Source organism: Terrabacter sp. RAF57, assembly GCF_052113925.1.
Classification (GTDB): Bacteria; Actinomycetota; Actinomycetes; order Actinomycetales; family Dermatophilaceae; genus Terrabacter.
Map to the genome: position 1 here is coordinate 1 of NZ_JBFRDT010000027.1, position 43310 is coordinate 43310.

31 protein-coding genes are annotated in these 43310 nt (G+C 71.1%); 17 read left to right on the top strand and 14 right to left on the bottom strand.

Going from position 1 to position 43310, the window contains the following annotated elements; all coding sequences use genetic code 11:
- Positions 1–375 precede the first annotated feature (375 nt).
- Positions 376–654, top strand: a complete 279-nt coding sequence (locus tag AB4Y83_RS20600; protein WP_442276931.1) for a hypothetical protein — start codon at positions 376–378, stop codon at positions 652–654.
- A 202-nt stretch (positions 655–856) separates the two neighbouring features.
- Here the strand turns inward: AB4Y83_RS20600 and AB4Y83_RS20605 are convergent, their stop codons facing one another.
- Positions 857–2077, bottom strand: coding sequence for an amidohydrolase (locus AB4Y83_RS20605; protein ID WP_442276932.1), 1221 nt, complete (start codon positions 2075–2077; stop codon positions 857–859).
- Between the two features lie 434 nt (positions 2078–2511).
- Between AB4Y83_RS20605 and AB4Y83_RS20610 the strand changes: the two genes are divergently transcribed.
- Positions 2512–3033: a hypothetical protein gene (locus tag AB4Y83_RS20610; protein WP_442276933.1), complete on the top strand. Its 522-nt coding sequence runs from the start codon at positions 2512–2514 to the stop codon at positions 3031–3033.
- A 655-nt stretch (positions 3034–3688) separates the two neighbouring features.
- Here AB4Y83_RS20610 and AB4Y83_RS20615 read toward each other — a convergent pair.
- The 6 genes from AB4Y83_RS20615 to AB4Y83_RS20640 form a co-directional block, all read right to left on the bottom strand.
- The gene (locus AB4Y83_RS20615; protein WP_255358395.1) at positions 3689–3811 is read right to left on the bottom strand and encodes a hypothetical protein; all 123 of its coding nucleotides are present in this window, start codon (positions 3809–3811) and stop codon (positions 3689–3691) included.
- Between the two features lie 52 nt (positions 3812–3863).
- Entirely contained in the window at positions 3864–4946 is a 1083-nt protein-coding gene (locus tag AB4Y83_RS20620) for a cation diffusion facilitator family transporter (RefSeq protein WP_442276934.1), read from the bottom strand.
- A complete protein-coding gene (locus tag AB4Y83_RS20625; RefSeq protein ID WP_442276935.1) occupies positions 4943–5329 on the bottom strand; it encodes an ArsR/SmtB family transcription factor in 387 nt (128 codons plus the stop codon). The genes AB4Y83_RS20620 and AB4Y83_RS20625 overlap by 4 nt, the downstream gene beginning before the upstream one ends.
- 73 nt (positions 5330–5402) lie before the next feature.
- Complete coding sequence (locus AB4Y83_RS20630) at positions 5403–6137, bottom strand: GAF and ANTAR domain-containing protein (protein WP_442276936.1); 735 nt, start codon at positions 6135–6137, stop codon at positions 5403–5405.
- Between the two features lie 64 nt (positions 6138–6201).
- Positions 6202–6966 (bottom strand): GAF and ANTAR domain-containing protein, encoded by a 765-nt coding sequence (locus tag AB4Y83_RS20635; protein WP_442276937.1) that lies wholly within the window; start codon positions 6964–6966, stop codon positions 6202–6204.
- A gap of 320 nt (positions 6967–7286) precedes the next feature.
- Positions 7287–7754 carry a GNAT family N-acetyltransferase gene (locus AB4Y83_RS20640; RefSeq protein ID WP_442276938.1) on the bottom strand — a complete coding sequence of 156 codons (468 nt, stop codon included), beginning with the start codon at positions 7752–7754 and terminating at the stop codon, positions 7287–7289.
- 324 nt (positions 7755–8078) lie between these two features.
- On the opposite strand from AB4Y83_RS20640, the gene serA reads away from it, so the two are divergent.
- From serA to AB4Y83_RS20665, 5 genes are all read left to right on the top strand, one after another.
- Positions 8079–9281, top strand: a complete 1203-nt coding sequence (gene serA / locus AB4Y83_RS20645) for a phosphoglycerate dehydrogenase (protein ID WP_442276939.1) — start codon at positions 8079–8081, stop codon at positions 9279–9281.
- 195 nt (positions 9282–9476) lie between these two features.
- Complete coding sequence (locus AB4Y83_RS20650) at positions 9477–10148, top strand: response regulator (RefSeq protein WP_442298034.1); 672 nt, start codon at positions 9477–9479, stop codon at positions 10146–10148.
- Positions 10149–10177: 29 nt separating this feature from the next.
- Positions 10178–11494, top strand: a complete 1317-nt coding sequence (locus AB4Y83_RS20655; protein ID WP_442276941.1) for a sensor histidine kinase — start codon at positions 10178–10180, stop codon at positions 11492–11494.
- A 532-nt stretch (positions 11495–12026) separates the two neighbouring features.
- Entirely contained in the window at positions 12027–13058 is a 1032-nt protein-coding gene (locus AB4Y83_RS20660; protein ID WP_442276942.1) for an AfsR/SARP family transcriptional regulator, read from the top strand.
- A 274-nt stretch (positions 13059–13332) separates the two neighbouring features.
- Positions 13333–18870 carry a peroxidase family protein gene (locus AB4Y83_RS20665; protein ID WP_442276943.1) on the top strand — a complete coding sequence of 1846 codons (5538 nt, stop codon included), beginning with the start codon at positions 13333–13335 and terminating at the stop codon, positions 18868–18870.
- 227 nt (positions 18871–19097) lie between these two features.
- On the opposite strand, the gene AB4Y83_RS20670 is transcribed toward AB4Y83_RS20665, so the two are convergent.
- On the bottom strand, positions 19098–20849 hold the full coding sequence (locus AB4Y83_RS20670; RefSeq protein ID WP_442276944.1) for a copper resistance CopC/CopD family protein: 1752 nt from the start codon (positions 20847–20849) through the stop codon (positions 19098–19100).
- Positions 20850–20978: 129 nt separating this feature from the next.
- On the opposite strand from AB4Y83_RS20670, the gene AB4Y83_RS20675 reads away from it, so the two are divergent.
- Entirely contained in the window at positions 20979–21548 is a 570-nt protein-coding gene (locus AB4Y83_RS20675) for a hypothetical protein (RefSeq protein WP_056772848.1), read from the top strand.
- Between the two features lie 2 nt (positions 21549–21550).
- The gene (locus AB4Y83_RS20680) at positions 21551–26242 is read left to right on the top strand and encodes a multicopper oxidase domain-containing protein (RefSeq protein ID WP_442276945.1); all 4692 of its coding nucleotides are present in this window, start codon (positions 21551–21553) and stop codon (positions 26240–26242) included.
- A gap of 7 nt (positions 26243–26249) precedes the next feature.
- On the opposite strand, the gene AB4Y83_RS20685 is transcribed toward AB4Y83_RS20680, so the two are convergent.
- Entirely contained in the window at positions 26250–27485 is a 1236-nt protein-coding gene (locus AB4Y83_RS20685; protein WP_442276946.1) for a helix-turn-helix domain-containing protein, read from the bottom strand.
- Positions 27486–27571: 86 nt separating this feature from the next.
- Between AB4Y83_RS20685 and AB4Y83_RS20690 the strand changes: the two genes are divergently transcribed.
- The 4 genes from AB4Y83_RS20690 to AB4Y83_RS20705 all read left to right on the top strand — a co-directional run bounded on the left by AB4Y83_RS20690 (position 27572) and on the right by AB4Y83_RS20705 (position 32988).
- On the top strand, positions 27572–28711 hold the full coding sequence (locus AB4Y83_RS20690; protein ID WP_442276947.1) for a ferredoxin reductase: 1140 nt from the start codon (positions 27572–27574) through the stop codon (positions 28709–28711).
- A 42-nt stretch (positions 28712–28753) separates the two neighbouring features.
- Positions 28754–29917 carry a fatty acid desaturase family protein gene (locus AB4Y83_RS20695; RefSeq protein ID WP_442276948.1) on the top strand — a complete coding sequence of 388 codons (1164 nt, stop codon included), beginning with the start codon at positions 28754–28756 and terminating at the stop codon, positions 29915–29917.
- 234 nt (positions 29918–30151) lie between these two features.
- Entirely contained in the window at positions 30152–31453 is a 1302-nt protein-coding gene (locus AB4Y83_RS20700; RefSeq protein ID WP_442276949.1) for a COG4705 family protein, read from the top strand.
- A gap of 62 nt (positions 31454–31515) precedes the next feature.
- Positions 31516–32988, top strand: a complete 1473-nt coding sequence (locus AB4Y83_RS20705) for a sensor histidine kinase (protein ID WP_442276950.1) — start codon at positions 31516–31518, stop codon at positions 32986–32988.
- On the opposite strand, the gene AB4Y83_RS20710 is transcribed toward AB4Y83_RS20705, so the two are convergent.
- Positions 32931–33638, bottom strand: a complete 708-nt coding sequence (locus AB4Y83_RS20710) for a response regulator transcription factor (protein ID WP_442276951.1) — start codon at positions 33636–33638, stop codon at positions 32931–32933. The two genes, AB4Y83_RS20705 and AB4Y83_RS20710, sit on opposite strands and share 58 nt — an antisense overlap.
- 171 nt (positions 33639–33809) lie before the next feature.
- Between AB4Y83_RS20710 and asnB the strand changes: the two genes are divergently transcribed.
- From asnB to AB4Y83_RS20730, 4 genes are read left to right on the top strand one after another with little or no spacing between them, the layout of a single operon-like run.
- A complete protein-coding gene (asnB, locus tag AB4Y83_RS20715) occupies positions 33810–36773 on the top strand; it encodes an asparagine synthase (glutamine-hydrolyzing) (protein ID WP_442276952.1) in 2964 nt (987 codons plus the stop codon).
- On the top strand, positions 36770–37489 hold the full coding sequence (locus AB4Y83_RS20720; protein ID WP_442276953.1) for a phosphatase PAP2 family protein: 720 nt from the start codon (positions 36770–36772) through the stop codon (positions 37487–37489). Before asnB ends, AB4Y83_RS20720 begins: the two co-directional genes overlap by 4 nt.
- A complete protein-coding gene (locus AB4Y83_RS20725) occupies positions 37486–38373 on the top strand; it encodes a polysaccharide deacetylase family protein (protein WP_442276954.1) in 888 nt (295 codons plus the stop codon). The genes AB4Y83_RS20720 and AB4Y83_RS20725 overlap by 4 nt, the downstream gene beginning before the upstream one ends.
- Positions 38374–38396: 23 nt before the next feature.
- Entirely contained in the window at positions 38397–39710 is a 1314-nt protein-coding gene (locus AB4Y83_RS20730) for a YncE family protein (protein WP_442276955.1), read from the top strand.
- A gap of 268 nt (positions 39711–39978) precedes the next feature.
- Here the strand turns inward: AB4Y83_RS20730 and AB4Y83_RS20735 are convergent, their stop codons facing one another.
- From AB4Y83_RS20735 to AB4Y83_RS20750, 4 genes are all read right to left on the bottom strand, one after another.
- The gene (locus tag AB4Y83_RS20735; protein ID WP_442276956.1) at positions 39979–40593 is read right to left on the bottom strand and encodes a maleylpyruvate isomerase N-terminal domain-containing protein; all 615 of its coding nucleotides are present in this window, start codon (positions 40591–40593) and stop codon (positions 39979–39981) included.
- A gap of 52 nt (positions 40594–40645) precedes the next feature.
- Positions 40646–41143 carry a pyridoxamine 5'-phosphate oxidase family protein gene (locus AB4Y83_RS20740; RefSeq protein ID WP_442276957.1) on the bottom strand — a complete coding sequence of 166 codons (498 nt, stop codon included), beginning with the start codon at positions 41141–41143 and terminating at the stop codon, positions 40646–40648.
- Positions 41144–41248: 105 nt separating this feature from the next.
- On the bottom strand, positions 41249–42328 hold the full coding sequence (locus AB4Y83_RS20745; protein WP_442276958.1) for a fatty acid desaturase family protein: 1080 nt from the start codon (positions 42326–42328) through the stop codon (positions 41249–41251).
- A 261-nt stretch (positions 42329–42589) separates the two neighbouring features.
- The gene (locus tag AB4Y83_RS20750) at positions 42590–43009 is read right to left on the bottom strand and encodes a DUF7144 family membrane protein (RefSeq protein ID WP_442276959.1); all 420 of its coding nucleotides are present in this window, start codon (positions 43007–43009) and stop codon (positions 42590–42592) included.
- Positions 43010–43310 lie beyond the last annotated feature (301 nt).

The following is a 43310-nucleotide window of genomic DNA, read 5'->3' on the forward strand; positions in this document are numbered from 1 at the left end:
GTCACCGTCACCTGGATCGAAAGGACCTACCACCGCCGACGCCGACAACGACCCCTCGGCAAACTAACGCCCATCGAGTTTGAGACCATCTACGCAGCCGCACACGCGGCCTGAAACCCCACACCACGCCTGTCAACCAGAGCGTCAGCAGTCCCGTGCCAGTAGCACGTTTGCTCAGGTCAGAGGTTTGGGGCACCACGGTCAGCACGAAGCGACGGAGCCGGTTCCATCCCTGGCGTATCGGCCGACTCATCCACTTTCAGGCCTCTGACCTGCGATACGTCTCCGCAGATAGCAGAGGACTGCGCCCGTGACTGTCGCCTCCCGACAGGGCAAACGACATCCGTCCCCGGGCTGCGGTCGGTACGTTGGCGTATGGCCACCTTCTACAGGTACAGCGACCGCATCAGCGAGATCACCGGCTACGCCATCTGGGCCCCGGCCTACCGACCCGCATTGGAGGTCGACGCCGGGGCCGCCGCCAACGCGCTGGACCTCGTCATCGGATCAGATCCCAGCGGTCTCTGCGCCATCTCCCCGAGCACGTTCCCGGGCTCGGCGCACGGCGAATGGGGCATCTGGGTGCCCGAGCAACTGCACCCAGCGTTCGAGACCGAGCTGGCGAAACACGGGCACGACGTCGTGGACGGCTGACACTGAGGGAGCGGCTCTGCGGTTGGGCCAGGGGTTTGCAAGCCGCGCCTCGGCCTGGAGGGTGGGCGCGCCGCCGTGGCTCACTCCGAAGTGGCTGTGAAGGCGTGATCTGTCAGGGTGGCCAGCCGGTCACCCAGGGCCGCCAGCGTCTGTCGGCTCGCTCGGTGTGCGGCTGCTCCCTCTGGGTCGTGGAAGCCTTGGTTCAGCCGGGCTCCTTGGCGAGGTAGGTCAGGGTCGCGACGACGAGCGCCGACGTGCCCGTGTCGAGCGTGGGCTGGATCAAGGGTGCGAAGTAGGGGGAGTGGTTCGGTGGTGCTGCGGAGGCGTCGGCGAACCCACCGACGCCCCAGTAGGCATACGGCGTCCCGAAGGCGTCCGGGATCCGGCTGAAGTCCTCACTGGCCGTCACCCGGCCGAGGTCGACCACCCGGTCGGCGAAGTGCTGCTCGAAGGCGCTGCGCACCGTCGCACCGACCTCGCGGTCGTTGGTCGTGAGGGGGTACTGGTCGTAGTAGTCGAACGTCGGTGCCTGCGGTGATCCGGCAGCGTCGCACTCCGCCCGCACGATGCGTTCGATCGCCGCAAGCACCTGGGCGCGGACGTCGTCGTCGTACGTGCGGACGTTGAGCAGCAGCACGGCTCGGTCGGCGATGACGTTGCTCTTCGTGCCGGCGACGCTGCTTCCGACGGTCACGACGGCGAACTCTCCGGGTTTGGTCTCACGGGCCACGATGGTCTGCAGCCTGACCACGATGGATGCTGCGAGCACGACGGGGTCGACGCTCAGGTGTGGCATCGAGCCGTGTGAGCCGATCCCGGAGACGGTGATCCGGATGCTGTCGCCTGCTGACATCACGGGACCGATGGTCGTTGCGACGGTCCCGGCCGGGAGGCCCAGGACGTGCTGGGCGAAAGCGACGTCGGGTCGTGGGATACGTCCGGTCAAGCCGGCATCGAGCATTCCTTGCGCGCCCGAGGCCGTCTCCTCGGCCGGCTGGAACAGGGCGACGAAGGTGCCGTGCCACAGGTCGCGTCGACTCGCGAGCAGCTGGGCGGCACCGAGGAGGCACGTGACGTGGACGTCGTGTCCGCAGGCGTGTGAGACCCCGACCGTCGCTCCGGTCTCGTCCGTGGCTTTGGCCGTGGACGCATACGGAAGGCCGGTCAGCTCGGTGACCGGCAGCGCGTCCATGTCGGCCCGGCACAGCACCGTCTGTCCGGACCCGTTCGGGAGTACGCCGACCACGCCACCACCCAGCTCGTGGATCTCGAACCCCCACCCGGTGAGCCGCTGGGCGACGGCCGCGGCTGTCTCGGACTCGCGTCCGCTCAGCTCCGGATGGGCATGCAGGTCGCGGTAGAAATCCTCTTGCCAGGCACATGTGTGGTGCAGCCCGGCCAGCACCTCGTCGGCGGATGTCATTCGGCGTCACCCCTCGTGGAGTTCGAAGAGCCGGTCTCACGGCGTGGTGACCGTACCCACCCAGGCTGTGAGATGGCTCCGAGGGCCACCTGCCCGCTGAGAGCGGCCGGCTGTCTCCGACGGTTCCACAGACCACCTGGGCGCGGGTACTTCCTCGGTCCGGCCACGACTTTCATCCCTCCGCGGAACGCGACTGACCGTCCTCGGGACCTGACCAGCGGCCATGCGGCGTCGACCTCTAGAACCCTTGGCCCGTAAGGGAATTCACGGGCGCGCGTCCCGTGCGGGCGCCTCTGACCGCCTGGGCGCCTACGTGCCCGGGATGGCCGAAAAACAGAGCTTCCCGAGTCATTGACAGCCGACTGTGCCGTCGAAAGGATGACCTCGTCGCCGCGCCCGGTCAGGGCGTCGGGACAACAAGACGGGGAGAAGCTGTGGACGTTATCAGTGGTTCACGCAAGGGCCTGATGGCCAAGGGGCTCACCCTGCTGCTCGCGGTTCCCGCGGCAGCCGTGGTGACGGCTCCGTCCAGCTACGCCGCCTGCGCGGAGGTGGGCAATGTCTATTACACGACGACTCAGTCGCCGACCTACCGCGGCGACTCGGACACCCGGACGTACGGGCGGAGTGGCGGCACCCTGACCATCGCTCTCGGCGAGTCGGTGACCACCGGGGGATCCATCACCGGAACCACGTCGGCAGAGGCCGGCGTCATCTTCGCGAAGGCAAGCGTGTCGGTTGGCGTCACCATCAAGAAGGACTGGACGAGTTCGGTGACCCGTTCGTACTCCTGGAAGGTCCCCTCGACGCAGTCGACCGGCTGGATCGAGGCGGGGCACCACGCCTACAAGGTCAGCTACACGAAGAAGACCCTCGTCGCTCCGTGCAACCTCCGCACCGACAAGACCGGCACGATCGTGGGCAACACCAGCGCCATCGAGTTCACCCACTCCTGAGTCGTCTCGGTGGTCCAGGCACACATCACCACTGCAGCCCCGGCCGGACCGGCTGGGGCTGCAGTGCCTTCGTCACGACCCCAGCGAGGACGGACACGGCGCGGGGGATGCCTCTCGGTTCTCGTGGCTGTCCTCGTCGCCTCGACCTCGGCCTGCTCGACCGGCCCCACGGCAGCCACAGACCACGGATCGGCTCGGGCTTCCGTCGGGGCAACGAGCGTTGCCCCGGTCTCGAGCGGCGCGTCGACCCCCGGCCCGCCGACCGTCGCCGCGGCGCCTACTGACCCGATGAATGATCTGAGGGCCAAGCACGGTCCCGCGGTGGGCCCCAGCCCCCTGTTGTCCGAGCGCGGGACGACGGCGGCGACGTACTCGTTGACGGCGACCTCGGGCTCCGAGGCCTTCGTCTCAGTGAGCTGCCCGGGTCCGGGTCGCTACACCGTCACTGGTGACGACGAGGTCCTCATCAGCAGCGTGTGCGCAGGAGCAGCCGCGGCAGACATCAGACTGCCGCTCGGGAGCATCGGCACGACGATCTCTGTGCAGGCTCCGGGACCCTATTGGCTGGTCATCGCACCTGTCGCCTGATGCGTCGCGGACGCACTTTCGCTGGTCGGCAAAGACCCCAGCCCTGCGTGAGGTCCGTCGGCCGGCACTACGAACGTGGCTGCACCGACACCGGACCGGCATCGGCGGACATGACACGCTCCTCGAACCATTGCAGGGTCAGCAGAAGACCGAAACCCAGGACGGGCGCAGTCAGGGCCAGGGCAATCACGGCGAGCTCCTCGCATAGGAAGGTCGTGCCGACGCGCCGCCCCGCCGACGCATCACACTGGTCTGCCACCTACCCGGAACACCCCCTTTTGGGACACGCGTTCTCGTGGCGCGCCGTCCTGGTGGGCCGGGTAGGCGTGAACCACAGCTGTCGTGAGCCTGGCCGTGGTGCGCACGAGCTCGGCCTCGGCACGGTGGGCGAGGGTGTGGGCAGCGACCAGGCTCGTCGTCGCGTCGACGTCGAGCTCGGCCTCCGCGTGGATCTCGTGGCCGATCCAGCGCATTCGCACGCTGCGGACTGCGGTCACGCCCGGTACCCGGGAGAGGGTGCGCTCGGCCGACTCGACGAGCGAGGGGTCGATCCCGTCCATGAGCCGACGGAGGACGTCGCGGGCCGCGGTGCGCAGCACCAGGACGATCGCGACGGTGATGGCGAGGCCGATGACGGGGTCGGCCCAGGTCCAGCCGACTGCGACCCCACCTGCTCCCACGAGCACCGCGAGGGAGGTGAAGCCATCGGTCCGCGCGTGGTGGCCGTCGGCCACGAGGGCCGCCGAGCCGATGGCCCGGCCCTCGCGGATGCGGAAGATCGCGACGGTCTCGTTGCCGATGAAGCCGACGAGTCCCGCCACGGCGACCCATCCCACGTTGTCGACCGGCGCCGGGTGCAGGAGGCGGTCGACGGCCTCCCATCCGGCGAGCACGGCCGAGAGGGCGATCATGGCGATGACGAAGAGTCCGGCGAGGTCCTCGGCGCGGCCGTAGCCGTACGTGTAACGGCGGGTGGCGGCGCGCCGGCCGAGCACGAAGGCGATCCAGAGCGGTACCGCGGTGAGCGCGTCGCTGAAGTTGTGGATCGTGTCGGCCAGCAGCGCCACCGAGCCGGACACGTAGACGACGCCCAGCTGCGCGAACGCGGTGACGCCGAGGACGACGAGGCTGATCTTCACCGCACGGATACCGCGGGCGCTCGACTCCAGGGCCGAGTCGACGGAGTCCGCGGCGTCGTGCGAGTGCGGGGTGACCGCGTGGCGGAGCCGAGCCCACCGGCTCGCGTGCCCATGGGAGTGCCCGGGGTGCTGTCGGGCGCCGTGCCGGTCGTGTGGGTGGTCGTGGTCGTGGTCGGCGGTGTTCATCGGGACTGCTCGTTCCTGCCGATCGGGGAGATGCTCGGTCCGGCCGACCGGTGGTGAGCGGGGACGCCGTCCGACGCGTGCTCGGCATGGTGGATCGCGTCACGGACGAGGCTGGCCACGTGGTCGTTCTCGACCCGGTAGAAGACCTGGTTCCCCTCGCGCCGGGTGCGCACCATGCGGGCCATCCTCAGCTTGGCGAGATGCTGGGAGACGGAGGGCGCTGCCTTGCCGAGGGCCTCGGCGAGCTCGTTCACCGGACGCTCGACGTCGCGCAGCGCCCAGAGCAGCCGGATCCGCGTGCCGTCGGCGAGCATCCGGAAGACCTCGACGGCCAGCTCGACCTGGTCGTCGGGTAGCCCATCAGTCTGCCTATCTGCATCCATACGCAGATTGTAACGATGCCTCCATGGACGAGGACGGGGGAGGGCCGACAGGGGCACGGGGTCGACCCACCGTTCACCTCCGGGGTCTGGTGAGCGTGGGGTGCCGGTCGGGCTCGTTGACGACCTCGGTCGCGACGGCGCTCAGACCGAGGCCCGCGCCTCGTGCGTACGAGCGCAGGAGCGTGAAGGCGTCGTCGACGCTGATGCCGTGGATGCGCGAGAGGATGCCCTTGGCCTGCTCGATGCTGATCCGGCTGACCAGCGCGTACTGCAGCTGCTCGGTGAGGACGCCGCTGGCCCGGATGGAGCGCTCCTGCAGGATGCCGATCGTGGCGATGTCGGCGACGGCCTGGACGACGCGTACGTCCGCGTCCTCGAGGGGATGCGCGTGGACGCTGAGCAGCGTGAGTGCACCGATCGCCGTGCCCTGGTGCCGCAGCGGTAGCGCGTGCACCGACTGGTAGCCCATGGAGGTGGCGAGTGCCGCGAACGCCGGCCACCGGCGGTGGGCCTCGCCGTCACGCAGGTCGGTGTTGACCACCGGCCCACCGGTGTGGAAGCAGTCCTGGCACGGACCGCTCTCGCTCTGCACGGCAAGTGCCTCGAGCAGCCGGACCGACTGCTCGGAGGCCGCCACGAACTGGAGTCGCCCGGTCGGATCGCCCAGGACGATCCCGGCCGCGCTGGCCGCGCTGATCGTCGCTGCCTTCTCGGCGACGAGCTCGAGGAACTCGATGATGTCGAAGTCGGCGACGAGGGTGTCGGCGACGGCGACGAAGACGTCGGTGAGCTTGTCGAGGGCGATCACGAGCGGTCAGCTCCTTTCGGCAGGCGCGCGCGTGGGCGCGTGGTCCGCGGACGGTGTCGAGGCGTCATCGGTACTCCCCGGGATCGTGAGGGGGATGGTCCCGCTGCAGATGGAGTATGCCGTCGATGACGTCCCGGGCCACGGCAGCGATGTCCTGGCCGGCTGCGAAGGCGTGTCCGCGCAGGCGTGCCATCGCCTCGGCGGGCTTCACCCCCAGGTCGACCATGACCATCCCCTGCGCCTGGTAGACCTCCATCCGGTGGGCCAGGACGTCGTCGAGCCCCTCCGGAGCCCGGCCCTCGGAGGCCCCAGCCTGCTCCTGGAGCAGCAGCCGGAGGGCGACCTCGGCGAAGCCGTAGCCCGACGCCAGGGCTTCGGCGGAGAGCGGACCGGCCTGACTGCGGTAGATGTCGAGCACCCCCACCCGCGCCGAGCCGATCTGCAGGGGGAAGGCGAACACCGCGCCGACCCCGAGCTCGGCCGCGCGCGGGCCGTAGATCGGCCATCGGTGCGACCCGGCTCCCACGAGGTCGGGCTCGAGCATCGGCCGGCGCGAGGCATGGGCGTCCAGACAGGGACCCTCGCCCAACGTGAACTGCAGCTCCTCGAGACTGCGGCTACGAGGACCCGCCCAGGCGGCGATCCCGGCCGACCCGTGTCCCTCACCGACCAGGCTGATGCCTGATCCCGACGCCGGGAGGTGACGCACCAGGGCGGCGCACAGGCGGGTCAAGGTGCTCACGAGTCCGTCGGCTCCCGCCGGGAGAGGCTCGTCGGCGAGCTGCAGCAGGATCCGAGCCACTGCTGGGTCCGGCCGGGACGTCGTCACGGGCAACCTCGGTTCTGGGGCATGAACCACCAGCCCGCCGCCGAGGTCCGGGGTCGACCGGCCTGAGATGGCTCCACCCTACGCCTCGTCCTCCGGACGACCGTCGTCCTGACGAGGTAGGAAGGCGCAGCCCGCTCGGGTGGGGTGAGCGGGCCGCGCCGGGTGCACCAGCAGCAGGGGGGTTGCTGCTGGGGCGTGGGCGCGCCCGCCGAGACAGGGGAGCATCGACGGGCGCGCGAGAGTGAGAGTGCCACAGCAGGCTGAGCGAATCCTGCACGCCACGCCGACGGGAAAATCGCAGGTGCCGGGCCATCGCGACGTCAGGTGCGCAGCTCCATCCGGCGCTCCGGCGGCTCATCGATCGGCCACCTCTCCGGGACTCCGGTGTCGACGAAGCCGGCCCGTTCGTACGCCGTCCGCGCCCGGACGTTGTCGTGGCGGACCATGAGATAGGTCGACATCCCCTGGGCAGCAGCCCAGTCCGTCACCGCGCGGATGAGGTGACCCGCCAGTCCGGTGCCTCGCGCATCCGGGGCCACCCACATCGAGATCAGCTCGACCCACTCCGCTCCCGCGGGTTGTCCGCTGACGACACCGACGTCCCTCGTCCCGTCGTGCGCCAGGAGGGTCAGCGGAACCTGGGTCAGGCGGGACCGCCAGCGCTCGGCAGGGGCATCGACCCAGTCGGCGTACCGCGAGCCGAAGGCTTCCGGTGACTCGGACAACGACGCGAGCCGCGCCGATCGGAACCGCTCCCAGTCGTCTGCTCCGATGCGCGTGATCTCCACGCCGCGAACCTAGCAAGTGCGCCGGGCGCCCACGCGGTCATGGCGTATGCGTGGCGCTGGCTCCGCGGTGACGGCCCGTCACCGCGTCGCTCCGCCCCAGTCGCAGTAGCCCGTTCCGGACTTGCGCCCGAGTCCTCGGGACTGGCGACTCCTCCTCCACCATGCGCACGGCCTCGAGGTTTCCAACTGGTGGCCACGTGAGCCCGACCGGAGCATGCGTGACACCATCGGGTCGGTCGACCCCGGTGTGGCAGGCGCGCTCGAGCCGCAGCCCACCGACCCGCTAGCACCACAAACCGTCCTGCCCCGGACAAGGAGGCGCCCGTGAAGGTCCTGCTGCTGGAGAACGTTCACCCCGTCGCCGTCGAAGCCTTTCGAAGCAACGGCCACGACGTCGAGGTCCGGTCCGGATCCCTCACCGAGGGCGAGCTCATCGACGCTCTGGTCGGAGTCTCGCTCCTGGGGATCCGGTCCAACACGAAGGTCACCCAGCGGGTGCTCGCAGCGGCCGACGACCTCCGCGCCGTCGGGTGCTTCTGCATCGGGACCAACCAGGTCGACCTCACCGCGGCAGCCGCGCACGGGGTCCCGGTCTTCAACGCACCCTTCTCGAACACGAGGAGCGTCGTCGAGCTGGTCATCGGCGAGATGCTCGCCCTGGCCCGTCGTCTGCCCGAGAAGACCCAGCGCATGCACGACGGGATCTGGGACAAGTCCGCGCGGGGGAGCCACGAGACGCGTGGTCAGACCCTCGGGATCGTCGGCTACGGCAACATCGGCACCCAGCTGTCCAACGTCGCCGAGGCCATCGGCCTCCACGTCGTCTTCTACGACACCGCGGACCGGCTGGCGCACGGGAACGCCCGGCGCCTGGGCTCGCTGGAGCAGCTGCTCGCCGAGTCCGACATCGTCAGCCTGCACGTCGACGGTCGACCCGGCAACGCAGGCCTCTTCGGCGACGAGCAGTTCTCGCTCATGAAGCCCGGCTCGGTGTTCATCAACGCCTCTCGCGGCATGGTGGTCGACGACCAGGCGCTGCGCGCGCACATCCTCTCCGGTCACCTCTCCGGTGCGGCCATCGACGTGTTCCCGTCCGAACCCAAGGCCCAGGGCGACCCGTTCGAGTCGCCGCTGCGAGGCCTCGACAACGTCATCCTCACCCCGCACGTGGGTGGCTCGACCCAGGAGGCGCAGGAGGAGATCGGGTCCTTCGTCGCGGCCAAGCTGCTCGGGTTCGTGCAGTCCGGTGTCACCTCCCTGTCGGTGAACCTGCCCGAGGTGTCGGCGCCGCCGGCCGACGGCGGCGGCTTCCGGGCCGGCTACCTCCACCACAACGTGCGCGGGGTGCTCGCGTCGATCAACCAGACGCTCTCCGAGGCAGGTGCCAACATCACCGGGCAGTCGCTCTCGACCCGCGGTGAGCTCGGCTACGTCATCACCGACACCGACGTGGCCCTGTCGGACGAGACCCTGGAGCAGCTGCGGCAGCTCGAGGAGACCGTCTGGCTCCGGACCTGGGCGACCTGACGGACGGCTCCGCGCCGGGGCCACAGAGCTCGGTGACTCCGGCATCCGCAGAGACAGAACGAACTACCGTCCCAAGTGCCCGAATCGTCCCGGTCTGGGCCTCTGACCTGCGGATTCGTGAGACGCGGGCCCCCGCCGTCCGCATAATTTCTCAGTGAGGGGCTCGGGGGAGCCCGGAACGTGGGGGTGGGGACAATGAGCGTGACACTGGGAGTGGGGCCCGGGGTGGGGGTACTCGAGGACTACGTCCGCGTGCTCGTGGTGGACGACCACCAGGCCGTGGCGTCGGCGATGGCGCTGGCGATCGGCCTGCAGGCCGGGCTGGAGTGCATCGGGTCGGCGAACTGCGCTTCAGAGGCGCGCGCGTCCGTCGCCGCTCTGCGTCCCGACGTCATCGTCATGGACGTCAACCTCGGTGACGGGGACGGCATCGAGCTCGCTGCCGAGCTCATCCGTGAGGACCCGCGACTGCGTGTCGTCGTGCTCACGGCCGACGTCGACCAGACCCTGCTGCGCCGCGCCGCCGATGCGGGCGCGAGTGCCCTGCTGCTCAAGGACGGCACGCTCACCGAGCTCTTCGAGGCGTTGCGCGGCTGCAAGGGAGACGGGTTCGTCGTGCATCCGCGGGTCCTGCGTGACCTCCTGCGCTGCCCCCCTGTCTCGAACCACACGCCGCTGACGGTCCGGGAGACCGAGGTGCTGATGCACCTCTCGGAGGGACACAACGTCGYGACGATCTCCGGACGTCTGGGGATCACGCGCCTCACGTGCCGTGGCTACGTGAAGAACATCATGGTCAAGCTCAACGCGCACTCGCAGCTCGAGGCGGTCGTGACGGCTCGACGGTTCGGACTGATCGGCTCCTGACCGTGCGCCTGCGACCCCGAAGGTGGTCGATGGGGGACTCTCACACCGTCCGCGGCCGAGCCGTTCGACGCTTCCTGCTGTGGAGCCTCATCGCGTTGACGGCGTGCGCCGGCGGCGTGAGCCTGGCCGTCAAGGCGGCAGCCCGTGACATCGCGGTCCGTGACGCCAGCACGCACGGGATCTCCTTCGCGCGCGACGTCGTCGCGCCGCTCATCAGTGCAGCCGTCCGCCGAGGTGACCCCGGCTCCGACCGCATCCTCGACGCCGTCGTGGGCAGCCCGCTGCGTGACGACTCCCTGGTGCGGATCAAGGTCTGGGGCGTGGGCGGCCAGGTCATCTGGTCCGATGTGCACGAGCTGCACGGCGAGACCTTCACCCTCGAGCCCGAGGAGGCCGCCCTCTTCGGGACCACCTCGTCGGTGGCGACCCTCTCGGACCTCTCGAAGGAGGAGAACCAGCACGAGCAGGGGTACGACGAGCTCCTCGAGGTGTATGCCGGGGCCGTCGACTCCGAGGGCAAGCCGATCCTCGTCGAGTCGTACTGGAACAGCGACCGGATCGTCCGCGACGAGATCGTCATCTCGACCCGCATCCTGCCGCTGGCGATCGGCGCCCTCGTCCTGTTCATCCTGACGGTGATCCCGTTGGCCCTCTCGCTCGCCCGGCGCGTCGACCAGGCTCAGGCAGAACGGTCGTCACTCCTGCGCCATGCGCTGGCCGCCTCTGACGTGGAGCGCCGCAAGATCTCGCGCGAGCTGCACGACGGGCTCATCCAGGACCTGACGAGCCTCGGCTACTCGCTTCCCGCTGTCGCGGCGGAGCTCCCGGCCCAGTCGACCTCGGCTCGCGGGGTGCTCGAGTCGGTGGGCCGTCGGCTCCAGGGTGACATCGCCTCGCTGCGAGGGCTGCTCACCGACCTCTACCCGGTCGGTCTCGCCCGCGAGGGGCTCGAGGCCGCCGTCGAGCAGCTCGCGCAACCCGTCCGTGCCGAGGGGGTCGACGTCACGATCGACGTCGACCGACGCCTCAAGGAGATCTCGGCCGAGTCCACCCAGTTCGCCTACCACGTCGTGCGGGAAGGCCTGCGCAACGTCGTGAAGCACGCCCACGCCCGGACCGTGTCCGTCGTCGCGACCGTCGACGGCAGCGACGTCGTGGTGACGGTCGACGACGACGGGGTGGGTGGCCCCTTCCCGGCGCCGGCGAAGGGCCACCTCGGACTGCGCCTGCTGCAGGACGACGTCGCCGACATCGGCGGCGAGGTCAGCCTGGGCGCCCTGCCCGGTGGCGGATCGCGTCTGCGAGCCCGCTTCCCCCAGAGGTTCGCCTGGTCCTGGGCACCCTGAGGGCGTACGCCTCCGGGTCGCGGGCTGCCGGTCAAGGCGCACCCCCCCAAATAGGGGGTTGACGGCACCCCCAAGGAGGGTCGCATGCGGCCCCCTCTTCGGCACTGTTGTGGCACAAGGGTGCTCAGCACCATGGATGCATGGGGAAAGAGCAGTTCGGGTGGGGGCGCCGACAGGGGAGTGGACGACGTCGACGTGTCGCGGACGACACGTCGCCGACCCGGCGGCGCGCGTGCCGGCCCGATCGCGCGACGGAGTGCCCAACCATCACCGGGGAGTCGGTGCCGTCGTCGGCGGCCGCCGTTCTCCTGTTCGTGACCGCGGGCGCGCCCGCGGTCAGAGTCGTGACTCTCACGGCAGACGGCGTTGCGACGACAGGCGGCTCGATCTCCCCCGTCCGTCCCGGGCGTGCCGGTCACGTCACGCACTGCGCCGATGCAACCCCCTCGTGGGAGTCCCGCGGCGGCCGGTCAGGTCGGCGGTGTGGCCGTCGGCCTGACCGTGCCGCTGTCACCGTCGACGAGGCGCGGACATGAGCATCCACGTGGCGCGCACCGTCACGGTGGCGCCGACCGGCCGACGTCCGGGCACGGCCGCGGTGCAGGTGAACCTGCTCGGCGGCCTGCACGTGCGCGTCGGGACCGCTGTCCTCGGACCACGTCAGCTCGGCGGCGTCAAGCCCCGCCACCTGCTCATCGCGCTCGCGGTGGCCCGCGGCGTCCCGGTGTCGAAGGAGGCGCTGGTCTCGATCCTGTGGGGCGACGACCGGCCCGCGGCGGCGACGGCGACCCTCGAGTCCTACGTGTGTGTGCTGCGCAAGCACCTCCAGGTCCCGGGCGCACCCCGGCAGGGGACGATCATGACCCGCGCCGGGTGCTACTCGCTGGACCTGGACCAGGTCGACCTCGACGTCGCGACGCTCGCCCGTGACGTCGGACGGGTCCTGCACCCGAGCGTCCGACCCGAGGTGGCACTGCCCCTGCTGCGCCGGACTCTTGCCGTCGCCAGGACCCCGCTGCTGCCGGACGAGGCGAGCGCCCTCTGGCTGGACGCGGCGCGCGCGGAGCACGAGCGGATGACGAGCGAGTGGCTCGTCGCCGCGGCCGAGAAGGTCGTGGACCTCGCGCCCGGCGATGCGACCCGCTGGGCCCGTCAGGCCATCGAGGCCGACTCGCTCGACGAGGGTGCCTGGTACGCCTACCTGCACAGCAAGGACGTGTCCGGGCACCATGCAGAGGGCCTGAGGGCGTATGCCCGGTGCCGCAGGGTGTTCGCCGACGAGCTCGGGTGTGCGCCCGGGCCGCGGCTGCAGGAGATGTATGGGCGCTTGCTCGGAGGTCCCGACGCGGGCGACTCCGAGCTCGAGGGCCTCATCGATGCCGTCGTCCGCCTTCACCGGGTCTCTCGCGGCGGGTTCGCCGCCGGGGACGTCCCCGACTCCGGCCCCGACTCCGGGACCGGCAGGCGGGGCCCGGCTGCCGACGAGGCCCGACACGCGCTCGCCGCACTCGTGCGGTGCGCGTCCTCGGCGCCATCACGACCGATCCGTTCGGCCAGCGCATGACGCCCGGGAGCCCCGGGCGGCAGCGCTCTCCGGGAGTCACGCCGAGCCGGCAAGCGGTGCCGGCACGGCGCACTTCCAATCCGTTCCACACGCACTCATCGGGTCTGCACAGGACCACGTCGGGGACACCAACAACAACTCACAAGGCAGGTGTGCAATGAAACGCTCAACCGGCAAGTCTCCCGGGCGGACTCACGCCCGGATCCTCGGCGTGGACGCTCGTCGGTCCGCGCACCGGGCGGGGCCGCAGCCACTAGCGGTCCGGTTCCGGTGGGTGGCAGCGAGCGTCGCGTTCGTCGTGCCGTTCGCCATGGTCGTGCCGCTCGCCGTCACGTCCGCGCAGGCCGCTCCCGCACCCGCGGGCAACGGCTTCGTGGTGACGGCATCCGACATCGCCTACATCCTCAAGCAGATCAAGATCGCCGAGCGCCACTCGGCGACGGAGACGGCGTCGAACCGCTGTGGCACGCTGGTGGGCCCCGGCCCCGACCAGGTCCCCGACCGGCTGACGTCCTACGGACTCCGCACCGTCGACGGCTCGTGCAACAACCTCTTCGCCGGCCGTGAGAAGTTCGCGGCCGCCGATGTCCCGTTCCCACGACTGACGACACCGGACTTCCGTGCGGCAGAGACGAACCCGCCACTGTTCGGGCCGCCTGTCGCCACGTCGTACGCCCAGAAGAAGGGCAACGTCTTCGACAGCCAGCCCCGGCTGGTGAGCAACCTCATCGTCGACCAGACCTCGACGAACCCGGCGGCCATCGCCGCGGCTGAGTTCCCGGTCCGGGCCCAGGGCGGCAACAAGGTCATCGCCTGCACGACCGACCCGACCCCGGCGGTCCCGCTCGGTGTGCCGGCGAACTGTGTGCCTTCGCACAAGACGCTCTTCATCGAGAACGTCACGACGGACGTCGGGCTCTCCCCGCCGTTCAACTCGGTCTTCACCTTCTTCGGCCAGTTCTTCGACCACGGCGTCGACCAGACGGTCAAGAGCGGCGGCACGGTCTTCGTCCCGCTGCGCGCCGACGACCCGCTGATCACGGCGGGTCCGGACGGCATACAGGGCAACGGTGACGAGGTGCCGGCCAACCAGGCTTTCATGGTCCTGACCCGCGCCCAGAACCAGCCCGGTCCGGACGGGATCCTCGGTGACAACCCGGCCACGACCGTGGACGAGTCCGCCGACGACATCCAGAACGCGAACAACACGGACAGCCCCTGGGTCGACCAGTCGCAGACGTACACCTCGCACAGCTCGCACCAGGTCTTCCTCCGCGAGTACACGAACGTCGGTGGACGGCCCGTCTCCGACGGTCGCTTCCTCGACGGTGGACCGGTCGGAGAGGCCTACCCGGGCTCGCCCGACGGCAGCGGCGGGCTGGCCACGTGGGCCGGCATCAAGAAGCAGGCGGCAGACCTGCTCGGCCTGCGTCTCGTCGATGCGGACGTCACGAACATCCCGATGATCGCCGCCGACCCCTACGGCAACTTCCTGCCCGGCCCGGCTCGCGGTCTCCCGCAGTACGTGACGACGGCCAACACTCTCGTCGAGGGCTGCCGCACGACCGACGTCGGCTGCGCCGGCCCGGTGCCGGCACCGGCCAACGTCCAGCACTTCGACACGCCGTTCCTCACCGACATCGCGCACAACGCCGACCCGTCCGGTGGGCTCACGCCGGACACGGACACCACGCCGTCGACCGACTTCGCGCACCAGCCGGCCGGCACCTACGACGACGAGCTGCTCAACGCACACTTCATCTGCGGTGACGGACGGTGCAACGAGAACATCGCCCTGTCCTCGATCCACCAGGTGTTCCACTCGGAGCACAACCGCCTGGTCGACGACATCGCCAACACGCTGAACAACAACCCGTCGCTCCTCGCCGACTTCCAGGCCCCGCACCGCCTCACGGCCGCGGGCGCGGACGTCAGCTACGGCTACGGCGGACGCCTCTTCCAGGCAGCCCGCTTCGTGACGGAGATGGAGTACCAGCACCTCGTCTTCGAGGAGTTCGGTCGCAAGGTGCAGCCGGCGATCCGGCCGTTCCACGTCTACTCGCCTGACATCAACCCGGCCGTCCAGGCCGAGTTCGCCCATGCCGTCTACCGGTTCGGGCACTCGATGCTCGACGACGACGTGGCGCGCACGACGACCGAGGCCAACGGTGCCAAGACGGACAACTCGCTCCCGCTGCTCACGGCGTTCCTCAACCCGCCTGAGCTCTTCGCGAGAACCCACGGGGCGAGTCCGACCTCCTACACCGCGCGCGAGGGAGCGGGAGCGATCTTCATGGGCTCCTCCGACCAGGCCGGCAACGAGATCGACGAGTTCGTGACCGAGACCCTCCGCAACAACCTGCTGGGTCTGCCGCTCGACCTCCCGACGCTCAACATGGCCCGTGCCAGGGACGCGGGCATCCCGCGGCTCAACGACCTGCGCCGGCAGATCTTCGCGCAGACCAACGACGGCCAGCTCGCGCCGTACACCGACTGGACCGACTTCGGGCAGCACCTCAAGCACCCCGAGTCGCTGGTCAACTTCGTCGCGGCCTACGGACAGCACCCGTCGATCGTCGGTGCCACGACGGCAGCCGCCAAGCGCAATGCTGCCCGGGCGATCGTCAACCCGCTCGCCACCGACGTCCCGCCGGCCGACGCGGCCGACTTCATGTTCGGTACGGGTGCCTGGGCCAACGCAGGCGGTCGCACCACCACCGGTGTCGACGACGTCGACCTGTGGGTCGGCGGCCTCGCCGAGGTGACGAACCTCTTCGGCGGCCTGCTGGGCTCGACCTTCAACTACGTCTTCCAGACGCAGATGGAGAGCCTGCAGGACGGCGACCGCTTCTACTACCTGCTCCGGACTCCCGGGATGAACCTCCGCACCCAGCTCGAGGGCAACTCCTTCTCCGAGATGATCCAGCGCAACACCGAGGGGACGAACTCGCTCAAGGCCGACGCCTTCGCCACGGCTGACTGCAAGTTCCAGATGTCGTTCCTGAACGACCCGCTGAACTCCCCGAACACGCTGGTCCGCGCAGCGACTCCCGACGTGCCGGCAAGCCTGACGGGCGCCGGAACGCTCAAGGACGACCCGGCCACGGCCGACTGCGACGAGAACCTGTTGCTGCTCAAGAAGGCTGACGGCGCGATCGCCTACCGCGCGATCAACACCGTCGACCCGGCGGGCATCAACGGGCAGTCGGTCTACAACGGCACCGCCGCCGTGGACCGGATCATCGGTGGCAACGACAACGACACCTTCTGGGGTGGCCTCGGCAACGACGTCATCGAGGGCAACGGCGGAGACGACATCGCGCTCGGTGGCGAGGGCGACGACATCATCACCGACCTCGGTGGTGCGGACGTGCCCAAGGGCGGCCCCGGCGACGACGCGATCGATGCCGGCATCGGGGACGACATCCCGATGGGTAACGAGGGTCAGGACTTCATCAACGGTGGAGCCAACGACAACGAGACCTTCGCAGGCCCCGGCAATGACTTCGTCATCGCCGGCCAGGGTGCCGACGCCGTCTTCGGAGACGGTGGCGACGACTGGATCGAGGGCGGCTCGGGGCAGGACCTGCTCCAGGGCGACCACGGTGCGCCGTTCTTCGACGACCCGGCCCAGACGGCACCCGGCAACGACATCTTCGTCGGCCAGGTCGGCGAGAACGACTACGACGCCGAGGGCGGAGACGACCTCATGTCGCAGAACGCGGCCGTCGACCGCAACGCTGGCGCCGGCGGCTTCGACTGGGCCTTCCACCAGTACGACACCGTGGGCGGTGACGACGACATGGAGATCAACAACAACCTCGTCGGCGTCCCGATCCAGCTCGTCGTGAACCGCGACCGTTGGCAGGAGACCGAGGCCGACTCGGGCTCGAACTTCAACGACGTCATCAAGGGTCACGAGGTCGCTCCGTCGACCTTGGGCGGTGCCGGGTTCACCGGGTGCAACGCACTCGACCCGACCGGTGTCGCACGCATCGGCGGACTCAACCGCCTGGTCTCGACCTTCCCGAGCCAGCTGGCACCCATCGTCGCGGCCTCCGCCGCCGGCTACTGCCCACTCACCGGACAGGCCGGCACGGTTGCCGGAACCGGGACGGTCTGGGCCGAGGGCGACATCCTGCTCGGTGGCGGTGGCAGTGACACCATCACCGGCCGGGGCGCCGATGACATCATCGACGGCGACCACGCCCTGTCCGTGCGGATCAGCTACCGCACCAACCCGGCCGACCCCACCACCCAGACCGGCACGACGGACCTGATGGAGAACAAGGCGGTGCCCGCGACCACCACGAACCCGTGGGGAACCGGCACCACCGGCATGACGCTCCAGCAGGCGGTCTTCGCCGGACTGGCCGACCCGGGCAACCTGGTCGCGGTCCGTGAGATCACGGGCATGGGCACCACAGCAGCCACCGGCGCCGCAGGTGACTGCGCCCTCGGAGCTGCCGCGGTCAACTGCGACGTCGCGGTCTTCACCGGGACCTTGGCGTCCTACACGATCACGCCGAACGCCAACGGCAGCATCACCGTCGACAGCAACGGCGGAGCCGACGGCATCGACACCGTGTGGAACGTCGAGCGCCTGCAGTTCAGCGACGCGACCCTGCCTGTGGCAGTGCCCGCCGCGCCCAGCATCACGAGCCTGGTCGCAGGCAACGCCTCGGTGACGGTCAACTTCACCGGGCCTGCCACCGCGACGAGCTTCGCGATCCGGGTCTTCTCCGGGACCGACACGACCGTCGCTCCGGTCCAGACCATCACCGGGATCTCGCGCACCGCGACCTCCCGCCTCGTCACCGGTCTCACCAACGGCACGCTCTACACCTTCCAGGTGGCCGCGGTGAACCAGTTCGGCACCGGACCGGCGGCATCGGGGACGGCGACACCCGTCGCCCCGACCGCACCGGCAGCACCGACGATCGGCACGGCCACACCGGGCAACGCCTCGGCCACCGTCCGGTGGACCGCGGGAGCCAACGGAGGCTCGCCCATCACCGGGTTCTCCGTGCGGGTGGTCAACGTCGCTACCAACACCCAGGTGGGTGCCCTTCGCCCAGCGGGTGCGGCGGCGACCAGCCTGGTCGTCACGGGGCTGACCAACGGGACGGCATACCGCTTCCAGGTCGCTGCGGTGAACGCCGCCGGCACGAGCGCCCTCTCGGCCCTGTCGAACTCGGTCACGCCGGCGACCGCACCGGCTGCCCCGACGATCGGCACGCCCACCCGGGGCAACGCCTCGGCCACCGTCCGGTGGACTGCGGGAACCAACGGAGGCTCGCCCATCACCGGGTTCTCCGTGCGGGTGGTCAACGCTGCTGGAACCCAGGTGGGTGCCCTTCGCCCAGCGGGTGCGGCGGCGACCAGCCTGGTCGTCACGGGGCTGACCAACGGGACGGCGTACCGTTTCCAGGTCGCTGCGGTGAACGCCGTCGGCACGAGCGCCTTCTCGGCTCTGTCGATCGCGGTGACGCCGGCAACCGTTCCCGGCGCTCCCGTCATCGGGACCGCCACGGCCGGAGTCGCCGGTGGTGCGATCAACGCGACAGCGCGGTGGACGCCTCCGGCAGCGACTGGTGGCTCGGTCATCACCGGCTACCGGGTCTCGGCGCTGCGCATGAGTGCAGCGGGAGCGGTCCTCGCGACCACCGTCTCAGCGGTGCAGCCGAGCACGGCCCGGTCGCTCGTGATGACACTGCCGGTCGCCGGTAACTACCGGTTCACCGTCCAGGCCGTCAACGCGGTGGGAGGCGGGGCCCAGTCGGCCCGGTCGAACCTCGTGGCCGGCCGGTAGTCCGGTAAGCAAGCAGGAGGGTGGTGGCCCCGCAGGGGTCACCACCCTCCGTCGTGTGGGGGCGTGAGTGGTCCCCGCGATGTCGTGCCGCCGGCCCGGCCGTCGCCGCGACTGCCCACCGAGGGCGTATGCCGTCCGCCGGGCTCCCCGGTGCCGGTGCCCGAACCGGTGCCGGGGGGGCGGGTCGGTGCGGGTCGGCGCCGGTCGGCGCCGGTCGGCGCCGGGCCTCAGGCGTCGGCAGCGATGGGCACGGTGAAGACGACCGTCGTCGGTGTGCCCGAGGTCGGGGTGAGCACCAGACGGACCGACCACGGGCCGACGTCGTCGAAGGTGAGACCGACCTCGGTGGCGCCGTCGGCGCCGGACCCCTCAGGGCTGACCGGGAGCCGGACGGCGGCCGCGGTCACCCCGGGACGGCTGACCGACCCCGTCACCGACGAGATGGAGCGGCGGCCACCCCGGGCCGCGACCGTCACGAGCGCGACCGTGTCGCCGACGCGGGGTCGGGGCAGCTGCACCGAGACCGTCGCGCCGTCAGCCGTGATCACCCTGCTCCACGGCTCGACGTAGTCCGAGCGGGCCGGGACGATGACGACGAGGGCCGTGGTCAGGCCGAGCACGATGCCGGCCGTGAGCGTCTCTCCGGCGAGCCCCGCCCGCAGGCCCGTGGCCCCGACGGCTGCCGCCGGGACCGTGGACGCCGGAGCCCCGGCCTCTGATCGAGAAGGCGTTGGTATGCGGTGTCGCTCGACCCACACGCGCGCGCTGTTGCCGAGGGCGACGAGGACGAGCACGCCGCCGACCTTCGCGAGCAGCACGCGTCCGTAGGCGGTCGGCGTCAGGGCCGAGACGGTACCCACCTCGGACCAGGCCAGCAGGACTCCGGTGACCACGAGCGTCGCGACGGACGCGAGGGCCACCCAGGAGAAACGGGGGAGCGCCCGGCCGAGGGCCGCCTGCTGCTCGGGCTCCCCGGACCCGACGAGCAGGCCGACGAGGCCACCGAGCCAGACGACCATGGCGAGCAGGTGCACGACGTTGAGGGCGACGGTGAGCGCGGGGTGCGTCGTGGCCGCGGAGTGCCCGGCCAGCGGCCACGTCACGGCGAGAGCGAGGGTCACGGCGACGGCGGCGGACCGCAGGCCGAGCAGGAGGCGCCCCGTCGCTCGCGGCCCGAAGCTCAGGGCGGCCACGAGCAGCGCGACGAGGGCGACGAGGAGGAAGGCCCGCACCGAGTGGACCGTGTCGAAGGTCCGGGAGTGGGTGTCGAGGGAGCCGGGGTCGGCCCAGAGCGCACTGAACGGCTCGCCACTGGCATAGACGCCCTGCACGACCATGCTCCCCACGGTGGCCGCAGCGAGCAGGCCCGCACCGATGCCGAGGAGGCGACGGGTCCGGGGTGACGAGAGCCCCTCGGGCCACAGCCAGAGGACCATGAGCAGCAGGCCGGGGGCGAGGACCATCCCGACGTACCCGAGCCAGCGGAGGGGGCCCAGCACCGCTCCCGCGAGGTCGTTGTGGCTGTCGTCCGGTGGAGTGCCCTGGACCGGGGTCGGGGCGCCGACCGAGAAGCGGAACGACCCGGTCACGGGATGGGTGTCGGCCGAGCTCGCCTGCCACACCACGACATACGTGCCCTTCGCCAGTCCGGGTCGCAGCGGGACCCGGAGCGAGTCGGACGTGCCCTCGACGGCGAGAACCTGTCCCTGGTCGACGCGTTCGTAGTGGTCGTCGTAGACGTGCGCTGCCCCGTCCGCGGCCGCCACGGGCTCGGCGAAACGCAGCGTCACCGCCGTGGGCGCCGTGGCGACGACCGAGCCGGCCGCCGGGTCCGAGGACCGGAGGCGCGTGTGGGCGCCGGCCGGGCCGGACGTGACGAGGACGACGGCAAGGGTCAGGAGGGCGACGAGCGCTCCGCGCCGACGTCGTCCCGGGCTCCCTCCGAGGCCTCCGCGCGAGCGGGGCCTGCCCAGCGTCATGGTCCGAGAGTAGGACGGGAGCTGTTGCGCCCGGGGGAGATTGGAGCCGGTCGCCCGCGAAAGGCGTGGTCGTGCTGTGCAGTGGCGGACCCCAAGGTAGGTCGAAGGTCGCCCTGCGACGCTGGTCGGATGAGAAGCCTGCGCCCGGAACCGCGTCGGGGACGCACCATCGTCCTCGCGCTGCTGGTCGCCGTCGGGCTGGTCCTCGGGGGGTGGCACACCCGTGCCGTCCTCGCCGGGCCGCCCGACCCGACGGTCCTCACCGTGGGTGGGGTGTCGTTCAGGGTGACGGGCGCCGAGGAGGTGACCGGCCTCTCCGACGCCGACCTCGGTGGGATGTCCCACGGGGTGAACGGGCTCGTCACCAGCGACAAGGCCCTGGTCCGGGTCGTGCTGACCGTGACGGCGGGCGACGTCGACACGACGTACGACGCGACCGCCCTCAGGGCGATCGCCTCGGGACAGCCGTCCGGCGCGGCCCCGCTGGCCGGGTCGCTGCCGCTCCGGGGCCGTCTCGCGGCCCACGCCCACCTCGAGGGGTCGTTGTCCTACGTCCTGCCCCGTGACGGCTCGCACGTCGTGCTCGGCGCTGGCCCGGGCACGCCACGGGTGCCCCTGCTCTACATGTCGACTGCCGGCGGCTCGCCGGGCGACACGCACGACTCGCACGTCGCACCGAAGCCTTCCCAGAAGGAGTGACCATGGCCATCCCGTCGCCTACCACCCGAGCGAGCGCGAAGCGGCACGTCACCGTGGCCGACCTCGTCACGGCGCTGGCGATGGGGGTGGTGGGCGGGCTCTGGCTGTCCTGGCTCGACCTGCACGACGTCGGCGCGGGTGTCGTCCAGGGACCCGTGGGTCACTCGACCACCGTGGTGGCGTTCACCGTGCCCCTCGTGCTCGTCGTCCACCCGGTCCTGGCGGCGTCGCTGCGCCGAGGACTGCGCGAGTCGGCGGTCCTGGCGCGGTGCATCCTCGCGGTGGCGGCCTCGGTCGCGGTGGGCAACCAGCTGCGGCTCGTGGCCCTGGACGAGCCCCGGGACGGCCTGCCGGTGATCGGCCTCTTCGGGGACGCGACGACGGTCCTGATCGTCGTCGTGCCGGTGGTCGTGGTGGCCTCGTCGCTCCGGTCCCTCGCCGGGACCCGACGCCACCGGAGCCTCTCGCGGTCCCACCGTCGTGCCCACGGGGCACGTCTGCTCGCGGTGGGTACCGGGGTCATCGGCGTCGTCGCCGTGCTGGCCCTCGCACCCGTCGCCGAGGCGTCGTCGCCCACCGTGGCCCTCGCCGGGACGCCGGGCTGCCTGGACGGGGGGACCGTGAACCGCTCGTACGACGTCACGGCCATCGACGTCAACATCCCGCTCAACCGGTTCGGCGACCACGATCCCAAGGGCAAGATGTACGTCCTCACCTCTCGGCTCGCCGCGGTCCGGGCCCAGGAGACCTCGCAGAAGGTGTCCGTGGGCCTGCGCGACGACGCGATCCAGCCCCTCGTCATCCGGGCCAACGAGGGTGACTGCGTCTCGATCCGTCTGACCAACGCGGCATCGGGCGGTCCCTACGGCCTGCACATCGACGGGCTCGAGTTCGACATCAGCTCGTCGGGCGACGAGGTGGGCCAGAACGACCCGTCCGACGTCGCGGCGGGACAGAGCCGCACCTACCGTTTCGCCATCCCGCTCGACCGTCGCCTCGAGGGCGGCCACTACATCCACCCCGGGCCCGGCTACCGCGCCGCGGTCGCGCACGGGCTCTTCGGCGCGCTCGTCGTCGAGCCGCCGGGGTCGACCTACTGGAACGCCTCGGTCGCCGGTCGCCAGCTGGACTCCGGCTGGGAGGCCATCATCAAGCCGGCCTCACCGAGCGCCGCCTGCGTCCCATCGAGCGCGATGCCGACGTGCGGCTTCCGCGAGGGTGCCCTGCTGCACCACGAGATCGGCAACGACAACGAGCTGATCAAGAACGCCGCCGGCGCCGACATCCCGCTCGTCGACTCGACGACCGGCTCCTACCGGCCGGGCGCCTTCGCGCTCAACTACCGCTCGGAGCCGTTCCGCAACCGGCTCCTCGCCTTCCCCAAGGAGAAGTCTCACGCGTACAGCTCGTACACCTTCGGCGAGCCGGCGACGCCGATGATGCGCGGCTACCTCGCCGACCCGACGAAGATCCGGCTCATGCACGTGGGCAGCGAGAAGTTCCACGTCTTCCACCTCCACGGCGGGGGTGACCGGTGGCGCTTCAACCCGGTCGCCGACACGTCGTTCAACTACGCCGACACGGGATTGCGCAAGGACCCGCCCACCGTGCTGTCGCCGTCGCAGCGGCTCGACTCCCAGTCGATCGGCCCCGGTGAGTCCTACGACCTCGAGATCGAGGGCGGCGCGGGCGGGGTCCAGCAGTCTGCCGGCGACTTCCTCTTCCACTGCCACATCGCCAAGCACTACAACTCCGGCATGTGGGGCCTGTGGCGCGTCTACGACACCCGTCAGCCCGACCTCGTGCCGATCGCCGACCGAGCCCTCCCGCCGACCGCCGTCGACTCGCGCGGCCTCATCGGGCGCACCATCAACGGCACCCTGATCACGGCCACCAACCTCGACTCCTGGATCCGCCCGCAGCTGCCGCCCGCGGGGGTGCCGCGCAACGGACAGGACGCGACCGTCTGGAACTGGAAGGTGACGGGCACGGGGTCGCAGCAGCTCTACCTCGGAGCCCCGGCCGACCCCACGGTCTTCGCCGACTCCCCGAAGGTCGTGTCCGGCCAGCCGAACCTCCTCGCCGTCGACGTGGGGCGCATCGTGACGGGACGACCGACGATCCTGTTCAACCCGCGCAACGGACGGCCGGCCTACCCGCTCTTCCGCACGAACATCGGCAAACGACCACCCTTCACGCCGGCCGGTCACACCGGGACACCGTGGCTCGGGGCGATGACAGGCCAGACCTCCGCGAGCACCAGTCCGTGGACCAACCGCTCGGATGCCCTGTGCCCCAAGGGGAGACGGGTACGCACCTTCAACGTCGTCACCATCGGCAAGTCGATCCAGCGCACGCCGACGCAGGTCGACCCAGACGGCAAGCTGTTCGTCCTGGCCAAGGACAAGCAGGCTGTGGCGAGTGATCCGCGCCGCTCCGACCCGCTCGCGATCCGTGCCAACCAGGGCGACTGCGTCGCGATCACGCTGACGAACGAGATCCCGGACGCGTCCGCCTTCGACAACTTCTCCAAGAGCTCCATGCACATCCACCACGTCCAGTTCGACGTGCAGGGGTCCGACGGGGTGAGTGCGGGCTACGCCTACGAGCACTCCGTCCGGCCCTACCGTGTGGTCGACCCGCGCCTCAGCGCGGCGGCCGCCAAGGGGGCCCGGACGCTCGTCCTCAGCAGCGTGGCCTCGCTCGTCGGCGTCGACGCCGGCGGCAAGGCCACGAGACCGTGGATCGCCGTCGGTGAGGGCCTCGAGTCCATCGAGACCCACCAGGTCGTCGCCGTCAACCAGACGACCCGCACCGTGACCCTCGACTCGGCGTTGGTCGCCGCCCACGCGTCCGGGGAGTATGCCGGGAGCGAGTTCATCCAGTACCGCTGGTACCCCGATGCCCTGCTCGACAACGTCTTCTGGCACGACCACGTCGACGGGATCCACGGCTGGGGCCACGGCCTCGTCGGCCAGCTCGTCGTCGAGCCTCCCGGCTCGACCTACCACGACCCCGTGACCGGGGCCGAGGTGGACTCGGGCACCCTCGTCGACATCCACACGACGAGCGCCCTGTCCCCGGGACTCGTCAACGGCAGCTTCCGTGAGCTGGCGCTCTGGACGATCAACGACAACGACGCGGGGGCGTACTCCACGCTCAACCTCAAGGCGAACCCGCTCGCAGACCGCCCGGACACGGCGCACCAGTTCAGCTCCTGGACCTACGGCGACCCGGTGACACCCCTGCCCCGGCTCTATCCCGACGACCCGCTGGTCGTGCGCACCATCAACGTGTCACCGACCGTCGACACCCTGCACCTGCAGGGGGGCCGCACCCTGCTCGAGCCGCGCTACACCCACGACGACGGGTCGGGCCCGAGCCCGGCCGGATCGATCATCGACACGATCCACTACGGCGTCAGCGAGAAGTTCACCCTGGTCTTCAACGGCTCGGCACCCGACATGCGGATGAGGCCGGGTGACTACCTCTACGCCAACGGCGTCGAGAAGCACACCCAGCAGGGCGCCTGGGGCGTCGTGCGGGTGCTGCCCGGAACCGTCGACGACCTCCAGCCCCTCCCGGGGGTGGCGCCGCCGAGCACCGCCTACGTGCCACCGGTCACCACCGGTGGACCGCCTCCGGCAGCCGAGCCCCAGGACAGCCCGTGCCCGCCGACGGCGCCGACGCGCAGCTTCAACCTCAGTGCCGTCGACAAGTCGCAGAGCCTCAACGGTGCCCGGACGGCCTTCGTCCCCGACGGTGACGTCCTCAGCATCAAGAAGGGCCTGAAGAGCCCGGTACCGCTCGTGCTGCACGTCGTCGCCGGCGAGTGCGTCTCCGTCCGCCTCACGAACACCCTGACCACCCCAGCGGGGTTCTCGGTGGGCAAGCTCGACCGCGCCTCCGACTCGGGCGGTGTCGACGTCGGCTTCGCGCCGGAGCAGAACGTGGCTCCGGGGGCCGTACGCACCTACACGTACTACGCCGCCACCGACCGCCTCGGCACCGCCGTCATCTCGGACCTGGCCTCGCCGGGCTCGGCCAAGAACGGTCTCTACGGCGCGATGGTCGTCGCCCCCGCGTCCAGGGTCGACGGTCTGCGCACCGAGTTCAGCGACCCCGTCACGGGACTCGCGAAGGACATCGGCGCCCAGGTGATCGTGCACGTACCGGGCGGCGACGTCACCGACTACCGCGACTTCACGGTGCTCCTCGCCGACGACGACACGCAGATCGGGCAGGACTTCATGCCCTACCCGACGAACGCCCGGGCGGGACGGTCGCTGCTCAACTACGCGGCGGCTCCGGCCGGTGACGGTCCCGGCGCCTTCCGTGACCCGGGGCAGGTGCCCTTGCTGACGGCATACGCCGGTGATCCGGAGGTCATGCACGTGGTCGTGACGCCCGGGAGCGAGAGCGCCCACTCCTTCAGCCTCGGTGGGCTGCACTGGCCGCAGGACCCCCGGATCGGTGACGCGGACTCGACGACCACGCAGGGCATGGGGCCGTGGGAGTCCTTCGACCTCGACGTCGTCGGTGGTGCGGGCGGCACGAGAGCGGCACCCGGCGACTACTTCTACGGCGACCTCAGGAGGCCGTTCACCGCGGTCGGGCTCTGGGGCCTGCAACGGGTGCTGCCCTACGCGTCCCCGACGTGTCCGATCCTCCGCGTCGACGGGAGCACGTGCTGACGGGCGCTCAGGACCCGTCCGCGGTGGGAGCCGAGAGCGCCACCACGAGCTCGCGCACCGCGGACGGGTCGAGGAGCCGGTCGCCGTAGAGCTCGCGCACCTGGCCCATCCGGTAGCGGACGGTCTGCGCGTGCACGTGCAGCTCGGCAGCGACCGCGTCCCGACGTCCCTGGTGCAGCAGCCACGACAGGAGCGTCTCCGCGAGCCGGTCACGGGTGCCGGGAGGCAGGTCGGCGAGGGGCGCGAGAGCGAGGTCGCGCAGGTCGGCGAGCGCGTCCGGGTCGGCTGTGAGGACGAGGTCGGTCAGGTGCCGCTCCGTGTCGACGGGGGCCCCGCTGCGTGACGGCCGGACGAGTCGCGCCGTGCGCGCGGCGCGGTCGTAGGACGCACGGGCGTCGTCCCACGGGCGCGGCGGGCCGACGACGGCATGGCGGCCGGCCAGCACCCGCAGCACGTGGACGCGGCCCGGCCCGTCGGCGTCCGGCACGAGCAGCAGCGTCAGCGGGTGGTCCGGGTCGACGTCGTCGATGCCCGGCAGGTCCTCGCCGACCTGGAGGGTGTCGGCCCCGAGCGAGGCGAGGGCGCGGCGTCCCTGGGCCGCCGGCAGCAGGACGGCGGTCAGCGTGGCCGGGGGAGCCCACTCGGCGCGGGCCGCCGCCGCGGTCAGCGTGTCGATGCCGGCCCGGGCCAGCAGGTGCTGACCGAGCCGTTCGCGGTAGCGGTCCCGCACCCGTCCACTCGTCGTCAGCTCGTCGGTGTGACCCGCGACGCTCGCGGCCGACAGCTCGTCGATGTAGGCGAAGAGCAGCTCGGCGAACTTCGCCATCGTCGCCGCCGGCAGCCCGGCGTCTCCCGCGGCCCGGGCGAGCTCGCGCCACGACACGCGGGCACCGACCCGGTATGCCGCGAGGAGGCTGTCCATCGACCGTCCCCCGCGCGCCTCGCCGCGTCCGAGCGCGTAGGCCCCTTCGCGGGTCGGGCCGAGCGGGGTGCTCGCGTCGACGTCGCTCCCGCCGCCCGCGAGCTTGAGGAAGCCGGCGATGGCCATCTGCACGGCGCGCTCGATCGTGTCGCCGGCGACCCCGCCGAGGGCGCCGCGGTAGTCGGGGACCTCGTCGACGACGGCGGTGACCGTCGTGGACGCGATGGACGGCAGCCGCTCACGCAGCACACGGAGCACCGCGTGGTCCAGCTGCAGGTCAGCAGCGCCACGGACCGTGGCGCTCGTTGTCTCTGAGGCCATCGACTGTTTCCTCCGCACAAGAGTTCCCGAACACTTCACGCCCTGTGGTCAGGATCTTACCCTTGGGTGTCAGTCATGCTGGGGGCATGAGCCTGACCGCGCCCTCGAAACCCTCGACCCGAGCCGCCCGCCCGTCCTTGCGACGACGGTTCCTCCAGCTCGCCGAGCGCGCGACCTCCCCGCTGTTGCCCGCCGACTACCTCGACCTCTTCGACCCGTTGCGCCCCGGCGCCGACCTGCGCGGACGCATTGTGGACGTCCACCCCGAGACGGCCGACGCGGCCACCATCGTCATCCGCCCCGGCGCCGACTGGGCGGGCCACGTGCCGGGACAGTACGTCCGCATCGGTGTCGACGTCGACGGCATCCGCCAGTGGCGGGCCTACTCCCTGACCCACGGCCCGCGCGCCGACGGCAACATCTCCATCACCGTGAAGGCCGTGCCGGACGGGCTCGTCAGCACGCATCTCGTGCGCGAGTCGCGACCCGGCACCCTCGTGCACCTCGAGCAGGCCCAGGGCGAGTTCGTGCTCCCCACCGACGGCGGGAAGTTCCTCTTCGTCACCGCGGGGTCCGGCGTCACCCCGGTCATCGGCATGCTGCGCAACCTCTTCCCCGTGGCCGACGACGGCGTCGTGCGCCTGGCCCGCTCGGCGGCATACGACATCGTCGTCGTGCACGTCGCCCCGAGCGAGCCCCACTCGATCTTCATCGACAACCTCCGCGCCCTCGACCAGGCCGGCCTCATCCGTCTCGTCGCCCGCTACGACGACGAGCACGGTGTCCTCGACGTCGCCGACCTCGAGGCCCTCGTCCCCGACCTGCTCGACCGGACGACGCTCGCGTGCGGTCCCGGCGGGCTGCTCGACGCGCTCCAGCGCCACCACGACGAGCGCGGGCTCGACCTGCTCACCGAGCAGTTCCGCGCCACGACCCTCGTCGTCGGCGAGGGCGGCACGGTCGACTTCACCGGCTCGGGCACGACCGTCGACGCCGACGGCGCCACCCCCATCCTCGACGCCGCCGAGGCCGCCGGCGTCCTCATGCCGTCCGGGTGCCGCATGGGCATCTGCTTCGGCTGCGTCCTGCCCCTGCGCGAGGGAGCCGTGCGCGACCTGCGCACCGGAGCCGTCACGACCGCCACCCCCGGCGAGACCGAGGGCCAGGGCGTCCCGATCCAGACCTGCATCTCCGCAGCCGCCGGCGCCTGCGTCATCGACCACTGACCTGTTCCACAGACCCCCGACCCCCTGACCAGAGGAGTCACCATGACCGTCCTGCAGAAGAAGACCCACAACCCGATCGCGCACCTGACGCCCGAGGACGTCGAGCAGATCGGCGTCGAGCTCGACGCGATCCGCCAGTCCGTCATCGACACCCGCGGCGCCGACGACGCGGCCTACATCCGCAAGGTCATCGCCACCCAGCGCAAGCTCGAGCTCGGTTCTCGCGCAGTCCTGCTCGTCTCGATGTTCCCGCCCGCCTGGGTCGTCGGCACCGCCGGCCTCGCGGTCGCGAAGATCATCGAGAACATGGAGATCGGGCACAACGTCATGCACGGCCAGTGGGACTGGATGCGCGACCCGAAGATCCACTCGACGACGTGGGAGTGGGACAACGCCAGTCCGTCGGAGCAGTGGAAGCACTCGCACAACGAGCTGCACCACACGTACACGAACGTCATCGGCAAGGACAACGACCTCGGCTACGGCATCATGCGCGTCGATGAGGACCAGCGCTGGGTGCCGCTCTACGCCGCACAGCCGCTGTGGAACTTCGTCAACGCCTGCTTCTTCGAGTACGGCATCGCCGCCTACGACCTCGAGCTCGGCAAGAACCTCGCCACCAAGGAGCGCCGCCAGGACCCCGACTTCCGGGCGCGCGCCAAGGTGACGCTGAAGAAGATCCGCAACCAGATGACGAAGGACTACGTCATCCACCCGCTGCTCTCGGGCCCGTCGTTCCTCAACACGCTCGCCGCGAACGCCACGGCCAACCTCATCCGCAACCTGTGGACCCACTCGGTCATCATGTGCGGCCACTTCCCCGAGGGCGTCGAGACCTTCGAGCGCCGGTCGATCGTGGGGGAGACCCGTGGCGAGTGGTACCTGCGCCAGATGCTCGGCTCGGCCAACATCAGCGGCAGCAAGGCGATGCACTTCATGACGGGCAACCTCAGCTTCCAGATCGAGCACCACCTCTTCCCCGACCTGCCGAGCAACCGCTACCAGGAGATCGCCCCGCAGGTGCAGGACCTCTTCCGGCGCTACGGCCTGACCTACACGACGGGCTCGCTGCCGCGCCAGGTCGGCTCGGCCTGGAAGAAGGTCATCCGGCTGTCCCTGCCGAACGACTTCCTGGGCCGCAACAAGGGCGCGTCCGTCACCGACCTGCCGACGTCCGGGCCCGCGCGGGAGCACGCGGCCGCCTGAGGTCCCGGCGCCTCGCGTCAGGGCGCTGCTGCAGGCGCCTCCTCAGCGTGCCCTCAGTGTGGTTGCGACATCGTCGTGACGCCGGGAGATCCTCTCCCGGCGTCTCGACGTCCTGACACACGCGGCCACCGACGGCCGTGTCGCGCGCTCCACGAGGGCCGACCGACGGCGCCACGCCGGGTCGCCCCGGACCGGGAGGACTGTCGAGACAGCTCTCTCCGTGGAGGATCCCGCATGTCTGACCACCAGACGTCCACCGTCCCTGGGACGGCGGCTCACCAGGCGCCTCGCCCTGTGTCCGCCCAGCTGCTCAACAAGGTGCCGGCCATCACGGCCACCTTCTGGCTCATCAAGATCCTGTCGACGACGATCGGCGAGACGTTCGCCGACTACCTCGCCGTGCAGGTCGGCCTCGGGACGCTCGTCACGGACGCAGCCATGATGACCCTCCTCGTCATCGCCCTGGTCGCCCAGCTGCGGACGCGGCGCCTCGTGCCGTGGCTCTACTGGCTCACAGTCATCCTCGTCAGCATCGTCGGCACCCAGATCACCGACTTCTTCACCGACACGCTGGGCGTCAGCCTCTACGTCAGCACTGCGGTGTTCGCCCTGGTGCTGGCCGCGGTCTTCACGGTGTGGTGGCGCCAGGAGCGCACCCTCGCGATCACCGCGATCGACACGCCGCGGCGCGAGCGGTTCTACTGGGGCGCGATCCTCACGACCTTCGCGCTCGGCACGGCCGGCGGTGACCTCGCCACCGAGGCGCTGTCGCTCGGCTTCCGCAACGGTGTCCTCATCTTCGGTGGGCTCATCCTCGCCGTCTGGGTCGCTCGTCGCGCCGGACTCAACGGGGTCCTCGCGTTCTGGATCGCCTACGTCCTGACTCGACCGCTCGGTGCCTCGCTCGGTGACCTGCTCACGCAGAGCCGCGACTTCGGAGGTCTGGGTCTCGGCGCCAGCCTGACGAGCCTCGTCTTCCTCGCCGTCATCGTCGTGCTCGTCGCCCGTGAGCAGGTCAACGTCAACCGTCACGGCATCCGCGCCAAGGGTGAGGCCCCGGCCGTGCACCCGCGCCGCGACTACGCCTGGGCGGCCGCAGGCGCCGTGGCCGTCGTCGCCACCGCCACGGCTCTTGCGCCGACTGCCGCTCCCGCCTCGGCCACTCAATCCGGCACGACCGCCGGTGCATCGTCCGGTACCCGGGGCAGCGCCACGCGGGCCAACCCGTTGGAGACGGACGCGACGTCGCCCATCGGGGACCTGCGGCCGTTCGCCGTCATCGTCGACGACGTCGCGGCGAAGACCCGGTCGGGCGACCTGTCCTCAGCAACGACGCGGATCAAGGACCTCGAGGTCGCCTGGGACGACGGAGAGGCCGCGATGAAGCCGGCGTCGCCCGACGACTGGCACACCATGGACTCCGCGATCGACGGTGCGCTGACGGCGCTGCGGTCGACACCGCCCTCCAAGGCGGACAGCGCCGCTGCGCTCAAGGCTCTCCAGTCGACGATCGGCTCACTGGAGAAGAAGGCCTAGCAGCCCGATCGGGCAGAATCGTGGTGGCACCCACCGTGCCGCCCCAGACCGGAAGGAGCCCGATGACGGCCCGCTTCCGACTGCCCACGGGAGTCCGGGGACAGGCGACGGTCGCCGCCGCAGCCGTGGTGGCCGTCGCCCTGCTCCTCGGCAGCGCCGTGCTCGTCCTCGTGCTGCAGGGGGCCCTGACCCAGACGCTGCAGGAGAGCGTGACCTCCGTCGTCGACGAGGACGCCACCGTGCTGGCCGTCGACGGGACCGCAGGTCTCGCGCGAAGCGAGCGCGACGAGGGTCCCGACAACGTCATCGTCCAGGTCATCGGGTACGAGGGCGGAGCGGCGCACGTGGTCTACACCTCGAAGGCGTCGCGGACCGAGCCGATCACCGACGCGCGGCCGGCGGCCGGTCAGACCGTGGTCACCGGCCGCTCCTCTCTCCCGCTGCCGCTCGACCTGCGGGACCCCCTCGTGGTCGCACGCGGGGTCGAGGTGGGTGGTGACACGTACGTCCTCGCGGCACAGGCGTCCCAGGAGGCGCGCGAGCAGGCCGTCCGGACCACGGCCATCCTCCTGGCGGTCGCCCTGCCGTTCCTCGTGGCCCTCACCGCGATGATCACGTGGTGGCGGGTCGGGCGCGCCCTCAGCTCCGTGGAGGCGATCCGCTCCCACGTCGAGCGCACGAGCGCCTCCAGGTTGCAGGATCGCGTGCCCGTGCCGCCCACCCACGACGAGATCGCTCAGCTGGCCGTGACGATGAACTCGATGCTGAGCCGGCTCGAGGCCTCGCAGCGCGCCCAGCGCCGCTTCGTCTCCGACGCCAGCCACGAGCTGCGGTCGCCGCTCGCGACCATCCGGGCGTCGCTCGACGTCGTCAGTCCCGACGATCCCGAGACGTCGTGGGAACAGCTCGACCCGATCCTGCGCGGCGAGACCGAGCGGATGAGCCGGCTCGTCGACCACCTGCTCCTGCTGTCGCAGGCCGATGACCACGCCCTCACGGTGAGCCGCCGCGACGTCGACCTCGACGACCTCGTCGACCGTGAGGTCCGGCGACTGCGCCGGCTGACCCCGTTGGCGGTCCGTCTGACCAACGCCGCCGTGCGGGTCCGCGGCGACGAGCACCAGCTCGAGCAGGTCCTGCGCAACCTGCTCGACAATGCCGCCCGCCATGCGGTGGGCACCGTGGACGTCACCGTCGAGCGGGGTGGCGCCAGCGCCGCGGTGCGGGTCGAGGACGACGGACCCGGCATCCCCGTGGCCGACCGAGCGCGCGTGTTCGAGCGCTTCGTGCGGCTCGACGAGAGCAGGTCACGCCACTCCGGGGGAGCCGGCCTCGGTCTCGCCATCGCCCGGGAGCTCGCCGTGGCACACGGCGGGAGGCTCTCGGTGCGCGAGTCGCCGTCCGGTGGCGCCTGCTTCGAGCTGACGCTGCCGCTGCCCTCGTCGGCGCCACCGGCCGGCGGGTCGGGAGCCGCGGATCAGGCCGGCTCGACCGGTTCGGCAGGTTCCGCAGACTCAGCCTCGAGCAGTCGGTAGCCCACGCCCCGCACGGTCTCGATGCTCGCCTCGGCGAACGGGGCATCGATCTTACGGCGAAGGTAGCCGACGTAGACCTCGACGATGTTGACGTCGCCGTCGTAGGCCGGATCCCACACGGCATCGAGGATGGCGGCCTTGGTGACGACCTCACCCGCGTGCATCATGAGGAAGGTCAGGAGCGCGAACTCCTTGGGAGTCAGGGCGATCTCGGATCCGTGTCGCAGCACCCGCCGTCGCACCGGGTCGAGCGACAGGGAGCCGTTCGTGAGGACCACGGGACGTTCCGGGGCGCCCCGCCGGATGAGCGCCCTGAGCCGGGCGACGAGCACGACGAAGCTGAACGGCTTCGTGAGGTAGTCGTCCGCACCGAGGTTGAACGCCTCGGCCTGGTCGTGCTCACCGTCGACGGCGGTCAGCATGAGCACGGGCGTCCACACACCCGCCTCGCGCAGTCGTGCGATCACCTGGTAGCCGTCGAGCCCGGGCAGCATGATGTCGAGGACGATGACGTCGTACGCGGACTCGGTGGCCGCCCACAGCCCGTCCTGGCCGTCGTGCATGACGTCGACGACGAACCCTTCGCGCGTCAGACCGCGTCGGACGACCTCCGCGAGGGACGTCTCGTCCTCGACGACGAGCACGCGCACCGCTCAGACCTGCCGGGCGTCGAGGCCGAGGCCTGCGGGTTCGCGGATGGCGCTCATGGGCCCGAGCCTAGGTCGGCGAGCCTGAACACCGGCTGAGAACCGGCCTCAGGGTCCTCTCAGCGGCGTCGTCGCACGATGGCGGGTCAGACGACCGTCGTCGGAGGGATGCGCATGTGTGGAATCGCCGGGTACTTCGGCCTCGAGGAGGACCGTGGGCTGCTGGACCGGATGAGCGCGGCCCAGCGTCACCGTGGGCCCGACGACTCGGGTACCCACCTCGACGGCCCCGTCGGGCTGGCCCACCAGCGACTGTCGATCATCGACCGCGAGGGCGGGAGGCAGCCGATGGCCACGCCGGACGGCAGGTACGTCCTCGCGTACAACGGTGAGGTCTACAACTACCGCGCCCTGCGGGACGAGCTCGCTTCGGCGTCACGGACGTTCGTGACGCACAGCGACACCGAGGTCGTCCTGCAGGCGTATGCCGCGTGGGGACGTGAGGCGTTCGACCGCCTCAACGGGATGTTCGCGATCGCGGTCTGGGACCGCGACGAGCAGACGCTGACCCTGGCCCGTGACCAGTTCGGCATCAAGCCGCTCCACGTGAGCCGGGTGTCGGAGGCGCACGGAGGCCGAGGCGGCCGCGGAGGCTCGTGGCTCTTCTCCAGCGAGATCAGGCCGATCCTCGTCAGCGGCCGCCACGACCGGGCGCCCAACGAGAGGAGCCTGTTCCGCTATCTGCGCCATCGGGTGCACGATGACGGTGCCGAGACCTTCTTCGACGGCATCGAGCGGTTGCTGCCGGGTGAGATGGCGACGATCAGCGCTGACGGGTTCGAGCGTAGGCGCTACGGCACCCTGCAGCACGACCTCGAGCGCGCTCGTCCCGCCGCGACCGGTGCGGGCGCGGAGGAGGTCGCGGCCCTGCGCGACGGGCTGAACGAGTCCATCGCGCTGCGGCTGCGCTCGGACGTGCCGGTGGGAACGTCGCTCTCGGGTGGGCTCGACAGCTCGACCATCGCCGTCGGGATCGACCGGCTRCTCACCACGCACGACACGTCGGCCGAGGCCGTCGGGCCTCGGCAGCAGACCTTCTCTGCGGTCTTCCCCGGCTACCGCAACGATGAGGAGCGCTGGGTGGATGACGCCGTCGACGCGTGCTCGGGTCCCGTCCAGTCACACAGGATCCGGCCGACCTCCGACGACCTGCTCGCCGACCTCACCGACTTCGTGCGCACCCAGGAGGAGCCCGTCGTCTCGACCGGACCGTACGCGCAGTACCGCGTCATGAAGGAGGCGAGCCGGCACGTCACGGTGATGCTCGACGGACAGGGGGCGGACGAGATGCTGGCGGGATACGTCCCCCAGACCGTCACGCACCTGCGCAGCCTGGTCTCCCGGGACCGACGTGCCGGCCTCTCGGAGATCGTCGCCTCTCGCGACATCCTCGTCGGTCAGGTCCGCTCGCGGCTCCGGACCCGGCTGCAGGGCGGGGGATCGGTGAGCCAGCTCCTCCGACGGGACTTCAGGGCCGCCCACGCGGACGACACCTACGCCGTGGAGGGGGCGACCCTACGACAGCGCCTCGTCCACGACCTCTTCGTGGCCTCGCTGCCGGCTCTGCTGCGCTACGAGGACCGCAACTCGATGCGCTTCTCCGTCGAGGGTCGGGTGCCCTTCCTCGACCCCGACCTCGTGCGCACGGTCTTCGCGATGCCCGACGACGCGATCATCCGGGACGGCTGGAACAAGCACGTCCTGCGCGATGCCGAGGAGCACGTGCTTCCGGCCTCGATCACCCGACGGCGCAACAAGATCGGCTTCACGACCCCGCAGAACGAGTGGTTCCACGAACAGCGCGAGTTCATCTACCGGGTGTTCCTCTCCGAGTCGTTCGCGAGCCGGCCCTACTTCGACCGGACCGAGGTCCTCAACGCCTTCGAGCAGTGGCTGAGTGGTCGGGGCTCGCTCGACTCCATGGCCTTCTGGCGCATCCTCAACGTCGAGCTCTGGCTGCGCGAGTTCTTCGACGCGCGAGCCGAACCCGCCGCCGACACGGCCGACGCCAGGTCCGACCCGGCCGACGCCGGGTCCGACCCGGCCGACGACGCGAGGTCGGGCGCGGCCGGCCCCACGCGCGGAGCGGCCCGTGGGGCAGGCTCCCTGACGGCCCCCGTCACCAACGAGGGGAAGCACCTCGACATCGAGCTGCCCGACGGCACACGGGTCCGTCGCCTCCCGGTGCGCACCCCGCAGGTGGCCGACACCGACGACCTCGTGGCCCTCGTGGTGGACCGGGTCCGCGCGCACGTCGACGCGCTCGGTGACGGCCGGTCCGTCGCGGGAGCGGGGTTCAGCCGCTGGTACGTCTTCGTCTCGGAGAAGGTCGTCGCGATCACCCAGCACCGCTCGTTCTTCATCTGGGACATCCCCGTCAGCCGAGCCGCGCGCGTGCTGAGCCGTCACGTGACGCGGACCTCCGCAGGCATCGGTCTCGGGTCACCGTTCACGATGCAGCTGGCGATCGACGAGGCGGGCCTCCCGCGGGTGCTGCTCGCCGCGGCCGCGGGAGCCGCGGGCAAGCTCGTCGGACGGCGGGGCCTCTTCTACACCGTCGTCGGGGGCGACGTGCGCGCCATCGACGGACCGACCGAGTACTCCGTCCACCCGGCCAACCTGTCGGCCAAGCTCGCCCCCGAGGATCCCGACCGCGTGTCTGCGACCATCTCGGCGGCGATCCGCGCCGCACTGCCCCAGGGCCTTGCCGACACCTTCGGTGGCACCGTCGTCATCGACGCGAACGACCTCGGCTGCAACGTCCTCGGGAGCGACGCCGCGGGTGACCGGACCCGGATGGAGCAGATGTTCGCCGACAACCCGCTGGGCCAGGGGTCACAGCGCACCCCGGTGGCGCTCGTCCTCGACGAGCTCCGGCTCCTGGACCCGAGCCCGCCGACGCCCCCCGACACGGCCCCCGACACGGCCCCCGACACGGCCCCCGACACGAGCCCCGACACGAGCCCCGACACGAGCCCCGGCACGAGCCCCGACGCGGGCCCGACCCCGGCCGCGGACCCGACGACGCTCGTGACGGCATACGCCGATCCCACCCGGGCGAGCGGACGGTTCGCATGACCACCGTCGTGACCTCCGAGCCGGACACGGCGAAGCGCCGGCGGGCGCGTCGGCGGGCCTGGGTGGTCTGGGGGATCGCGCTCCTCGGCGTCGGTCTCGCCCTCGGCTTCGCGGTGACGGCCGTCGGCGCCTCCCGGACCGGCGAGCTGGGGCTGGACGTGCTCCTCTCCGGACACCGCGACCGTCTGCTGACCGCGGCCGCCCAGGTCGTCGACGTCGGCCTCGGCACACGCATCGCCCCGGTCCTGCTGCTCGTGGGCTGCGGACTCGTCTGGACGAGAGACCGGTTCGCCGCCGTGACCATCGGGGTCCTGACGGTCGTCGGCTGGCTCTCGGTCGAGGTCGGCAAGGTCCTCGTCCACCGGCCTCGGCCCCCTGCCGCCGCCGTCCACGCCCTCGTCGCGGAGACCGCCGCTGACAGCTATCCGAGCGGACACACCGCGTTCGCCGCGGCGACGGTCTTCGCGGTCGTGGCGGCACTGGTCCTGACCGGTCGGTCCACCCGGGTCGCCTGGGTCGTCGGCCTGCCCATTGTGGCCGTCGTCGCCCTCTCGCGGCTCTACCTCGGGGTCCACTACGTCACCGACGTCGTCGCCTCGGTCGTCTTCGCCGGCGCATCCGTCCTCGTGGTGACGGCCCTCGCCGCACCCGCCATGCCGTGGCTGCGGACGCGGCTGAGTCCTCGCGCCGGCGAGCCGGAAGGGAGGGACGCATGACGCCACGAGAGCCGGCCCGCGACCAGCCCGACGCGGTGCCCGTCCTCCGTGGTGGCACGTCTCGGAGAGCCGTGCTCGCCGCGGCCGCCGGCGCTCTGGGGTCGGCTGGTGTCGCTGCGTGCTCGCCGGCCCCGGAGACCCCGCCGCCCGCGGCGCAGGGAACGCTCCGGGGGACCCGCGCGCCCGCGCCGACCTCCGGCGTCCCCGGCTCGGCACCTCCGGTGGCCACCGGGTCATCGGCGGCTCCCACCACGTCGACCGAGGCCGACACGGTCCTCGGGTCCGTCGGCCCCGACATCCGGTCGGGCTCGTCCGGCCGTCACGAGGTCGCCCTGACCTTCCATGGCGCCGGACCCGCCTTCCTGACGGCGACCGTCCTCGACATCGCCCGCGCCCACGGCGCCCGGGTCACCGTCTTCGCCGTGGGCCAGTGGCTCCATGCCAACCCGGCCCTGGGCCGCGCCGTCCTCGCGGGAGGCCACGACCTGGGCAACCACACGTGGAGCCACCGACCCATGCGCAGGCTCGCCGCCGCCGAGGCCGACGCCGAGGTGAGCCGAGGGGCGGCCGAGGTGGCTCTCGTGCGCGGCTCGGCCGGGCTGCTCTTCCGGCCGTCGGGGACTCCGACGAGCACCGCCGTGATCCGGGCGGCCGCCCGCGCCTCCGGCTACGCGCGTTGCATCTCCTACGACGTCGACCCCCAGGACTACCTCGACCCCGGGACGGCCGCTGTGCGCGAGCGGACGCTCGCCGACGTCCGGGCCGGGAGCATCGTCAGCCTCCACCTCGGTCACGCCGGCACCGTGGCCGCCCTGCCCGGCATCCTCGCGGGGCTGCGCGCCCGTGGTCTGCGTGCGGTCACGGTCAACGAGCTCCTGGCGTGAGACCGCCTCGCGCTCGTGCCGCCGTGGGACCGCTTCGCGGCGTCGTGGTCCTGCTCGCCCTCACGGTCACGACGAGCGCCCTGCTGGCCGACTGCTCGACGTCCCGGACTGCCGCGGCCGGTGCTCCGAGTCCGTCGTCGCGGGTCGTCGCCCCCCTCGGGCCGAGCTCGACGGCCCCCGTGCCCACCTCGTCGGCCCCCGCGCCGACCTCGTCGGGCTCACCCTCGCCGCGTCCGCCCGGGTCCGCGCCGCTGGACGCCGGGACGACGCAGCCCTATGCGTTCACCGGCGCGGGGAGCCTCGCCGGAGAGGCCCGCCGGGCGCGTCCGCTCGTCTACGTGCCCGAGCAGCTCGCCGGGACGGTCCAGGTCATCGACCCGAGGACGTATGCCGTCATCGCCACCCGACGCGTGCCGCGCTCGCCCGAGCACGTCGTGCCGTCCGCGGACCTGCGCCGCCTCTGGGTCAACAGCGACGCGGGCAACGCCCTGACGCCCATCGACCCGCGCACCGGTGCCGTCGGCACCCCCGTGGCGGTGCGCGATCCCTACAACCTCTACTTCACCCCCGACGGCAGGAGCGCGCTCGTCATGGCCGAGCGGCTCCGTCGGGTCGACGTCCGCGACGCTCGCACCATGGCCCTGCGGCGTTCCCTGCCGGTGCCGTGCGCTGGGCTCAACCACGCCGACTTCACGGCCGACCTGACGAGGATGCTCGTCAGCTGCGAGTTCAGCGGCGACCTCGCCGAGCTCGACGCGTCCGCCACTCGGGTCGTCCGGATCGTCGACCTCAACCGCATCCGGACCCCGGGAGCGACCCGCCCGGCCGATGCCCGGTCGATGGGCGGTCCCGCGGCCATGCTCGCGTCGGGCGCGACGTCGATGCCCCAGGACGTGCGTCTCTCTCCGGACGGCCGATCCTTCCTCGTCGCCGACATGCTGCGCAACGGCATCTGGGTCATCGACGCGACGACCTTCCACGTGACGCGCTTCGTCAGGACGGGCCTGGGCGCGCACGGCATCTATCCCGCCCGGGACGCGCGACGCGTCTTCGTGAGCAACCGGGGCGAGGGGACCGTCAGCGTCCTCGACGGCGGCACCCTGCGCCGGCTCGCGACGTGGCGGATCCCCGGCGGGGGATCCCCCGACATGGGAGGGGTGACGGCCGACGGGAGCGAGCTGTGGTTCTCCGGTCGCTACGACTCCTGCGTCTACGTCATCGACACCGTGACGGGCCGTGTCACCCACCGCATCCGGGTGCGACCGGGGCCGCACGGCCTCCTCGTCTGGCCGCAACCGGGCCGCTTCTCGCTGGGTCACACGGGCAACATGCGATGACCTCGTGGCCGGACGTCGCGCGGTCCGGAGATCCGCTGAAAAACCGTGTCATGAAAACGCAGGCTGATCGTCTACAGGGGGAAGGGACGCCCCCGGGCGTCCTGGCAACAGCCTCGGGTGTTCGTGGAGGGGTACCCCGGGCTGGCCCGTCGGGGACGGGCAGCACCGAACAGAGCCCCCGCTCGCCCACCTGAGCGGGGGCTCTGTGCTGCTCCCGGCTCTCGGGGCCACCGGCGGCGCGGTCAGTGACTCGAGCGACTCGAGCGACTCAGCTCCGCACCGTCGGGTCCCAGCGCCACGTCTCGAGATGGGGCCGGTCCGCGAGGACGCCGCGACCGCAGCACCACAGCAGTACCTCCGTCGGGTCCCCGTCAGGTGCCTGCGGGAAGAGTCGCGCCAGCGCCCCTGCCGTGAGCTCCTGCGGCGGCACCCACCCGAGCCCCAGACCGCGGGTGACGTCGTGGGTGTGCACCAGCACCTCGACGACGCCCATGGCCGCGAAGCCCTCAGCGTCCGCGACGCCGGCCGGGTGCCAGGCCCGCAGCCCGGCCGGCGCGGCCCGGCAGGCCAGGTGCAGCAGCTCTGCGCACGTGACGACCGAGGCGACGAGACGGTCGGGCGTCGCGGCGTCCTCGACCACGAGCTCCATCGGCAGGTAGGCCGCGTCCGGCTGCGCGACGACCTGGCCGGCATACGAGAAGAGCACGTCGGCCACGTGGGCCGCGGTGCGCCGGCACGACCACTCGAGGTCACCGGCCGGCATGCTCCACTCGCGGTCGACGGCGGCATCGAGGACGCTGCGGCACACCGCCGCCACGGAGGGGATGAGATCGGTGATCGGCCGCGGATCGGTGAGAACCCCGGGACTCGTCGCTGTGGTCATGACCCGACCGTGCCACCGGATCCGGACGGTCCCCGACCGGGAAGGCGCGGACTCAGGCGCGTTGCCGGCGCTCGCGTTCCAGGACCAGCTCCTCGACGGCGCTCGGCAGCGTCGTCTCGAAGTCGATGAGCTTCGCCCACGTCGGGGTCACGACGATCCGGACCATCCCGTCGTAGAGCGAGCGGACCTCCGCCTCCCACCCGACCCGCTGCTCGGGCGTCATCGTGTACGTGCCGTTCATCTGGAGATACTCCTCCGGGATGCCGTCGACGACATCGAGCTCGGCCGTGCCGCGGACGAGCAGCATCGTCGGCGGGTGCACCTCGGTGTCGATGGTGAGCGCGACCACCGGGTCGCGACGCAGGGCAGGCAGCTTCGGCGCGTTCTTCGTGGTGCACATGACCAAGTGGGTCCCGTTCCAGGTGAAGGCGATCGGGATGACGCGCGGTGTGCCGTCCGTGGCGACGTAGGCCAGGCGGGCCACGTCACGCGTGAGCATCTGCTGGCTCCCGGGCCGGTTCAGGACCTCGGTGATCTCGTTCGGTTGCACGGTCGACCTCCGTGTTCAGGTGGGCCTCCGGGTGGCTGCCCTTCACGGGTGGGACGGAGCCAGCCCGCGTGTCTCGACATCGGACCGCTGGCGAGCCGGTGACCATCAGGTGGCGTCCGCCACGGTCACCGCGCGTCGGCTCGCGACGAGCGGGCACAGGAACGGGTCGTTGTCCTTGAGGCCGACGGCGTTGAGGTGGCTGATGACGCTTCCGTATGCCGTCCAGAGCGTCGTCTGCGTGTAGCGCACCCCCTCGGCCGCGCAGTAGGCGACCACGAGCGGCTGCACCCGCCGCAGGTGGGGCCGCGCCATCGACGGGAAGAGGTGGTGCTCGGTCTGGTGGTTCAGCCCACCGAGGAGCACGGACATCCACCGACCGCCACTGATGTTGCGGCTCATGAGGACCTGGCGGTTGAGGAAGTCGAGCTTGAGCCCCGGCGCGACGAGGGGCATGCCGATGTGGTTCGGGGCGAAGGAGAGGCCCATGTAGAGGCCGAACAGCGCGAGCTGGACGGCGAGGACGGCGACGACCTTGGCCGGCGACATGACGAGGAGCAGGAGCACCGGCAGCCCCGCGAGGCGGGTGGTCAGGAAGGCCAGCTCGACCCACCGGCGCTCGACCCGACGACGGCCGGCGACCCGGTGGATGCCCTCCCAGTGCAGCGACAGTCCTTCGAGCAGCAGCAGCGGGAAGAAGTACCAGCCCTGGTGGGCCACGAGCCAGCGCACCAGTGGTCGATGGGAGCGGTGGGCCTGCCCGGGGGTGAAGGCGAGCACCCCCGACGCGATGTCGGGGTCGTAGCCGACCTTGTTGGGGTTGCCGTGGTGACGGGTGTGCTTGCTCTGCCACCAGCCGTAGCTGATGCCGACGAGCAGGTTGGCCACGACGAGGCTGACCCAGTCGTTGAGTCGACCGGAACGGAACATCTGGCGGTGCGCGGCGTCGTGGCCGAGGAAGGCGATCTGGGTCATCAGCACCGCGAGGACCGCACCGGGCGCGAGCTGCCACCAGCTGTCACCGATCCACACGACGATGAGCACCCACCCCGCCATCGCCACGACGGCGCCGACGAGTCTGGTCCAGTAGTAGGCGTACCGCCGACGCATCAGTCCCAGGTCGTGCACCTGGCGGGTGAGCGCCGTGAACGAGCTCCCGGTGGTCTGGTCATGGTGGGTGCTGGTCACGGCGATCGATCTCCTTGGGCCACGGTGTTTCCCGTGGCCACGGGCGTTCGCGAGAACGACGCGGGGGCTCCACGGGCATGTGAGGAGTGACCGGCGCGGGGACGGCGGTGCCGGACGACGCACGACGTCACGTTCACGGGAGGGACGCGACCGGGGTCCAGGGACTCGCCTACCACCCCGAGTGTACGCGTCCGGGGCGGCCGGCACCGCCGCGACGACCGTCAGCGTCAGGACCCGAGGGGCGATGAGCGCGGGCCGGCGTCAGTAGCCGACGTCGTCGGCGAACCCCGCGGTGCACAGCGCCCAGATGACGAGGGCGTTGAGCGTCAGCAGCACGATGGACCAGACCGGATAGACCGGTATCGAGGCGAAGTTGAGGACCATCGCGAGCGACACGGGGACCAGACCGAGGATCCGGCCGATGGGCCGCTCGGCGAGGATCAGTCCTCCGACCACGACGAGGACGATGCCCCAGACGAGGTGGATCCAGCCCCAGGCCGTGGTGTCGAAGGCGAAGATGTACCGGGGCGTGTTGACGTAGAGCGTGTTGTCGAAGAGCGCCGACAGCCCACGCAGGAACTCGAGGATGCCGGAGATGAGCAACACCGTTCCCGCGAAGAGCACGGTCCCGTACCTCCAACCGTGCGGGCGGGTCGGAGCGGTGATGGGCGAGCTGGTCATGCGTCCTCCCGGGCTTGGCGATGCCTCATCGTCGCCCGGTCCGCCGTAGACCGTCCTCACCCGGTCGGCATGAGATCGCCAGCTCTCTTGGCTGAGGGACGGGTGCCGAACGAGATCGACTGACCTCGTCAGGCAGAGAGCCGGACCCTCAGGAGACGACCGCGTCGATGGCCTTCTTCATCGCGCTGGGCTGCTCGGGACGGCGCGGTGCCTTCTTCCGGGCAGCGAGCAGCTCCTCGCCGAGCTCCTGCAGCTGCTTGCGCCCGAGGCCCTCGCGGACCTTCGGGAACCAGTCCTGCTC

Coding starts and splice junctions, on each gene's coding strand:
- AB4Y83_RS20735 (WP_442276956.1), bottom strand. CDS start 40,593: ATGACCACAGCGACGAGTCCCGGGGTTCTCACCGATCCGCGGCCGATC.
- AB4Y83_RS20670 (WP_442276944.1), bottom strand. CDS start 20,849: ATGACGCTGGGCAGGCCCCGCTCGCGCGGAGGCCTCGGAGGGAGCCCG.
- AB4Y83_RS20605 (WP_442276932.1), bottom strand. CDS start 2,077: ATGACATCCGCCGACGAGGTGCTGGCCGGGCTGCACCACACATGTGCC.
- AB4Y83_RS20680 (WP_442276945.1), top strand. CDS start 21,551: ATGGCCATCCCGTCGCCTACCACCCGAGCGAGCGCGAAGCGGCACGTC.
- AB4Y83_RS20600 (WP_442276931.1), top strand. CDS start 376: ATGGCCACCTTCTACAGGTACAGCGACCGCATCAGCGAGATCACCGGC.
- AB4Y83_RS20675 (WP_056772848.1), top strand. CDS start 20,979: ATGAGAAGCCTGCGCCCGGAACCGCGTCGGGGACGCACCATCGTCCTC.
- AB4Y83_RS20705 (WP_442276950.1), top strand. CDS start 31,516: ATGACGGCCCGCTTCCGACTGCCCACGGGAGTCCGGGGACAGGCGACG.
- AB4Y83_RS20700 (WP_442276949.1), top strand. CDS start 30,152: ATGTCTGACCACCAGACGTCCACCGTCCCTGGGACGGCGGCTCACCAG.
- AB4Y83_RS20685 (WP_442276946.1), bottom strand. CDS start 27,485: ATGGCCTCAGAGACAACGAGCGCCACGGTCCGTGGCGCTGCTGACCTG.
- AB4Y83_RS20660 (WP_442276942.1), top strand. CDS start 12,027: ATGAGCATCCACGTGGCGCGCACCGTCACGGTGGCGCCGACCGGCCGA.
- AB4Y83_RS20720 (WP_442276953.1), top strand. CDS start 36,770: ATGACCACCGTCGTGACCTCCGAGCCGGACACGGCGAAGCGCCGGCGG.
- AB4Y83_RS20750 (WP_442276959.1), bottom strand. CDS start 43,009: ATGACCAGCTCGCCCATCACCGCTCCGACCCGCCCGCACGGTTGGAGG.
- AB4Y83_RS20620 (WP_442276934.1), bottom strand. CDS start 4,946: ATGAACACCGCCGACCACGACCACGACCACCCACACGACCGGCACGGC.
- AB4Y83_RS20725 (WP_442276954.1), top strand. CDS start 37,486: ATGACGCCACGAGAGCCGGCCCGCGACCAGCCCGACGCGGTGCCCGTC.
- AB4Y83_RS20625 (WP_442276935.1), bottom strand. CDS start 5,329: ATGGATGCAGATAGGCAGACTGATGGGCTACCCGACGACCAGGTCGAG.
- AB4Y83_RS20655 (WP_442276941.1), top strand. CDS start 10,178: ATGGGGGACTCTCACACCGTCCGCGGCCGAGCCGTTCGACGCTTCCTG.
- AB4Y83_RS20695 (WP_442276948.1), top strand. CDS start 28,754: ATGACCGTCCTGCAGAAGAAGACCCACAACCCGATCGCGCACCTGACG.
- AB4Y83_RS20690 (WP_442276947.1), top strand. CDS start 27,572: ATGAGCCTGACCGCGCCCTCGAAACCCTCGACCCGAGCCGCCCGCCCG.